The 57,671-nt window shown below is 68.6% G+C and carries 39 protein-coding genes and 1 pseudogene (1 of these 40 running past the window's edge); 24 read left to right on the top strand and 16 right to left on the bottom strand.

From position 1 onward, the window contains the following. The 19 genes from NGK70_RS14910 to NGK70_RS14820 all read left to right on the top strand — a co-directional run. Positions 1 to 93 carry the final stretch of a hypothetical protein gene (locus tag NGK70_RS14910; protein ID WP_251969309.1) on the top strand. Its footprint begins 444 nt before the window's first position, so only the last 93 of its 537 coding nucleotides appear in the window; the start codon falls outside the window, past its left edge; it ends in the stop codon at positions 91 to 93. Positions 94 to 616: 523 nt separating this feature from the next. Next, complete coding sequence (locus tag NGK70_RS14905; RefSeq protein WP_251969308.1) at positions 617 to 3,634, top strand: nSTAND1 domain-containing NTPase; 3,018 nt, start codon at positions 617 to 619, stop codon at positions 3,632 to 3,634. Between the two features lie 93 nt (positions 3,635 to 3,727). After that, on the top strand, positions 3,728 to 4,219 hold the full coding sequence (locus tag NGK70_RS14900) for a hypothetical protein (protein WP_251969307.1): 492 nt from the start codon (positions 3,728 to 3,730) through the stop codon (positions 4,217 to 4,219). Between the two features lie 189 nt (positions 4,220 to 4,408). Next, a complete protein-coding gene (locus NGK70_RS14895; protein WP_251969306.1) occupies positions 4,409 to 6,844 on the top strand; it encodes a type I restriction-modification system subunit M in 2,436 nt (811 codons plus the stop codon). Further along, entirely contained in the window at positions 6,835 to 8,100 is a 1,266-nt protein-coding gene (locus tag NGK70_RS14890; protein ID WP_251969305.1) for a restriction endonuclease subunit S, read from the top strand. Before NGK70_RS14895 ends, NGK70_RS14890 begins: the two co-directional genes overlap by 10 nt. Positions 8,101 to 8,140: 40 nt before the next feature. Beyond that, the gene (locus NGK70_RS14885) at positions 8,141 to 9,262 is read left to right on the top strand and encodes a Fic family protein (RefSeq protein WP_251969304.1); all 1,122 of its coding nucleotides are present in this window, start codon (positions 8,141 to 8,143) and stop codon (positions 9,260 to 9,262) included. 131 nt (positions 9,263 to 9,393) lie between these two features. Further along, entirely contained in the window at positions 9,394 to 11,742 is a 2,349-nt protein-coding gene (locus NGK70_RS14880) for a hypothetical protein (protein ID WP_251969303.1), read from the top strand. Between the two features lie 3 nt (positions 11,743 to 11,745). Continuing rightward, complete coding sequence (locus tag NGK70_RS14875) at positions 11,746 to 12,495, top strand: OmpA/MotB family protein (protein WP_251969302.1); 750 nt, start codon at positions 11,746 to 11,748, stop codon at positions 12,493 to 12,495. Between the two features lie 4 nt (positions 12,496 to 12,499). Beyond that, a complete protein-coding gene (locus NGK70_RS14870) occupies positions 12,500 to 13,909 on the top strand; it encodes an EH signature domain-containing protein (RefSeq protein ID WP_251969301.1) in 1,410 nt (469 codons plus the stop codon). Then, complete coding sequence (locus NGK70_RS14865; protein ID WP_251969300.1) at positions 13,906 to 16,740, top strand: DEAD/DEAH box helicase; 2,835 nt, start codon at positions 13,906 to 13,908, stop codon at positions 16,738 to 16,740. The genes NGK70_RS14870 and NGK70_RS14865 overlap by 4 nt, the downstream gene beginning before the upstream one ends. A 45-nt stretch (positions 16,741 to 16,785) precedes the next feature. Beyond that, a complete protein-coding gene (locus tag NGK70_RS14860; protein WP_251969299.1) occupies positions 16,786 to 18,657 on the top strand; it encodes a DUF262 domain-containing protein in 1,872 nt (623 codons plus the stop codon). Further along, positions 18,654 to 18,872, top strand: a complete 219-nt coding sequence (locus tag NGK70_RS14855; RefSeq protein ID WP_251969298.1) for a hypothetical protein — start codon at positions 18,654 to 18,656, stop codon at positions 18,870 to 18,872. Before NGK70_RS14860 ends, NGK70_RS14855 begins: the two co-directional genes overlap by 4 nt. A gap of 239 nt (positions 18,873 to 19,111) precedes the next feature. After that, on the top strand, positions 19,112 to 20,338 hold the full coding sequence (locus tag NGK70_RS14850; protein WP_251969229.1) for an IS110 family RNA-guided transposase: 1,227 nt from the start codon (positions 19,112 to 19,114) through the stop codon (positions 20,336 to 20,338). A 349-nt stretch (positions 20,339 to 20,687) separates the two neighbouring features. Further along, positions 20,688 to 26,123: a TIR domain-containing protein gene (locus tag NGK70_RS14845; RefSeq protein ID WP_251969297.1), complete on the top strand. Its 5,436-nt coding sequence runs from the start codon at positions 20,688 to 20,690 to the stop codon at positions 26,121 to 26,123. A gap of 1,428 nt (positions 26,124 to 27,551) precedes the next feature. Further along, positions 27,552 to 28,592 (top strand): PRTRC system protein D, encoded by a 1,041-nt coding sequence (locus tag NGK70_RS14840; protein ID WP_251969296.1) that lies wholly within the window; start codon positions 27,552 to 27,554, stop codon positions 28,590 to 28,592. Beyond that, positions 28,589 to 28,888 (top strand): hypothetical protein, encoded by a 300-nt coding sequence (locus NGK70_RS14835; protein ID WP_251969295.1) that lies wholly within the window; start codon positions 28,589 to 28,591, stop codon positions 28,886 to 28,888. The genes NGK70_RS14840 and NGK70_RS14835 overlap by 4 nt, the downstream gene beginning before the upstream one ends. A 274-nt stretch (positions 28,889 to 29,162) precedes the next feature. Further along, a complete protein-coding gene (locus NGK70_RS14830) occupies positions 29,163 to 29,738 on the top strand; it encodes a hypothetical protein (RefSeq protein WP_251969294.1) in 576 nt (191 codons plus the stop codon). 81 nt (positions 29,739 to 29,819) lie between these two features. Then, positions 29,820 to 30,104: a helix-turn-helix domain-containing protein gene (locus NGK70_RS14825; RefSeq protein WP_251969293.1), complete on the top strand. Its 285-nt coding sequence runs from the start codon at positions 29,820 to 29,822 to the stop codon at positions 30,102 to 30,104. A 10-nt stretch (positions 30,105 to 30,114) separates the two neighbouring features. Then, positions 30,115 to 31,377 (top strand): type II toxin-antitoxin system HipA family toxin, encoded by a 1,263-nt coding sequence (locus tag NGK70_RS14820; protein ID WP_251969292.1) that lies wholly within the window; start codon positions 30,115 to 30,117, stop codon positions 31,375 to 31,377. Between the two features lie 126 nt (positions 31,378 to 31,503). Here the strand turns inward: NGK70_RS14820 and NGK70_RS14815 are convergent, their stop codons facing one another. Beyond that, positions 31,504 to 32,730, bottom strand: a complete 1,227-nt coding sequence (locus NGK70_RS14815; RefSeq protein ID WP_251969229.1) for an IS110 family RNA-guided transposase — start codon at positions 32,728 to 32,730, stop codon at positions 31,504 to 31,506. 664 nt (positions 32,731 to 33,394) lie between these two features. Here NGK70_RS14815 and NGK70_RS14810 point away from each other — a divergent pair. Then, positions 33,395 to 34,021: a DUF924 family protein gene (locus NGK70_RS14810; protein WP_251969291.1), complete on the top strand. Its 627-nt coding sequence runs from the start codon at positions 33,395 to 33,397 to the stop codon at positions 34,019 to 34,021. A gap of 87 nt (positions 34,022 to 34,108) precedes the next feature. Here the strand turns inward: NGK70_RS14810 and NGK70_RS26645 are convergent. Then, positions 34,109 to 34,309 (bottom strand): annotated as a pseudogene (locus NGK70_RS26645) (ornithine cyclodeaminase); the annotation flags it as partial. A 210-nt stretch (positions 34,310 to 34,519) separates the two neighbouring features. Here NGK70_RS26645 and NGK70_RS14805 point away from each other — a divergent pair. The 3 genes from NGK70_RS14805 (at position 34,520) to NGK70_RS14795 (ending at position 35,556) form a co-directional block, all read left to right on the top strand. Then, positions 34,520 to 34,831 (top strand): DUF2853 family protein, encoded by a 312-nt coding sequence (locus tag NGK70_RS14805; RefSeq protein WP_251969290.1) that lies wholly within the window; start codon positions 34,520 to 34,522, stop codon positions 34,829 to 34,831. A gap of 72 nt (positions 34,832 to 34,903) precedes the next feature. Beyond that, the gene (locus tag NGK70_RS14800; RefSeq protein ID WP_251969289.1) at positions 34,904 to 35,308 is read left to right on the top strand and encodes a cupin domain-containing protein; all 405 of its coding nucleotides are present in this window, start codon (positions 34,904 to 34,906) and stop codon (positions 35,306 to 35,308) included. Beyond that, positions 35,305 to 35,556 (top strand): oxidoreductase-like domain-containing protein, encoded by a 252-nt coding sequence (locus NGK70_RS14795; protein WP_428985521.1) that lies wholly within the window; start codon positions 35,305 to 35,307, stop codon positions 35,554 to 35,556. The genes NGK70_RS14800 and NGK70_RS14795 overlap by 4 nt, the downstream gene beginning before the upstream one ends. A gap of 21 nt (positions 35,557 to 35,577) precedes the next feature. On the opposite strand, the gene selD is transcribed toward NGK70_RS14795, so the two are convergent. The 14 genes from selD to putA all read right to left on the bottom strand — a co-directional run bounded on the left by selD (position 35,578) and on the right by putA (position 57,060). Continuing rightward, on the bottom strand, positions 35,578 to 36,654 hold the full coding sequence (gene selD / locus NGK70_RS14790) for a selenide, water dikinase SelD (protein WP_251969288.1): 1,077 nt from the start codon (positions 36,652 to 36,654) through the stop codon (positions 35,578 to 35,580). 96 nt (positions 36,655 to 36,750) lie between these two features. Then, positions 36,751 to 37,827: an ABC transporter ATP-binding protein gene (locus tag NGK70_RS14785; RefSeq protein ID WP_251969287.1), complete on the bottom strand. Its 1,077-nt coding sequence runs from the start codon at positions 37,825 to 37,827 to the stop codon at positions 36,751 to 36,753. Between the two features lie 7 nt (positions 37,828 to 37,834). Then, positions 37,835 to 38,689: a carbohydrate ABC transporter permease gene (locus NGK70_RS14780; protein ID WP_251969286.1), complete on the bottom strand. Its 855-nt coding sequence runs from the start codon at positions 38,687 to 38,689 to the stop codon at positions 37,835 to 37,837. An 11-nt stretch (positions 38,690 to 38,700) separates the two neighbouring features. Beyond that, the gene (locus tag NGK70_RS14775; RefSeq protein ID WP_428985520.1) at positions 38,701 to 39,633 is read right to left on the bottom strand and encodes a carbohydrate ABC transporter permease; all 933 of its coding nucleotides are present in this window, start codon (positions 39,631 to 39,633) and stop codon (positions 38,701 to 38,703) included. Positions 39,634 to 39,727: 94 nt separating this feature from the next. Further along, complete coding sequence (locus tag NGK70_RS14770) at positions 39,728 to 40,996, bottom strand: ABC transporter substrate-binding protein (RefSeq protein WP_251969284.1); 1,269 nt, start codon at positions 40,994 to 40,996, stop codon at positions 39,728 to 39,730. Between the two features lie 174 nt (positions 40,997 to 41,170). Next, entirely contained in the window at positions 41,171 to 42,775 is a 1,605-nt protein-coding gene (locus NGK70_RS14765) for a sensor histidine kinase (RefSeq protein WP_251969283.1), read from the bottom strand. Positions 42,776 to 42,818: 43 nt separating this feature from the next. Continuing rightward, the gene (locus NGK70_RS14760; RefSeq protein ID WP_251969282.1) at positions 42,819 to 43,511 is read right to left on the bottom strand and encodes a response regulator transcription factor; all 693 of its coding nucleotides are present in this window, start codon (positions 43,509 to 43,511) and stop codon (positions 42,819 to 42,821) included. Between the two features lie 29 nt (positions 43,512 to 43,540). Continuing rightward, positions 43,541 to 44,311, bottom strand: coding sequence for an enoyl-ACP reductase FabI (fabI, locus tag NGK70_RS14755; RefSeq protein WP_251969281.1), 771 nt, complete (start codon positions 44,309 to 44,311; stop codon positions 43,541 to 43,543). Between the two features lie 110 nt (positions 44,312 to 44,421). Beyond that, positions 44,422 to 45,018 carry a MarC family protein gene (locus NGK70_RS14750; protein WP_251969280.1) on the bottom strand — a complete coding sequence of 199 codons (597 nt, stop codon included), beginning with the start codon at positions 45,016 to 45,018 and terminating at the stop codon, positions 44,422 to 44,424. A gap of 93 nt (positions 45,019 to 45,111) precedes the next feature. Further along, a complete protein-coding gene (locus NGK70_RS14745) occupies positions 45,112 to 48,123 on the bottom strand; it encodes a hybrid sensor histidine kinase/response regulator (protein WP_251969279.1) in 3,012 nt (1,003 codons plus the stop codon). A gap of 79 nt (positions 48,124 to 48,202) precedes the next feature. Next, positions 48,203 to 48,757, bottom strand: a complete 555-nt coding sequence (locus tag NGK70_RS14740; protein WP_251969278.1) for a YfiR family protein — start codon at positions 48,755 to 48,757, stop codon at positions 48,203 to 48,205. Between the two features lie 21 nt (positions 48,758 to 48,778). Beyond that, positions 48,779 to 50,818, bottom strand: coding sequence for a TonB-dependent receptor plug domain-containing protein (locus NGK70_RS14735; protein ID WP_251969277.1), 2,040 nt, complete (start codon positions 50,816 to 50,818; stop codon positions 48,779 to 48,781). Positions 50,819 to 50,828: 10 nt separating this feature from the next. Beyond that, entirely contained in the window at positions 50,829 to 53,000 is a 2,172-nt protein-coding gene (locus NGK70_RS14730; protein ID WP_251969276.1) for a putative bifunctional diguanylate cyclase/phosphodiesterase, read from the bottom strand. Between the two features lie 223 nt (positions 53,001 to 53,223). Further along, positions 53,224 to 57,060, bottom strand: coding sequence for a trifunctional transcriptional regulator/proline dehydrogenase/L-glutamate gamma-semialdehyde dehydrogenase (gene putA / locus NGK70_RS14725; RefSeq protein WP_251969275.1), 3,837 nt, complete (start codon positions 57,058 to 57,060; stop codon positions 53,224 to 53,226). 111 nt (positions 57,061 to 57,171) lie between these two features. Between putA and NGK70_RS14720 the strand changes: the two genes are divergently transcribed. Beyond that, a complete protein-coding gene (locus NGK70_RS14720) occupies positions 57,172 to 57,666 on the top strand; it encodes an Lrp/AsnC ligand binding domain-containing protein (RefSeq protein ID WP_310742535.1) in 495 nt (164 codons plus the stop codon). Positions 57,667 to 57,671: the final 5 nt, after the last annotated feature.

The following is a 57,671-nucleotide window of genomic DNA, read 5'->3' as shown; positions in this document are numbered from 1 at the left end:
CGAGAATATCTTGTGGGAGTCATAGAAATGAAGGATGAAGATATTGTGACTGGGTCCTTTGGTGCTATATCTCGAGCGATGTACCCAAATTGATAGAGGATGAAGTTACATGAATTTCGACCGATTCAGGGAGTCGCACCATTATGATGGATGGCACTGCAATAACTTCGCGCTGCTGCCCGAGGGTTGCTGATGCCGGGCGACCAACGGTCGCGCATTGAAGAGTTGGGCAGCGATGCACCGGGTTCACGTCGAGTATTGAATTTTTGGTGCCCACACACTCTGGCGGCCTGGCTGGCGAACGAACACAGTGGGCAACTGGTGGAGATTGGTGGTGATGGCGGGTGGCCGGCAGTAGGCGCAAGAGCCGCGGACTTCCCTCAAATGGTTGTGCGAGATCTACGTCTGCTACCGGGGTACGCCTCACCACCAACCGCAGGAACAGGCCGCCCCTGAGGCGGTGTAGGCAATGAGCGATGCCGACGATCGGGTCGAGAAGGGGATGTTGCTTGCTGTTTGAACCGAGAAGGGACAGGGGTTGGGCGTCTTCGCAGACAAAGTCTGCGCATGCAGTCGACATCTGTAGATCCCGGTCGAAGCAATAGGATTCGGCAGAATGCCCCCGAAAACCGAAGGGAAGTTCATGGGAGAGCCGCAGCGGCCCGAGGTCTTCATCAGCTACCACCGCGCCACCCACCTGGCGCAGGCGGACCTGCTGCACCGGGCCTTGCTCGCCCGGGGGCTGACCGTCTTCAAGGACGACGCCTCGCTGCGCGCCAGCGACCGCTGGCTGGATGCGCTGGGCGAGGCGCTGCAGGGCTGCCGGCGCTTCGTCGTGCTGCTCGGCCCGCAGGGGCTGGGGCGCTGGGTGGGCGCGGAAACCTCCACCGTGCTGAACCGCCACTTCGGCGCGCAGGAGCCCCAGGAGCGCCCGCAGATCGTGCCGGTGTTACTGCCCGGCGCACCGGATCTGGCGACGCTGCCCTTCCTCGGCCTGCTGCAAGGCGTGAGGTGGGAGGAGGCGGCGGCGGCCCCGCCCGAGGCGCTGATCGAGGCGCTGACCCGCCCGCTGGCCCGCCTGGGCGTCCTGGCTGACGACGGCCCGCCGGCCGAGGCGCTGCTGCCGCCCGACGTCTGCCCCTGGGTAGGGCTGGCATCGTTCCAGAAGGAGCAGGCCCGGCGCTTTTTCGGCCGCGAGCGGGAGGTGCTGGCCGCGCTGAACCTGCTGGGCCGCACGCCGGACATTCCATCCATCGCGCTGCTCGAAGCCAAAAGGGCGCCAGCCCAGGCGCTGGCCGGCAGCAGCGCACCGTACCGCCGCTGGCTGCACATCGTCGGCGGCAGCGGCTCGGGCAAGTCCTCGCTGATGCGCGCCGGCCTGCTGCCGCTGGCCGAGCAGGGGGCCCTTTCGGCCCGCACCGGGCTGGACGACTGGGCCGTCACCGCGCCGATGCTGCCCGGCAATGACCCTCTGGTGTCGCTGGCCGAGGTGCTGGCGCCGGCCTTGCGCGAGAAGTCGCTCGATCTGCTCGACAAGCTGCGCCAGGGCCCGCCCGAAACCCTGCGCCTTTGGCTGCGCGACGCCCTCGGCCAGCGCCCCATCGGCGTGCTGCTGGTGATCGACCAGTTCGAGGAGCTCTTCACCCTCAGCAGCGCCAACGCCCGCGCCCGGCTGGACTTGCTGCTCACCGAGGCACTCACCGCTCCGGCCAGCCCGCTGCACCTGGTCAGCACCTGCCGCAGCGACTACCAGCACCGCATCGCTGAAGACCTGCCGCTCCTGGCCGGCCTGCTCAACACGCTGACCAGCCCCTTCACCCTCACGCCCATGGGCCGGGCAGGGCTGGCCCAGGCCATCACGGCCCCCGCCCGCCTGGGCCGGCTGACCGTGCAGCCGGAGCTGCTGCAGGCCCTGCTGGACGACGCGGAGGACGACCCCGCCGCCGCACTGCCGCTGCTGCAGCATGCGATGGAAACCCTCTGGCTGCGCCGCCCGCGGGGTGCGCCCGGCGTGCTGACGCTGGCGGAGTACGACGCCCTCGGCCGCCTGGGCGGCCTCCTGGCCAGCGAGGCCGACCGCCTGCTGGCGGGCCTGGGCGATGCCCGCAGCCCGCTGCAGCGTGGCGCGCTGGAGCTGCTCTCGGCGTTGGCGCACTTTCACCCCGAAGGCCGGCACACCCGCCAGTCCCTCACCTGGCTGCAGGCCTGCCGGCAGGCTGGGCAGGGCTTCCAGGACGCCGACCTGGCCCGCGGCCAGCAACTGCTGGGCGCCCTCTCGGGCCAGCGCCGCGAGGCGGCCGACACCGCCGCCCGGCTGCGCCTGATCACCGTGAGCGGCAGCACCGCCGACGCCCAGGGCGCCGACACCCGCCGCGTCGACCTGATCCACGAAGCCCTGCTGCGCAGCCGCCCGCCCGGCCCGGCCGGCGGCCAGCCGCAACCCTACTGGCCCCGCCTGGTCGAGTACCTGGCGGCGCACAAGGACCGCGACCTGCTGCGGCAGAACCTGCGGCAGGAAGCGGAGGCCTGGCCGACCACGGGCGCCGCCGACCGGCTCCTGAACGGCCCCGATCGCAGGCAGTTGCGCCGGTATGACGCGGTGCGGTTCATGGCCAGCGAGGCGGAGCTTGCCTACCTGAAAAGCGCGCGGCGCCCGGCGCTGGCTCGTGTGACAGGGCTGTGGGTGTCCGCTCTCTTGTTGGCCGGACTTGTAGTGCAGTACCCCCTCCGCACTGCAATAGCGCAGTGGCTGGCGACCGACGACGCCCTGGACCTCGTGATGACACTCCGGTGGGGTTGGCGCTCCCCACCGATTCCACGCACGGTGGACATCCCGCTGGGAGCATTCGACTACGGCTGCAAACCCGGCCGGGACGACAAGGAAGGGATCAAGTGCGGTTCCGACGAGGCCTGGCGTCGTGTCGATCTGCGCCAGATGCCCGAGCCGTGCACCGCCTTCGGCCAGTTCGAGGTGACGCTCGCCGAATATGACTATGCCGTCTGGCAACGCCGTCGCACGGCATCGGCGGGATCGAAGAAGCCCAGCTACCCTGAGTTGGCGCTAAACATGAGTGATTGGAACTGGCGCCCCGACAACATCCCGGTTGTCTATGTCAGCCAACGTGATGCGGTGGCCTACACCGAGTGGCTCAGCAAGCTGACCGGCCAGACCTGGAGACTGCCGACTGAGGAGGAATGGGAATACGCCGCCCGCGCACCCGGCCGCCCGGGCAGCCAGGAGGCGGCCTTCTGGTGGGGGCCTGAACTCCCGAAGGAGCAGCCCGGCCAGCCGCCGCGGGCGAACTGTGATGGCTGCGATGCGCGCTTCGAGAACCGCATCGCGCCCGCAGGCAGCTATGCCCCCAATCACTTCGGGCTGTACGACACCGCGGGCAGTGCCTGGGAATGGACGTTGTCGGTCTACACCCGAGACAACCAGCCTGCCGACCCGAAGTCGGCGGAGCCGGACAGTCGGCGTGTGCTGCGCGGCGGGTCCTGGAACTTCAACCCGGGGTTCCTGCGCGCGTCGGTCCGCTACGACGACCGCCCCGTCAACAGGTACTTCAACGTTGGTTTTCGAGTGTGTCGTGCGTCCCCATCCGAATCGCTGCCCGCGGGCGCCGCTGGCCGCTGAACGCTGACCGGCTGTTCACTGATCGCGCCGCGCAGCGCCACAATGCCGGCTTCGGCATCCGCCGGCCCCAGAAGCTCACCAGAGGACCAGACCATGAAATGGCGCGAGCTGCTCGATCAGTGGAGCCTGTCGAGCCTGAAGATCAATGTCGGCGTGCTCAATGCCGAGTTCAAGCCCAGTGATCAGGACAAGGAAGCCGCCTGGGCGCTGTACATCGAGCTGGTCACGCGCATCACCACGCAGCCGCTGCCCCGCGACGACGGGGACGAGCAGGCGGCGCTGGATTCGGTGTACCGGCTGTTCGGGCTGACGCGGGAGATCCTGAAGGCCCCCGGTGGCCGGCACGCCCGGGAGTTCGCCAAGATCGCCATCGTGGTGTTGAACCAGAAGGTGCGGCCCTTCACCGCCCGCTGGCACCGGCTGGCGCTGGGCGGGGCGTTTCAGGAGCCGGCGCAGCGGCTGGTCTTCCGCGGCGAGCTGGAGGCGCTGCAGGAGGTGCTGCTGCACTACACCCGGCTGCTGGGCAGCATGGCCGGTGTGGAGGGGGAGGACGACCTGACGCGCATCGAGGACGTGGCGGCGTAGCGGCTGGCTCGCTGCCCGCGGGGCATCGGGCCGCGGGTGGTGTTCACGGCAGGATGTCTCATGTCGCCCGCGGCGCCGCCCAGCCGGGACGGTGCAGCCCGCCGGTAACATGCCTGCAACGGCGCAGCGCAGCGCGATCCAGGGAGGTTCGCGGCCCGGCGCCGACCCTCCCGCTGCAGTGCTGCCGACATGCCCCTCAAGAAATCCGACCTCTATTCCTCTCTCTGGGCCTCCTGCGATGAACTGCGTGGCGGCATGGATGCCAGCCAGTACAAGGACTACGTCCTGTTCATGCTGTTCATCAAGTACATCAGCGACAAGTACGCGGACTCGGACGACTTCGCGCCGCCGGTGGTCATTCCGGCCGGGGCCGGCTTTGCGGACATGGTGGCGCTCAAGGGCCGCAGCGACATCGGTGACCGCATCAACACCCAGATCATCCAGCCGCTGATCGACGCCAATGCCCGGCTGGCGCGCAGCGACTTTCCGGACTTCAACGACCCGAACAAGCTCGGCCAGGGCAAGGAGATGGTCGACCGGCTGACCAACCTGGTGGGCATCTTCCAGAAGCCGGAGCTGGACTTCTCGGACCACCGCGCCGAGCACGACGACATCCTCGGTGACGCCTACGAGTACCTGATGCGCCACTTCGCCACCGAGAGTGGCAAGAGCAAGGGCCAGTTCTACACCCCGGCCGAAGTGAGCCGGGTGATCGCCAAGGTGCTGGGCATTTCGCCGGACAACACCCGTGCCTCCACCACCGCGTATGACCCGACCTGCGGCTCCGGCTCGCTGTTGCTGAAGGTGGCGGCCGAGGCGGGCCGGCACATCACGCTGGAAGGGCAGGAGAAGGACGTGACCACCGCCGGCCTGGCACGGATGAACATGATCCTGCACGACTTCCCGACGGCCAACGTGCTGGGTGGCAGCAGCACGCTGGCCAACCCCAAGTTCAAGGACGGTGAGCAGCTGCGCAGCTACGACTACGTGGTGGCCAACCCGCCGTTTTCCGACAAGTCCTGGGGCGCCGGCCTGACGCCCGAGGCCGACCCCTACCAGCGCTTCGCCTGGGGCGTGCCGCCCACCAAGCAGGGCGACTACGCCTACCTGCTGCACATCATCCGCAGCATGAAGGGCAGCGGCAAGGCCGCCTGCATCCTGCCGCACGGGGTGCTGTTCCGCGGCAATGCGGAGGCGGTGATCCGCCGGCAGCTGGTGCGCTCGGGCATCCTGAAAGGCATCATCGGCCTGCCTGCCAACCTGTTCTACGGCACTGGCATCCCTGCCTGCATCCTGGTGCTGGACAAGGAGAACGCCGCCGCCCGGCGCGGCATCTTCATGATCGATGCGTCCAAGGGCTGCCTGAAGGACGGCAACAAGAACCGCCTGCGCGAGCAGGACATCCACCGCATCGTCGACACCTTCACCCGCCAGATCGACACGCCGCGTTATGCGCGCCTGGTCGGCGTGGACGAGATTGCGGACGCGAAGAACGACTACAACCTCAACCTGCCGCGCTACATCGACAGCAGCGAAAGCGAGGACCTGCACGACATCGAGGCCCATCTGCGCGGCGGCATCCCGGAGCGGGACCTGGACGCGGCGGACAGCAAGCTCGCCCCCTACTGGCGCGTGATGCCCGGCCTGCGCGCCGCGCTGTTCGAGTCCGCCGGCCGGCCCGGTTATGCCCAGCTGCGCCTGCCGCTGGCGCAGGTGAAGCCGGCCATCCTGGGCCATGCCGAGTTCGTCGCCTTCCGCCAGGGCGCCAGCCAGCGCCTGGCCGACTGGCAGGCCGCTGTGCAGCCGGTGCTGAGCGGCTACGGCGCCGGGGCGCACCCCAAGGCGCTGATCGCCGAGCTGTCCGAAAGCCTGCTGGCGGCCTTCCGCCCGGTGCCGTTGCTGGACGCCTACGACGTCTACCAGCATCTGATGGACTACTGGGCCGCCACGATGCAGGACGACGCCTACCTCATCGCCGCCGACGGCTGGGTGGCGCGGCCGCGCCGCATCGTCGAGACGGACAAGAAGGGCCGCAGCAAGGACCGCGGCTGGGCCTGCGACCTGCTGCCCAAGCCGCTGATCGTGTCGCGCTACCTGGCAGCAGAGCAGGCCGCGCTGGAGGCCCTGCAGGCCGACCTGGAAGCTGCCCAGGCCGCGCTGGCCGAGCTGGAGGAGGAGCATGGCGGGGACGACGCCGTCTTCTCCGGCTACGACAGCATCACCGCCGCGGCGGTGAAGGACCGGATCAAGGAAATCGGCCGCGACCCCGAAGGCGCCGCGGAACTCGCCATCCTCAAGCAGTGGCTCGCCCAGACCGAGCGCATCGCCGCGCTGAAGAAACAGGCCAAGGAAGCCGAGGCCGCACTGGATGCGGCCGCGCTGGCGCGGTATGACGCGCTGACCGAGGCGGATGTGCGGGCGTTGGTGGTTGGCGACAAATGGTTGGGGCGGATTGCGGCGGATGTGGGGGCGGAGCTGGATTGGGTTTCGCAGTCGCTGACCGGGCGGGTTCGGGAGTTGGCGGAGCGCTATGCCACACCGATGGATGGGCTAATTGATAAGGTCATGAATCTTGCTGTCCGCGTCGAGGGACACTTATCTCGTATGGGGATCTCATGGAACTGAGTGAAAAATACAAGAAAACTGAAGTTGGATTGCTTCCTGATGACTGGTCGGTTAAGTCAATTGATGAAATAAGTTACATAAGAACTGGTCCATTCGGTACTCTCTTAAGCGCCAGCGAATACTCGTCTAACGATGGCGTTCCATTGGTCTCGGTAGGGGAAATAGGGGCGGGATTCTTCAAGATTACAGAAAGAACACCTAGAATACCTGAGCATGTGACCCGTCGTCTGCCACAATATATACTTCGTGATGGGGATATTGTCTTTGGTCGAAAGGGGGCGGTTGATCGTTCGGCGCTGGTTTCTGTATTAGAAGATGGCTGGTTTTTGGGGTCTGATGGACTTAGTATTCGGCCAAAAACCCCTTATCACTCGCCGTATGTGGCAGCGCAGCTTCAGGCGTCGACTGTACGCTCATGGCTTATTAAGAACGCCACTGGGACGACAATGCCGTCTTTGAATCAGGCGGTATTGGGCCGTCTTCAAATCCCGTATGCCCCCGAGACAGAGCAGCGCGCCATCGCCGCAGCGCTCTCCGACATCGACGCCCTCCTGTCCGGCCTGGACCGCCTCATCGCCAAGAAGCGCGCCCTCAAGCAGGCCGCCATGCAGCAGCTGTTGACGGGGAAGACGCGTTTGCCGGGGTTTGAGGGGGAGTGGGAGGTGAGGAGGCTGGGCGAGCTTTCCGAAGTTCGCGGTGGTCTGGCCAAGAATGTGAGCGTCGCGATTCAGGATCCAGTATCGGTGGCTTATCTGCGCGTGGCGAATGTTCAGGATGGCCATGTGGACCTGAGCGATGTCAGCTTCATCAGCATTCCCCGGCAAGAACTTCGTCGATACTCGCTGCGGGCCGGCGATGTCTTGATGAACGAAGGTGGCGACCTCGACCAGCTTGGGCGCGGTGCCGTGTGGCGCGGACAGATTGACCCCTGCATTCATCAAAATCACGTATTTGCCGTTCGGTGTGGTGACAGCTTGCTGCCTGACTATCTGAATGCATGGACGAGCGGGGTTCAGGCGCGCCAGTATTTCATGCTCGCCGGTAAGCAGACCACCAATTTGGCGTCGATCAGCAAATCGTCGCTGGGCGAATTGCCGGTAGCACTCCCATCGGTCGCCGAACAGCAAGCCATCGCCGCTGTCCTCGCCGACATGGACGCCGAATTAGAGGCCCTGGAGGCGCGGCGCGAGAAAACTCAGGTGCTCAAGCAGGGGATGATGCAAGAGCTGCTGACGGGGCGCACGCGGTTGGTGTGACGGCGGTGGGGACGCGACATCCGAACACAGAAGCGCAGGCATGACCGAAACGGAATTGCTGGAGATACTGGCCCGCGGCGAGGACAGCCGGCACCAGTTCAGGCGCGATGAAACCAACGCCGACAGCGTGCCGGTGGCCGGCAGCTCACCGGCGGACATCGACGAGAAGGCCTTTACCGCCTACTTCCAGCGCCGCTTCGGCCAGCGCCCCGAGTACGCCGGCCAAGGCCTGGAGCATCTGCTGCAGAACCTGGGCCTGAGCGACGGCCGCGAGCTGAACCTGGCGGGGCTGCTGCTGTTCGGCCAGCGCCCGCAGCGCCTGTGCCCGGCCCTGGTGGTCAAGGCGGTGTGCTTCCCCGGCACCGCGCTGACCGACACCCGCTACCTGGACAGCGAGGACATCGACGGCACGCTGCCCGAGCAGTATCAGCGCAGCTTTGCCTTCATCCGCCGCAACCTGCGGCATGTGCAGGGCGACCGGGGCTTCAACACCCTCGGCCAGCTGGAGATCCCTGAGCAGGCGCTGGAGGAGCTGCTGGTCAATGCGCTGATCCACCGCGACTACTTCACCAGCGCATCGATCCGCCTGATGGTCTTCGCCGACCGCCTGGAGATCATCAGCCCCGGCCACCTGCCCGACAGCCTGAGCACCGAGGCCATTCGCCGCGGCGCCACCAACCGCCGCAATCCCACGCTCACCGAACACGCGGTGCACCTGCTGCCCTACCGCGGCCTGGGCACCGGCATCCCACGCGCGCTGCGCGACTGGCCCGCCATCGAACTGATCGACGAGGTGGCGGCCAACCAGTTCCGCGTGGTCGTGCGCCGGTCGGCGGCCGGGGAAGGCGCCCAACAGGTCACCCCGCAAGTCACCCCGCAAGTCACCCCGCAAGTCACCCCGCAAGTCACCCAGCAAGTCGGCACGTTGGTCCGGGCCTTCAGCGGCGAGCATGCCCGACAGGAACTGATGGACGCATTGGGGCTGCGTGACCGCAACCACTTCGGCCAGGCCTTCCTGCTCCCGGCCATCGACAGCGGGCTGGTCGAGATGACACTCCCGGACAAGCCGAACAGTCGATTGCAGCGCTATCGTCTGACACCGGCGGGGCGGGCTTGGCAGCAGGCGGCGGAGCGGCTCGGCGGGCCGACCCAACAGGATTGACGACGCCCGGTGCCACAAGGTGGGCGGCCGAGCATGACGAACTCGACGAATCAGGCGCCACGGGCGCCGACAACGATCAAGACGAAAGGGAGGACGATTTGGACGCCAATACCAAGGGCTTTTGGTCTTCGGTGCAACAGTTCTTTTTGGTCACCTGGGCCGAAGATCCGCACATCCTTTACATCGCGGCCTCGATCCTGCTGGTTTCAGCCCTGCTTGGCGGGCGCTGGTTTTACCAACCATTGCGAAAGCTGAAACAGGATCTTCGCAAGATCGCTGCGGACCTGAAGAAGGTCGCGACGCTGGAGTCCTCGCAGGTTCACCAGTGGGCAGCGGCGGAGCCTGGCAGCTTCCCGGGACTGCGCGAGGCTTGGCGGGAGACGGTTGCCCGCATAGTGTGGTTGCCGGCGGCGCAGGGCGCTCGGCCGGTGTTTGCCGGCTCGCCCCGTGACCTGTGGACGCCACCGCGATTGCTGGCTGGGCGGCTGAACCTGGGTCTCGCCGAGGCCATGCCGAATTTGTTGGTGGGCGTAGGCCTTCTGTTCACCTTCCTGTTCTTGACCCTGGCGCTGGCGGGCGCCACCAAGGCCCTGGCGGACCAGGGCGGCGGGCAACACCAGCTGCTGGACGCCACGCGCGAGCTGCTCCATACCGCGGGCGGAAAGTTCGTCACCTCGCTGGCCGGCCTGTTTGCATCAGTGGCCTGGACGGTGTTTGCTCGCTGGCAGATGGCGCGTCTGGACGGTTGTTGTGACGCGGTGTTGACTGAGCTGGACCGCATCGCCCCCTTTACCGGCAGCGAAAGAGCGTTGGTCGCCCAATTCGATCTCTTCGGCGGCATGCTGAAGACCTTGGAGGCGCAACAGGCCACTGGGCAGGCTGTGGTCAACCTGCTGACCTCGCAAAAGCAGCTCACCGAAGACCTGCTGGGCACCACACAGGAACTCCATCTGCTGAGCGAGGAGCAGAAGAAGATACTGGGCAACTTGACGTCCGACTTGGTGGTGGCGCTAGGGAGCGCGATCGACACCGCGTTGGCTCCTCGCTTCGACGGGATGACCCAGCAATTGGTAAGTGCGCTGGAGCGGCTGACCGAGCGCATCGGCACCATCAACCAGGAAAGCCTGGACCGCATGGCCCATGAGCATGCCCGGCGACTGGCCGAGGCAACCAAGGAGGAGATGGCAGAGTTCAAGGGCGCGCTGGTGGGCCTGGCCAGCCAGCTGGCCCACGCGGGGTCGAGTCTGCACAGCGGCGCGGGCGAGGCGGCGCGCCAGATCGAGGATGCTGGCGGCGAACTGGTGGCGCGCATGGGGGAGTCCGGCGCCAACTTCCGCGCTGACTTGGCCGCAGCCGCCAAGGCGATGATGGACGCCGCCGCGGCCAGCTCCGGCCAGCTCGACAACGCCGGCCAGCGCATTGCAGAAGGCGCCGAAGCAGCGGGCGCGCAGCTGGTGACAGCGATGCAGGGGGCTGCCGACACGCTGCGCGAACGCATCGATGGGGCTGCAATGCGCCTGCAGACGGCCGGCGAGCAGGCGGCTACAAGCATCGACAGCGCAAGCGCCTCGATGAGCCGACATGGCGAAGCCCTGGCGACCACGATGGAGGCCAAGGTGGTGCAGTGCGCACAGACTCTGGAGCGGGCTGGCGCCCAGGTGGATCAGGCCATGACGGGCGTGATGTTGCGCCTGGGTGAGGCGGCGCAGCAGGCCAGCGCCCACTGGGCCAGCGGGGTGGCCGGTGCGGTGGATCTGCTGACTCTTGGGGCGCAGACGGCCGCCGGGGTGCTGGGCAACTCGACGGCCCAGGCGGCCACCAGCTTCGATGCTTCTGCCGCCCGCTTGGCCGAACATGCGGCGAACTTTGGCGAGGTGATGAGTGCCAAGCTCGACGCAGTGGCCCACTCGACGGCGGCTATGAGCCGAGAGGTCCTGGCCATCGCCGAGGCAGCGCATCGGCTGGCCGCGCAGGGCGAGGAAAGTGCCGCTCACTTCCAGGAAGGTCTGGTCCGTGCCGGCGTGGTGGTGCAGGCCATGGGGCAGACGGCGTCGAGCTGGGAACCGCTGATTGCCAGCCTGCATGGCGCGGCCAACGACGTGCGCAGCTCGACCGTCTCGATCGGTGAGCTGGGCAGGGCGATGTCGGCTGTGAATACCGACCTTGCGGCCCGCGCGCCGCAGGCACTTGCCGCCATCGCCCAGGTCACCGAGTTGCTGGCTCGCACTGCCCGCGAGACCCGCGATGCCACTGAGAGCAGCCGCCGCGCCATGGACGACACCTCCAAAACGCTGCACAAGACGGTGGCCGAGATGCGTGAAGGCGTCGGAGCCTACTCCGGCCAAGTGGCAGCGCTGCACCAGCAGCTGGATGCGGCGCTGTCCAAGGCGATCAGCGGCATCAATAGCTCGATCCACAACATGAGTGGTGCGATCGAGGCGCTGAACGATTCGTTCGGCCAACTGCCGCAGCGGGGGTGACGCATGTTGATCACACCCAGACGGCCCTCTGCGCCGGTTGCCACCGCGCCGGAATCGGAAAGCAACTACCTGGCCTCGGCGTCCGACCTGATGATCGGACTGCTCTTCGTCTTCATCATCCTCGTGGTGGTGCTGGCCTTGGAGCAGCGACGACAGGAGGCAGTGTTCAATCGGACCAAGGACCCACGCGGTGCGGTGGTCACCGAGCTGGGAAGCGCGTTGGCGCCGGCGCTGGGCGGTGACATTCGCATCGACCCTGCGACCGGTGTGATTTCGCTGCCCGAGTCGCTCCTGTTCAGCATTGGCAAGGCCACGCTTGAACCCAAAGGGGTAGAGGCGCTGCGACAGGCGGCTTCCGCACTCCAGGCGGTACTGCCCTGCTTCGTGGCCAACCAGAAAGCGGGGCATACCGAGTGCAGCCAGAACCCGGCGGGACACCAGATCGACACCGTCTTCATCGAAGGCCACACCGACAGCCGCCCGATGAGCGCTGCCGGGTACACGAACACCAACTTGTCGTTGGACCGCGCCCAGGCGGTGCATAAGGTGTTGGTGGCGGAAACAGCGTTGAATGGTTACCGCAATAAGCAGAACCAGCCGATGTTCTCCTTCAGTGCCTACGCGGACAGCCGGCCAATCGCGGGGACGGAGCCCACAGACAGCCGCAACCGCCGCGTCGATCTGCGCATCGTGATGACCTACCGCCCGATCGGCGAGCTGATGGACGCCGTCAACCGTTCGGCCGGGAAGTAGCACCATGGGCCTGTTCGCAACGCTGCCAGTTGGCTTTCCTCAACTGGTCGATGCCGCAGTTGGATCGAGTGCCGGGCCGATGGAGCCACGGCCGGCAGATCTGCTCAGCCTGGCCCAGCGCCTGCGGCAGGCCTACGCCCAGGCGCGCAGCCGCCACTACGACGATCTCAGCCCCGGCCAGTGGCGACAGTTGCCCTACGCCTACTGGGACGGCGGTCCGGAGCCCCTGCCGGAGGTGGAGCCCCGGCTGGTGCGCCGCTATTGGCGTGAGGTGCTGCGCCCGGCATTGACCGGCAGGCCGACGATGGCCTCTCGCTGGCTGGCCCCTCTGTTTCACACCTATGTCGGTTCGTTCAGAAGTGGAGACCGCACATTCGCCCGCTACGCGCAGGAGTTCTCCACCCAGGTGGGCATGGCTGTGGGCCCCTTGGCCTCCACGCTGAGAACGGCACACGAGCGCGTCGGGTTACTGCAGCCCGATCGATTGGGGCCGCGCCTGGCGGCGGCCCTGCTGGCCCACAGAGGCTCGATCGACGGCTGGTTGGTCGAGCTCTGCCTGGCGCCGGACTTCCCGGCCTCACCGCTTGGGCGGCAGGTCTTGCCGGCGCTGCTGCAATCGCCTGGGTCGACGCTGAGGTTGGAGCCGGCCATCGACAAGGTGCTCGCCTGGACGGCGCTGGTGGGCGAGGCACCCGCACGATCGTCCCTGCGCGTGCCATTTGCCAACGGCCTGCTTCTGCCCTGGGTGGATCACCGCCAGCACGCTGCCGCGACGATCAGGGACAAGCTGATGGCCACGTTCGTGCCGCCGGAGTCCTACGGAGATCCGCGATGGGTTGGACGCGCCGGCTACCAGTGGCAGGGGGTGGACCACGAAGCGGTGTCGGTGGTCAAACGCTGGCTGGCGGGTAAGTCGCTGGAAACCTTCGTCAACGCGCTCAAGCTGACCGCCGACGAAACCTGGGAGTACCGGGAGAAGTTCTGGATGGCCTACCACCGCCGCGGCTACGTCGATGAGGTCTGGCTGGTGTTGGGCTCGGAGGCCAAGGAGCGGATTGGATACAGCAATTTGGGGGCCGTCATGCAGTGCGGCTCGCTGCTGAACGATTCTCCTGGGCGCCGCTCTGTGCTACTGCTGCAACTGGGTGATCTCACCTTCGTCGAATGGAGTCACAACGGCGCCTTGCGCGCCTACAAAACGGCAGACCCTAAGGCACCGAAGCTCTACCGCAATGAGTACGACCGCGAAGAACTAACGGACGACCGCTCGATGTGGATGCACGACGCGAACGCGGAGAACAAGAATCCCCACCTGTACCACCGCGGGTCGGACGGCGGCACCTGGCAGAAGAAGGCACGGGATTTCATCAACAGCCACACGGGTGTTTATCTGCCCGACCGGGAGATCGCATGAAATGGGAGCTGGACGACCGGGGGGCAAGGGCCGAGGTGGGGCAGCCTCTTCCACGGTTCCTGCAGGAAGCACCCGTGGCAGTGGCGGCAGCGCTGCAGGAGCTGGACGAGCGCTTCGGACTCGGCCTTGCAGGGGAGGCGACATCTGTCCTCACACTGCCTGTTACGGCGGTGGCAGCTCTGACTGAAGGCGTTGCCATCCAGCTCGGCCTTCCAGCGAACACGCCGTTGTCGCTGGACGTGCGCGCCAATGGTGCCATCGGCGCGACTGGCTGCCGGCTGCAGGCGCGCTGGTTGCTTCCCGGCAAGACGCTGCCGGCGCGCGGTGCCGCATCGGTTGGCCCCTGGGTGGACTGGCAGGGTGAACGTACGCGCATGCCTGAGGCGATGTTCGAGTCGCTTCAGGCTGTCGAGCGCTTCAACTTACTGACTGGTGGCGAAGATCTCGTGGACCGTCAACTGCAGGCCTGGGCCGAGATCCGCGAGGCGCTGGGGGAGGACGGCGCAGGGCGGCTGACGGACTCTTACCTGCGTGGCTTCCGAGTGGTGGTGCCGTCGGCTTTCACGCTGTCTATCACCGAGGACGACGCGGGGCAAGTGCAATTGGCCCCCGTGCTATTGCGGGAAGCTGAAGATCTTGGCGCAGAGCAGCCAGCGCGCTTGCGGGCGCTGACCGAGGCCGACGAAGCACTGATGGTGCAGCGCCTGGACCAGCAGCGCCCGGGTGCCAGCGCTTTCGCTTTGGGAGGGGGCACCTACGTTGTGGTCGAGGAGCCGTTGCGGGTCTGCCTGGAGAAGGTCCGGCAGCTGCGCCAGGCGCCGGCCGAGGAACGCAAGCGTGCCGCGCGGACACCGGAGGCCGTTATCCGCGAGCTGCTCGGGACGACTGAAGCAGATCCTCTGCCATTCATTGAGACCGAGAGCTACGCGGAGAGGGTGCGCGACATCGCAGAGTGGAAGCCACCGGTGCTTCCCTGGATCAAGATTGCGAGCCAGGACTGGGCAGCCCCAGTCGAGATGGGATTGCGAATCGGTGGCAAGGACGTGCCGATGGACGCTGCGCTGCTCGAGCGCCTAATGTCGGCCATGCACGAGGCTGTCGCCCGTCACGTACCCACCGCCCGTGTGGACGGTATTGAGCTCGATGCGACGCCTGCGAACTGCCGGGCGCTGGAGTCCCTGCACCGCACGCTGACGCGGACCGGGGCGGACGGACCAGCCGCTGCCGTGGATCTAGCAGCCCCCGAAGTCCTGATCATCGAGACGAACTTCGACGGGGAAGACTTCGACCATGCTCGGGTAGAGCAACGCCCTGGCCAACCCGGCTGGCCGACGGGTGTCTTGACTCCTCCCAAGCCGCATCAGGAAACCGGTGTGCGCTGGCTGCAGGCTCATTGGGGTCAGGGCAGCAAAGGTGCCATGCTGTGTGACGACATGGGTCTGGGCAAGTCCTACCAAGCCTTGGTCTTCGCCCGCTGGATCCGTGAGGAGATGCTGTCCGGCCGCATCGAGCGGCGTCCCGTCCTCATGGTGGCGCCGGTGGGCCTGCTGGCCAACTGGGAGAGGGAGTCCAAAGCCCATCTGGTGGGCGATGGGCTGGGCGACGTGCTGCGGGCTTATGGACCTGACATGCGCACCCTCAAACGAGGCAGCCACCGACTGGGCACAGCCGGTCTGGATACCGCGCGGCTCTCGGGCGCGGACATCGTTTTTACCAACTATGAGGCCGTCAACGAATACCAACTGAGTTTCGGTGCCATCCGGTTCGCGTTGGTGATCCTCGACGAGGCCCAGAAAATCAAGTCTCCGGCGGCCCGGGTGACCCATGCCGTCAAGGCCCTGAACGCTGACTTCATGCTCGCGATGACCGGCACGCCTGTGGAGAACCGCCTGGCCGACCTGTGGTGTGTGGCCGATGCAGTCCAGCCCGGTGCATTGAAGGATCTCCGCTCGTTCAGTGCCCGGTTCGAGGCCGAGCCGTCGAACGTCAGCGCATTGCGAGAGGCCATCTGGCAGGAGGAAGCCGAGTGTTTCGAAGCGCCACGCCTGCTTCTGCGCCGACTCAAGTCGGAGAAGCTCCAGGGCCTGCCTTCCAAGCACGAACACGAGATCGCGTTGCCGATGCCACTCAGGCAGGCAGAGGTGTACGAGCGCTCGCTGGCGGTCTTCCAGGAAAAAGGACCCTCGGCGACGCTGGAGTTGATCCATGCTCTGCGGCGCAGCTCACTGCACCCGAACCTCGTCGACGGTGGGGCGCAGCATGGCGATGAACTCGTGATCGAGGACTCGGCCCGCATGCTGGCCATGTTCTTTGTGCTGGACCAAGTGGCCGCTCGTCGAGAAAAGGCGCTCGTTTTCCTGGAGTCGCTGGACTTGCAGGATGCCGGGCAATTGCCACACCTGATCCAGCGCCGCTACGGGCTGAGCCGCCTGCCTATGGTCATCAACGGCCAGGTACCCACCGCCGAACGCCAGGCACGTGTCGAGCGATTTCAAACGGAGGCGGATTTCGACGTCATGCTGCTGTCGCCACGGGCTGGTGGAGTCGGCTTGACGCTGACGGCCGCCAATCACGTCATCCACCTGTCTCGCTGGTGGAACCCGGCTGTCGAGGACCAATGCTCCGATCGGGTCTACCGCATCGGTCAGGCCAAGGAGGTCCACATCTACTACCCCATGGCGCTGCTGCCTGGGCGTGAGGATTTCAGCTTCGACATCCAGCTCCAGCAGCTGATGGCCCGCAAGCGCGAGCTGGCTCGGCAGCTTCTGATCGCACCGGCTTTCACCCACGACGACTACGTTGCGCTGTGGAAGGGAACGACGCAACGTTGACCGGCTCTTCGCCAGAACAAGGACTGTTTTACAGGGAAGAACACGATGAGCGCCATTACGCCGCACTACCGCACCGTCCAGCAGTTGCTGCAGAGCCAGTCCTTCGCGATCGACGAGTACCAGCGCGAGTACAAGTGGGAAAGGGAGAACATCGACGAGTTGTTGTCGGACCTGCAGGCCAAGTTCTACGCCGACTACCGGCAGGGCGACGAGACCACGGCGGTGAGCCGGTACGCTGAGTATTTCCTCGGTTCGATCATCGTCAGCAAGCGCAACGGCAAAAACTACCTGATCGATGGCCAGCAGCGTGTGACCTCGCTGACGTTGCTGTTGATCTGCCTGTATCGGGCTGCCAAGGGACGAGGCCTGCCGGTGATCCAGACACTGGCCCCGCTGATCTTCAGCGACAACCTGGGCCAGCCGAAGTTCAACCTCGACATTCCGGAGCGTCTGCCGGTCATCCAGGCGTTGTTCGAGGACCTGCCGTTCAACCCCGATGGCAAAGACGAATCGATCCAGACGATGTATGCCCGCTACGCGGATATCAAGGACAACGATCTGCTCGCCGAGCTCGGTGAAGCACTGCCGCATTTCATCTACTGGCTGTTGACGCGAGTCGGGCTCATCGAGATCGCTACCGACAACGACAGCTATGCGTACGCGATCTTCGAAACCATGAATGACCGGGGTAAGCCGTTGAGCCCGGTGGACATGCTCAAGGCCTATCTGCTGGCACCTATCGAGGATGCCCAGGCTCGGCAGATGGCGAACCAGACCTGGAAGCAGCAGGTTCTGGAGCTGATCTCGTGGGGAGGCGAGCATGAGCCGGAGCGCGACGCCAACTGCATCAAGGCCTGGCTGCGCGCGCAGTACGCCGAGAGCATCCGCGAACGCAAGGCCGGGTCTGTCGACAAGGACTGGGAGTTGATCGGCACGGTCTTCCACCGTTGGGTGCGCGATCACAGCGTGCGACTCGGACTGGGCAAGGCGCAGGCCAATCTGAAGCTGATGGCGGAGAGCTTCCCGTTCTTCGCCAAGGTGTACCGGCAGATACTGCTGGCCAGCCGTCAGTACACGCCCGGCCTGCAGGCGATCTACTACAACGCCCATAACGACTTCACCTGGCAGAGCACGGTGCTGCTGGCTCCATTGGTGGAGACGGACGACGACGAGACAGTGCGGCGTAAGCTGGCGGTGACAGCCACATACCTGGACATCTGGCTGATGCGCCGGGCGGTGAACTACATCCGCGTGGGCTACTCCAGCGTGTCGTATGCGATGTGGCTGCTGTGCCGTGACCTTCGGCGTCGACCGCTGACCGAGCTGGTGGACATCCTCGGGAATAAGCTGGCCGAAGACGAGGTCACTTTCGAGGGGAGCCCGGCCAAGGGACGCACGGGCATTCAAGGGCTGGGTCTGAATCAGTTCAGCCGTCGCTACATCTACCACCTTCTGGCGCGCATCACCGAGGCCACCGAGCGCGGGGCCGGGCGCACCGGATCATTCGATAAGCTGGTGGACCGGACAGCCAGGAACCCCTTCGACATCGAACACATCTGGGCCGACAACTTCGAGGCTGTGAAGACGATGTTCGCCGATGAAGCGGAGTTTACCGACTGGCGTAACCATGTCGCATCGCTGTTGCTTCTGCCGGCCGACGTGAATCGAAGCCTGCAGGATAAGCCCTTCGCTCAGAAGCGGGCGCACTACGCCAGGCAGAACTTCTATGCTGCCAGTCTGGATGCCAGTGCCTACGAGCACCAGCCGAAGTTCCGGCAGTTCGCCGACGCCAACCAGCTGCCGTTCGAATCCGTAGATCTGTTTACCAAGGAGGATCAGCTGGGGCGTCGGAAGCTGGTATCCGCGCTGGTCGAACTCGTCTGGTCACCGAGCCGGCTGGTGGAGGCGGCCGCATGAACGCACTGCTGCGCCCGGAGCGGACGACCCAGAACCGAGTGATCCAATGGCTGATCCGAAGCACTGATCAGGGCGGCCTGGGCTACGACTTCCTCGGCGACTGGAGCGAGCGGCCGGGCAACCGTTGTGTGGAGGCCGCCCTGCTGCGCGCTAACTGTCATGGCCCGGGCGGGTCACCCTGGATGATGGAAGACACTGAGGGTGTGCGGGCCTGAGCGGGTAGAGGTCGGTCAATATTTTGATGGCACTCGACCGCGATCGCTAACTTGACCCGCTGCCGACCACTCGTACCCAGGATTGCCTGCGGGCGCTGCTGAGTTCCTTGCGGAGCCCGGGCGCCCGACAGCCCACATTAAAGAGAGCCGCCAGGCTTTGTCCCGGCAGGCCGTTGGTCGGCGGCACCTGCGCGGGCCCGCACGCTTGTGATTGTTGTTCAAGCTGCAGGAGCCCGGCAATGGATCTGACCCCGATGCACAAACGCGTGATCGCGCTGGACGTACACCAGGCCAAGATCACCGCCTGTGCGGTGGTCGAGCATGACGATGGCCGAGTGGAGGTCACCAAGCGCGACTTCGGAGCCTTCAGACGCGACCGCCGTGCCTTGGCGCAATGGTCGCTGGAGATTCGGCCCGAGGTGGTGGTGATGGAGAGCACGGGGGTGTACTGGAAGAGCCCGTTTGCGGCGCTGGAGGCGGTGGGCATCATCGCGTGGGTGGTCAACGCGCGCCATGTCAAAGCTGTGCCCGGGCGCAAGACCGACATGGCCGATGCGCAGTGGCTGGCCACGCTGGCGCGTGCGGGCCTGTTGCGCGCCTCGTTCATTCCACCGGTGGACTTGCGCCAGCTTCGTCTGGTGGCGCGTCAGCGGCAGAAGCTCGTGGGCATGTGCAGCGCCGAGAAGAACCGGCTGCACAAGGTGCTGGTAGATGCGGGCATGCGCATCAACGTGGTGGTCAGCGACATCCACGGTGCCAGTGCACGCGCCATGGTCAAGGCGCTCATTGCGGGCCAAGCCATGTACGAGGTGCTGGATCAAAAGGGGCGCCTTCGGGCCAGCCGGGACGAGTTGTTCGAGGCCCTGAGCACCGAGCAGTTCAGCGCCGCGCACCGCTTCGTGGCCCAGGAGATCATGCAGCACATCGAGCACATCGAGACCCGCATCGCCCGCATGGACCAATACCTGCTGGACGGACTGCGCGCCTGGCAGCCGCAGCTCAAGCTGCTGCAGACCTTGCCGGGTATCGACATCCAGGGCGCGGCGATGCTGCTGGTGGAGATCGGCGCGGACATGGACGTCTTCGGCAGTGCCGAGCGGCTGGCCAGCTGGGTGGGCATCTGCCCGGGCAACAACGAGAGCGCGGGCAAGCGCAAGACCGGGCGCATCCGCAAGGGCAACGCCTGGGTCAGAAGGCTGCTGTGCGAGTTCGCCCAGGCTGCAGCGCGTACCCGCTGCGCGCTCAAGGCCAAGTTCGACGCGCTGGCCATTCGCAAGGGACACAAGAAGTCCATCGTGGCGCTGGCCCACAAGATGCTGCGTACCGTCTACGCCATGTTGGCCAACGGCACCCACTACCAAGACAAGGAGGTCGACTACGAGGCCCTGAACGTCCAGCGCAACGCCCCGCGCTGGCTCAAAATGCTGCGCAAGCACGGCTTCATCGCCACCCCCACCGCCACCTGAGACTCGCTTGCCTGCTGACCTTGCGGCCCCGACCAGCCTCAGGTCAGGCAGCCACACGTCCGCGCTTGGGTGTCTTCCACATTAAGAACATCGCGCTGCGCGGCTTGCTGCCCCACACCACTGTCTACTTCGCTCTGACCTAAACCATCAGCACACGGCCACGAACCGGGTCGACGAAGTTGGACGCGCCGCCCGTGGTCGATCTGGCTGCTGAGGAGGTAGACGAAGTTCGGTTCAACAGTCAATGGCTGCCAAGTACGGCGTCCATTCTTGGGTGCCTCGCACGCCCTGGGCGAAAGAGCTGCCATGGCGCAGAATCGGCCGCCATTCGCCGCCTTGGAGCCATAAGATGCCGGCCCGTGTATTCCTGAGCCACAGCAGCCCAGCGGACGATCCCGTCTCCAATGAGGCACGCACCGCCACCTGGCAGTGCCTGGTGGCGGCAGGACACGAGGTGCTGGCCGATCGTGAAGGCCTTCGTGCAGGCGAGCGCTGGTTCGACCGCATTCACGACTGGTTGCACGCCTGCGATGCGGCGGTTCTCCTGTTGGGCCGAGCGGCGTTGAACTCGGCCTTCGTGCCCTTTGAGGTGTCGATCCTGCTGAGCCGCCGCCTGCGCGAAGCCGACTTCCCGGTCGTGCCGGTGCTGGTGCTGCCCGTCGACCCCGACGAGATTCGTCGCCGGCCTTGGACCGCCGCCTACGGGCTGCCGGCCTTGCATGCCACCTCGACCGACAAACCCGGATGGCAGCAGGCGATGCTTGAGGGCCTGGCCGGCGCCCGCACTCCCGCGGCGCGCGGCAGGCCGTCACCCGGTCCGTTCGACGGCCTGGATCGCCTGGTGGACGACTATCTGCTCTTCGGGGGCCGCAGCGCCATCCTGGCCGAACTCGACGACTTCCTGGGCCAGGACCAGCGCCGCAGCCTGATGCTTTGCGCCCCGTCCGGGACCGGCAAGACCGCGCTACTGCTGCAATGGGTGCTGCGACTGCAGACACGCGCCGATGTCGTACCGGTGTTCCTTCCGATCAGCCGGCGCTATGGCTCCGCCGACTGGCAGGGCGTGTCGCAGCGGCTGCTGCGCGCCTTGCGGCACCTGCACCGGGAGGATGGCGAACCGATACCAGTCGGAGATGACGTCGGCCACGCCGTGCGCGACTACCTGCGCCGGGCGGTGCCGAATGGGCGCAGGCTGGTGGTGGTGATCGACGGCCTGGACGAGGCAGTCGGCTGGACCCCCGACCGCAACCTGCTGCCTACTGAATTCGGCGCCGGGGTGCGGGTCGTCGCTTCGGCGCGCGAGCAGGCGAAGGCCGGGTGGCAGGACTGGTGCGAGACACTTGGCTGGGCGGTGCCGCGCACCACACGTCTGCCGCTTAGCAAACTGACCCGCGCCGACCTGCTAGCCGCGGTGCGCCAGACCGGCATCTCCGGGGCTGAGGCGGCCACGCTGGCCGCTGGCTTGTTCGAGGCGACCGGAGGCGACCCGTTCGAGGTCAGGATGCGCCTGAATCATGACGGCGGTGCGCTGGCCCCAGATGCTGACCTCGCCCAGGCCTTGCAGCACGCCGAGGATGAACGCGTCAACGCGCTCCTCTCGCTGCTGGCCGCAGCCTTCGGACCGCTGACCGGCATCGAGATCCGCTCGCTGATGCCAGCCTTTTTCGCGAACAAGGTGCAGCTGACCGCCACCGTGGTGAAGGTGCGCCGCTGGCTTTCCGGCGACGGCAGCGACGAGGCACCCTACGACCTATGCCACGCGCGGGTGCGCGAGCGGCTGCGCGAAGAACTGCTGGAGGCGCAGGACCTCCAGGCGATGGAGCGATTGTTCATCGACTGGGGCGAACGCAGTCTGCAAGCCGAACCGTCGCAACTGCCCCGCTATCTGCAGCACTACGCGGTCGCCCATCTGATGCGCGCTGGCCTCGGGCGGCGAGTGCGCGAGCTGCTGCTCGACGCGCCGCCGGGAGAGGACTCACGCTGGGCACGCTTGCGCGAGCGAGGCGAGCACAGCCATGTCGGCTACTTGGCCGACGTCGCGATACTGTGGCGTCTGGCCGAGGCCGAGGCCGACTTAGTCACCTGCCTGCGCTGCAGCCTGGTCACGGCTACGCTGGTGCAGCGGGCTGGGCGAATGCCGCCAGAACTGCTGGCGGGCCGGGTGACGGTGGGAACGCCCGACGGGCGCTGGCCAGCGGCGGTGGCATTGGACCACATCGAGCAGATGGCGGTCGGACCGCGTGGCGGGGCTCTGAAGACACTGGTGGAACGCGTTGCCGACCTGCCATGGGAACGCGTACTCGAGATGGCGCGTTGCGCGTCCGAATGGGCGCGTGCCGCCATCGCCGAGAAGCTGGCCGACCGGCTGCCACCGCGATGTCTGGAGACTCTGTTCATCTGGGTCAACGACCTGCCGTCGCGCGAGGCCGGCAAGGTCGCGGCGTACTGCGTGCGGCGGTTAGCCGAAGACCGGCTGGTCGCAGTGGCGGAGGCACTGCGGGCAGGGGCCTACGCGGGCAGCGAGCCGCTGGTCGTGCGGGCCTTGCTCGGCCGGAAGCCGGCGTCGTCATTGGCACCGTTCGAGTGGGTCGATCGCCTGCCAAAAGAGACTGCGCGGGAGGTGCTGTGTGCGTTGGTCGAACATGCCAGTCCCGAGGCGCTCGACCTGGCCTCACGACTGGCGCACCGGCCAGCCTCCGTGAGCGCTGCCGTGTGGGCCACGTGGCTGCAGCGTGCGCCGGGTGACGACTCCCCGGCGGTCATGGCGCTGCAGCACGCCGCCATTGCCTGGGTGGCGGATTCGCCCGCAGACTCGGGCGTCGTCGGATGCTTGCGACGGGTACCGCGGCTGGATTTGCGCCCCTGCGCCGCCCTTCCCGACGCGCTGAGCATCGTCAACGCGGGCGCCGAGCTGGCGGCGCTGGTCATCGAGCGCTGGCCCGAGGACGACCTCGACGCGGCACTGGACTACGCACACGGACTCAGAAGCCCGCGTACCCGCTTCGCAGCGCTGACCGCGATCGGCCGCCGCCTCGCCGGGCCGGCCGGCAAGGCGGCCTGGACTGCGGCGGCCGGGCTGCTGAGCGAGGTGGACACTCCTTCAGTCACCGTCGCGGACTTCGGCCGCGAGGCGCCGCTTGATCTGGCCTGTGCCGCCTGTTTGCAGCCGATGAGCTACCCAACGCTGGCCGACCTGATGCAGGGCTTGGCGCAGCGCCCGGACGAGCTTCCCGAGGCAACGCTGCTCGCCGCCTGCCAAGGTCGCCGCGCCGATCTGGACGCCCTCGCGCTGGTGGAGGCGATGCAGGTGCGCTGCAGGTGGTCGCCGGCCCTTGATCGCCAAGTAGCTCAGACGCTGTTGGCGCTTGGCACTGGCGACCCGTGGTCGCGCAGTAAGTTGCTGCTGGCGCTGGCCGAGCGGCGACCTGCGACCGAGCGCGCCGACCTGCAGCGTCAGGCACTGGTGCCATGCCCCTTCAACCTGCTGTTCAACACCAATCAATGGCTGGGGCCGCTGTCACCCGAGGTGGCACTCGAGGCGCTGCGCTCCTGCAGCCCCCTGAGGCCGGAGGTCGTAGACCGGCTGGCACCGTTCCTGCAGCCAGCACAGCATGCCGACCTACTCACCCTATGCCTCTCCGGTGAAGAGGACATGCGCGTACGCCTAGACATTGCGCCGCCTTCGCCACGCGCGCAGCTGGTGCTGGCCGCTGCGCGGGCCTGTGCTGGCGCATCGCCGGCGCTCTTCCTGGCCCCGGCCGTGGTCAATGTCTGCGCGCGGGCCCTGTGGTCGTCGCATGCCGAGCGCGAGTGGTCGCTTGTGCGCGATCTTTCGTTGCCGTTGCAGGCAGCCCTCCACGATCGCATGCTGGCCGATCTCTCCGGGGAATGGGCGGTCTACGCCTGGGCCAACGCGGTCGCCCACGGCGCAGCTGCGGCACCCGCTCCGCACCTGCGCGAATTGCTCGGCTTGGCCCGTGCGCGGGGAGCCGCGCCGGCGGCGGCCCTCGTCGGCGCCCTGGCGCGCGAGGGGACTGACGACGGTGTCGTTGCACTGGCAGAGGTGGCAGAAGAGCTGCCGCTGCACACCGTCGGCGGGTGGCTGACGCCACTGCTCGCACGGCTGCAGGGCGAGGCCTTCGACCGACTCTGGCAGCGCCTCGGGGCGCAGTTCAACAGCGACGCCTGCGCCGGGCCCGGCGGCTGGCTGAACGCCCCGAGATCCGACCCTGTCTCGCTGCTGCGGCTGGCAGCGCAAGCGCAAGACGACACGATGCTCGCACGACTGCTCGGCCGCGCGGCCGAACGCATGGATGCAGCGCAGCGTGCCACGCTCGTCTCCGCCGCCGAGGCTGTTGTGCTGCAAGACAGGCTCGACCCGATCGGAGGCACGCTGTCGTCGTTGGCAGCTCTGGCGGTCGAAGCGCTGGCGCGCCTGCGCGACGTTTCGGCAATGCAGTGGCCCGACAAGCTGGCTCCCGAGATGGCATTGCTGTTGGCGAGCTGCCTTGTGCAGCAAAGGTCGCCACGGTCGCAGCTGGCCTGGCTGCTGCATCGTGCCGCACCGGTACTGCCCGATGCGCTGTTGATCTGGGTCGAAAGGTTGCTGCCGGCCGGTAGCCATGCCGGGGCCAGGGACCCGCGGCTGCTGCTATGGCACCGCCTGTCGGAGAACGCCCGTCAAGCCTGCTTGGCGGATGTGTTCGGGGTGATCGAGCACTTTGAGGGTGGCCTCAGGGACAGCGAGTGGTTCGCAGGCCTGCTGCGCGAACTGCCGCACGACGCCGCGCTGCAGGTTGCCGAGCGACTGATCGCCCGCGCCGAGGCACGCCGGCAGAACTCGTCGCTGGACGCCAGTACCCTGGAAGGCTGGTTCACCTACTGGCCTGCCGGCAGCCTAGCCGCGGCGATCGCCTTCGCCCGGCGCTGCGAGCCCGAAGCCGCCGCCCGGCTGCTGATCCGTCTGCGCAAGACACCGGCGGGGCGCCAGGCCATCGCTCTGGAAGAGGTCGTCGCGCTGCTGGAGCAAGTGGAAGCGCCCCCCCGGCACTCGTTGCCCTATCCTGCGGCCGAAGTCCCCCTTGAGCCTGCGCTAGCGCAGCGCCTGTGGAACGTAGCGAGCCGGCACGCGCCTAGGTATGCAACTATGTTGAGGCTGTGCCTATTCGGCGCCGTGACGCCGGAGCAGCGAGCAGAGGCTCTGGCGCAGAGGTTGCTCCTGCCTGAAGGTGGTCGCTGGGTTAACTGGCTGCCTCTGGGCGACTTGCCGAGTGATGTATTGGTTGCCTTGCTGACCGCAATGCTGCGCAAGCTCGACCCAGCCTCGCGGACGGGGCCGGGGCTTCGGATAAACACAAATGACAGTTCCTCCCTTGAGGGTCTGTCGATACTGCTGCGCGCGTGTCGCGGCACCGTGCCAGATCCCGCCGTCCGAGCGCTGATCACCGCCCCGTCGAAGCGGCGCGGCGAGTTCGTGCTGAATGCGCTCGAGGCCGGCCACCGACTGCCGCGCGATACGGCGCTCGACGCAGTGCTGGAGCGACAAGACGAACGCACCGGCCTGAGGCCGCTTCAACGCCTGATCGCCTGCGAACTTGCCGGCCGCCTGGAGGGCGAACGACCGGCATGGCCGGCCTACCTTCGCCGCAGCGCCGCCATGGGCAGCACCATGCACCTGTTCATGCTGGCGGCGTTGGCGCCCCTGCTGTCGACCGAGCTGGGCCCCGAGGCTCCGTTGCAGGCCGCGCAAACGCTGCTGGCCACAGCCCGCCTGCGCACGCGCTGAGGCAAACTCGTGTCCGGCCGCGCGTTGTAGCCGGCCCGGTGCAGGCCACGAACTTCCCCAACCGGTTCGAGCCAAGTGAAAACGAGCATACGGCAGAAGTGTGAGGGAAGGGCCTATCGTCAACGGCCGCTCCTGGCCGAAGCAGCGTTCCGGATCCTGGGAGCGACTGTCAACGCTGCATTGCGGCGCTTCCGCGTCACTCCGGGTGGGCGGAGCTGGACACAGCCGTGCGTGCATCAAGATCGGCATGTCTCTGCCATTGTTGTTGAGCCAGGTGGTCAACGCTCCCGCCAGCCCGCCCACTACGACAGCAGACTGAAGTCCCAAGGTTTGTCGGGCGCGAGGCCCGGCGCGGTCGGTCTTAAAAATGGAAACGTGATCCGCCCCACGTATGCATTTCTGCAGCGGTGGGATTGGGATGCCGGACTGCCTCAAGGGTCAGCCGCAGGCATCTGCGTGCAGGTCCAGCCTGACACGCCTCGGTTGGATCGGTCCGGGTGACGTGGAGCCGTCACGGGTCGTCGCTCGCTGTGGGACCGCCCCTGACCGCAGAGCCAGGGCGAGGCGAGGGGTGAGCGAAGCCAAACGGGTGACTCTGAAAGGAGCCAGCAACCGCAAGGGGCGTCCTGAGGACGCGTGCCCGACCAGACGACACATTCCACGCAGGTCTCCAGGACCCGCACCATGAATGCCAGCGCCGCTGCGCTTCAGGAGCGCCCGGTGCACACACCGGACCAGCGGACGCAAGAACTCCACAAGAAGACAACCAGGCCACCTCGGGGATGACCGCCGCAGGGCTCTGGGCCGCTGCGGATCACTCTGTGATTGGGATGGGCTCGAAGAGAGCCGACCCCCCAAGGCAGGTAACGACTGCGACGCCTGTGGCTCCGGAAGGAGCGGGCCAGGCTGGCCCATCGGGAGGCTCCAGTGGATCGGATCGGGTAGGGCAGCGCAATGCCCGGTCTCGGCAACCGAAGCGTCAGCACGACCCTTGACGGTGGCGAATCCGCTGCACGAACGTTGCGTTTAGTGGCCTTTATGTTGCGAACCCTCGAATCGACCCGCCGCTACAGAGGGGGTTGACACACCCGGTGCCGGCCTCTGGTTCCGAGCTTGAGGTTTTCGAAGGCCCGACCTCCGGGCTTCCCGCGCCACCTCAGCGGCGCCCGTCGGGGTTGACAGCTCCCGCTCGGGTGAGAGCCTGGTCTGACACCCGCAAGCCTTCGTCGGCGCCGGGCACGGCCTTGCTCGACCGCAGTCGGATCCTGGTCTCACTGCACCGCGACCCACTGCACCGCGATCGGGATAGGTGCCTGCACGAGGACGGCTTCCGGGTGGACGGGCGTCAGCCTCCTCTGGATGCTGGCTGCCGCCCCAGCCCTTTGCACCTTCTCTTGTTCATTCCCTTGCCCGACCTGGAGCCCTTCCATGGAACCGATTGTCAGAGCGGTGGATGTCGGATTCGGCAACACCAAGTTCATCACCGGCGGCAGCCGCCCCAGCGACTTCCGCTGCCAGAGCTTCCCGTCCCGCGCCTACCCCAGCCCGCGCGACCCCGCCAAGGCACTGGGCAGCGAAGGGCGCAAGACCTACGCCATCCCGATCGGCGGCCTGTTCTACGAGGTCGGCCCCGACGTCATGCTGGCCGCCGACGCCTTCCGCGCCACCGAGATCCACGGCGACTACATCGAAACCCCCCAGTACCTCGCCCTGGCCCGCGGAGCGCTGCGCATGATGCGCCTGGAGACCATCGACCTTCTGGTCGTTGGCCTGCCGGTGGCCCAGTTCGCTGCGCGCAAGACCCAGCTGGAAAAGCTCATGACCGGCCGCCACGACCTGGGCGGCGGCAAGTCGGTCACCGTGCACAAGGCCCTGGCCATGGCCCAGCCGCACGGTGCGCTGATCGACTACGCCACCCAGCACGAGCGGGTCGAGGCGATGGAGCAGGAACTCAGCCTGGTCATCGACCCCGGCTCGCGCACCTTCGACTGGCTGGTGGCACGGGGCATGAAGCTGGCCCACAAGCAGAGCTTCTCGGTGGACCGGGGCGTGTCCAACATCCTGCAGCTCATCGCCGACGACATCAGCCAGGAGATCGGCCAGCCCTACACCAACTTCGAAGCCATCGACGTGGCACTGCGCAGCGGCAAGGGCATGACCGTCTTCCAGCGCAGCTACAACCCGGCGCGGCTCAAGCCGATGGTGGACATCATCGCCAAGGATGCGGTGGCGGCCATGATGCGGCGCATCGGCGGGGCCTACAACATTCAGCACGTCATCCTGGTCGGCGGTGGCGCCTTCCTGTTCCGCAAGGCGGTCAAGCAGGCCTTCAGCTCCCACCAGATTCTGGAGGTCAAGGAGCCGATGTTCGCCAACGTGCGCGGCTACCAGATCGCTGGCCAGAACTACCTGGCCAGCCTGCCCGGCGGCTGGACCCGACCCAAGACCACCGGCGGGGAGGGCGCATGAACACGAACCAACCGGCAACAGAGCCGATCCGGCTGCTCTTCGAGATGCAGCGCGACGACAACCCTCGCCTGTACGACGACCTGGTCCGATTCAACAAGGGGCCCAAGCGGGTCAACCGCCTCAGGTTCCTGGCCCATGAGGGGCTGATGGCGCAGCGCTGGCTGGAGCAGGGGCTCGCCGTGGCACCGCAGATCCAGCTGCCGCGAATGGAGGCGGCGAATCGCGTCAACGTCCAGGCGGCGAGGCAGACCAACCAGGCCTTTGATCTGCCGGAAGACGGCGAAGGAGACGCCTGATGGGCCGCAAACCGCGACCCAGAAGGACACACCGACGGGTTGGCGCCTCGGAGCTGGCGCAGATGGCGGTGTGTGAGCGGCGCGTGCTGCTGGAACACCGATTCGGCAAGCGGAACAGCGAGCAGAGACGCATAGCCATGCAGCAAGGTCAGGTGATCCATCGCAGGTGCCTGCAAGAGGGGGGCAGAGGGGGAATCGCCTGGCGATGGATCAGGTCCCTGATCGACGTGGTTCGACGCCTGATCGGCCAGTTGCGGGCCGGAGGAGGGCGGTGATGGACATCTGGAATGAGGCCGTCCCCGGGCTGGTGGTAGCCGTCATCGGTTGGCTGGGCTGGCGCTGGCTGCGGCAGCGTTCGCAATTTCTACCGGCGCATTTGCAGGGCGCACAGCAGATCTGGACCGAACGCGAGTTCGTCATCGATGAACCTGTGCGGCTGGTGGCCCGGGTGGATGCCGCCTGGCGTTTGGCGTCAGGGGAAGTCGTGCTGGCGGAGGTGAAGCACCGCCGGCATGACCGGGTGCATCGGTCAGATGTGGTGCAGCTGTCGGCGCAGCGGCTGGCGGCTGTAGCGGTGACGGGGGAATCGATCGCTCAGTGGGGCTGGGTGTGCGTCTACCGCGGGAGGTGGTGGCGCCGAAGCCGGTGGCATCGGGTGGACTTGATGACGCAGGGGCAGGTGATCGAGCTGGTGCTGCGGCGGGAGCGGTTGGTGGCAGGTGAGGTTCAGGCGCGAACGGCGGTAGCAGGTGGTGTGTGTCTGTCGTGTGAGTGGCGCAGTGGATGTGTTGATGTTGCACAGCGAGCCTCGGGCGGGCGAGATTCCAAGACTGCGGTGGTGAGGTTGTGATAATTACTGATCGGTCATTTTGTCTTGACCATCTCCGGAATTCTGTCTAAAGTGACCGATAGGTAACTTAAGGGTCCTGCCATGTCCTCTCCGATGCAAGACTTACCGGTCGGTCATCCCATCGGGGCGGAAACTCCGATCCGCTCCTCTGTGGAACTGGGCGCCGTCATGCGTGAACAGCGCAAGCGGCTGGCCCTGAAGCAGCTGGACCTCGCTGGTTTGGGCAACACCGGCAACCGCTTCATTGTCGACCTGGAAAACGGCAAGCCCACGGTTCAACTGCAGAAGGTCCTGGACCTGATGGACCTGCTGGGCCTGGAGGTCATCGTTCGGACCAAGGCTTCGCGCTCGGCGCAGCCCTTGTGAGACCCGCGTGATGCAGCCGCGGCCCCCCCGGTTGGACGTCTACTACGACAGCAAGCAGGTCGGCTCGGTGCACGACAGTACGCCACTGGCTTTTGAGTACGCACCCGAGTGGTTGAGCGGCAACCAGCGCATGTCGCTCGCAACCATCCCCCTGCAGACCGGTCGACAGGCCACGCCTGAGGTGCAGGCCTTCTTCGAGAACCTGCTGCCGGAGGGGGAGCTGCGCGACTACCTGGCCGCGCAGCGCAAGGCGTCCACCCTGTTTTCGCTGCTGCTGGAGGTGGCCGGCGACACCGCTGGCGCCTTCGTGCTGCTTGCGCCCGGGCAGGGTCAGGAGCCTGCGCGCTACGAGCCCACCACCTGGGAGGCCATTGCGGCCGTCCTGGCCGGACAGTCCGCTGCAGCCATCGACATCCAGGAGCCGGGCGCACGCATCTCGCTGGCTGGCGCTCAGGACAAGACCACCCTGGCCATCTTCGACGACGGACTGCCGCGGCTGCCCAAGGGCACCTCACCGTCCACCCACATCCTCAAGCCCAACATCCGGCGCCTGGCCAAGGTCTGGCACACGGCGGCGAACGAGGCCATCGTGATGCGCACCGCCGCGCTGGCGGGCCTGCCGACGGCCGAGGTTTTCTACGAGCCGCGCACCGAGGCCTGCGTGGTGCGCCGCTTCGACCGCCAGCTGCGCCCCGACGGCACGCTGGCCCGACGGGTGCAGTACGACCTCTGCCAACTGGCCGGCACGGTGTCGGAGCGCAAGTACGAGAAGGAAGGTGGCCCGAGCTTGGCTGCCTGCGCCGAACTGATCCGCCGCTACAGCGCGCAGCCCGCGGTGGATCTGCGCCATCTGCTGCGCTGGGTGTTCTTCAACCTGTACGTCGGGAACAACGACAGCCACGCCAAGAACCTGTCGATCTACAGCCTACCCGGCCAGGGCGTGAGGCTGACGCCCTTCTACGATCTGATGTGCACTCGGCTGTACCCCGGGCTGTCGAGCGAATTCGCCTTCGCCATCGGTGGCGAGGTCCGGCCGGGTGAGATGGGGGCTGAGCACCTGGCGCAGATGGCCCGACAGCTCGGCATGCAGCCGCGCTTCGTGCTGCAGCAGTCGCGTGAGATGGCCGAGCGGTTGCCTGCGGCCCTGAGCCAGGCGGTTCAGGAGATCACGCCGTCCCTGGCGCCTTCCGCGAAGACGTTGGCCGAAAGGCTGGAGCGATTTGTCCAGTCCACCACCCGGAAGATGGCGCTGCGTCTACTGGCAGAGCGCTGAAGTTGCCTTGACCGGTGGCTCCTGTCAGGCGAAGGGTGCTGTTAATGTGGAAGACACCCAAGCGCGGACGTGTGGCTGCCTGACCTGAGGCTGGTCGGGGCCGCAAGGTCAGCAGGCAAGCGAGTCTCAGGTGGCGGTGGGGGTGGCGATGAAGCCGTGCTTGCGCAGCATTTTGAGCCAGCGCGGGGCGTTGCGCTGGACGTTCAGGGCCTCGTAGTCGACCTCCTTGTCTTGGTAGTGGGTGCCGTTGGCCAACATGGCGTAGACGGTACGCAGCATCTTGTGGGCCAGCGCCACGATGGACTTCTTGTGTCCCTTGCGAATGGCCAGCGCGTCGAACTTGGCCTTGAGCGCGCAGCGGGTACGCGCTGCAGCCTGGGCGAACTCGCACAGCAGCCTTCTGACCCAGGCGTTGCCCTTGCGGATGCGCCCGGTCTTGCGCTTGCCCGCGCTCTCGTTGTTGCCCGGGCAGATGCCCACCCAGCTGGCCAGCCGCTCGGCACTGCCGAAGACGTCCATGTCCGCGCCGATCTCCACCAGCAGCATCGCCGCGCCCTGGATGTCGATACCCGGCAAGGTCTGCAGCAGCTTGAGCTGCGGCTGCCAGGCGCGCAGTCCGTCCAGCAGGTATTGGTCCATGCGGGCGATGCGGGTCTCGATGTGCTCGATGTGCTGCATGATCTCCTGGGCCACGAAGCGGTGCGCGGCGCTGAACTGCTCGGTGCTCAGGGCCTCGAACAACTCGTCCCGGCTGGCCCGAAGGCGCCCCTTTTGATCCAGCACCTCGTACATGGCTTGGCCCGCAATGAGCGCCTTGACCATGGCGCGTGCACTGGCACCGTGGATGTCGCTGACCACCACGTTGATGCGCATGCCCGCATCTACCAGCACCTTGTGCAGCCGGTTCTTCTCGGCGCTGCACATGCCCACGAGCTTCTGCCGCTGACGCGCCACCAGACGAAGCTGGCGCAAGTCCACCGGTGGAATGAACGAGGCGCGCAACAGGCCCGCACGCGCCAGCGTGGCCAGCCACTGCGCATCGGCCATGTCGGTCTTGCGCCCGGGCACAGCTTTGACATGGCGCGCGTTGACCACCCACGCGATGATGCCCACCGCCTCCAGCGCCGCAAACGGGCTCTTCCAGTACACCCCCGTGCTCTCCATCACCACCACCTCGGGCCGAATCTCCAGCGACCATTGCGCCAAGGCACGGCGGTCGCGTCTGAAGGCTCCGAAGTCGCGCTTGGTGACCTCCACTCGGCCATCGTCATGCTCGACCACCGCACAGGCGGTGATCTTGGCCTGGTGTACGTCCAGCGCGATCACGCGTTTGTGCATCGGGGTCAGATCCATTGCCGGGCTCCTGCAGCTTGAACAACAATCACAAGCGTGCGGGCCCGCGCAGGTGCCGCCGACCAACGGCCTGCCGGGACAAAGCCTGGCGGCTCTCTTTAATGTGGGCTGTCGGGCGCCCGGGCTCCGCAAGGAACTCAGCAGCGCCCGCAGGCAATCCTGGGTACGAGTGGTCGGCAGCGGGTCAAGTTAGCGATCGCGGTCGAGTGCCATCAAAATATTGACCGACCTCTACCCGCTCAGGCCCGCACACCCTCAGTGTCTTCCATCATCCAGGGTGACCCGCCCGGGCCATGACAGTTAGCACTGTCTCTGACGGAGGCGGCAGCTGCTTCAGTCACAGGATTGGGCATTGCTGGAGGCCATTTGGGTGACTAAAATGAACCCATGTGGTCGCACATCTTCCCACGTCGGGTAGGGGAACAGATCGGGGAACAGCACGAATGCCATCGCCAACTTTCCCAATGAGATCAACAGCTTAGGTCGCCATTTTGGGTCCCATCAGCCACCCCACCAGTTCTCCTTCGACAAGCGCCCCACCAGGGGCGTTTTTCGTTTCCGGCTCGCGTGTTGCTTGTACTGGCTTCGGTGGGAACGAACATCCTGCTGGCGACGTATCGTTGAGGCGGTTTCCACTCCTTCCCAGCGCCGCAGGTGTGCCTCCATGTCCTCTCCTCGCCACACCGTGCCACTCCAACCGCCTCTACCGCCCGTTCCGCCGGACGCAGCTGCCGTGCTGGCCTGCTGGTTCGGTGCGGTCGAGCCTGCGGGGGACCACCCTCGCACCGAATGGTTCCGCAAGGATCCGGCCTTCGATGAGCGCATCCGTGCGCGGTTTGGCGGCCTGATCGAGGCGGCGTTGGTAGGCGAGTTGGACGGGTGGACCGTCCAACCGTCCGCCGCGCTGGCCCGGCTGCTGCTGTTGGACCAGTTCACCCGCAACGTATTTCGTGGCAGCCCGCGTGCCTGTGCTGGCGACGCCCGGGCGCTTGCTGGCGCGCAGGCCTTGGTAGCGAGCGGTGGAGACCTGCGGCTCGGGCCCCTGCGGCGGGTGTTTGTCTACCTGCCTTTCGAGCACGCGGAGGACCGTGTGGCGCAGGCCGAGTCGCTGCGCCTGTTTGGGGCGCTGGTGCAGGCCGAGCCAGCGCTGGCCGGCTATGAGGACTATGCGCGGCGGCATGCCGAGGTGATCGGGCGCTTCGGCCGCTTTCCGCACCGCAACGCCATCCTCGGGCGCAGCTCCACGCCCGAGGAGGCCGAGTTCCTGCAGCAGCCCGGCTCGTCGTTCTGAGCGCCGGGCGATCAGGCCGGTGTCGCGGCCCAGTCCCTGGCGTAGCGTCACCTTGCGCAGGAAGGTCCGTGCGCAGTAGCCCCCCAGCGCGAAACCAACCGAATCGACCGCCGTGACCTGCTCGGCGCAGCGGCACCCCGGGGCCGCACCGGCCAGCACGCGCCAGAACTTGGTGATCGTGAGGTCGGCGGGCATCCGCCGGATGTCGCCCACGATGCGCGACTGCAGCTCGTACGCGACGAAGACGACGGGCGTGCCGCCGGGGGGGATGCCCACCAGGCCGCGCATCGCGTGGGCTTGGGACTCGTTTGCGCGCCGTTGCCGATCAATGCGATCGTGTGGCACCCGGTGCTGACGATCTGCGGCGTTCGCGGCTACTGCCGGGCGCCCGGCCCGCCTGCGCCAAGTCAATGGATTGCATGGCCGGAGTTGGCTACGATGCGGTCGAGGCCGATGGCCTCCATATCGTGCCATGGTTCACACATCGAGGAGTCACCCATGAGTGAGTACACGCCGGACATCCAGAAGTACAGCGCTGCCGTCAACGAGGCCGCGGTCAAGTCCATCGTCAATTACTGTGGCATCGCGTTGCGCAATGTGGACTCCTCGCTGGTGTCGGCCTCCGACCGCGCCGAGCTCGACCGGGTGCGCGACGGCTTTGCCGCCAAGAAGCTGGGCCTGTCTGCCGAGGCCGCCGACGCAGCGATCGCCAAGGTGGTCGAGCAGATGAAGGGCGTGCAGCGCAAGCACCGCGTGACCTTCTATTACCTGCTCGCCGAGGCCAGCGGGACGCTGGCCAAGCTGGGCTGACCGGGCGGTGGCAGGGGCCGCGGCGCGGGCGAGGGACAATCCGCTTCCTCGTCTGTCCACGGCTGGCCCTGCATGACCGATTCCACCGAGATCATCCCCACCTTCACCCGCGTCGCCCTCGTCACCCGGCCCGATGGCCGGGCGGACTGGGAGGAAACGCCGATCGCGCTGACCGAGGGCAAGCCGCAGGCGCGGCTGTCACCGCTCATGCCGACCGGCGGCTACCAGTTTCGCCACAGCCCGGTGGGCTTTCGCAGCGACTTCCATTGCACAGGCCACCCGCAGTGGCTCTTCGTGCTCAGTGGCGCGATGGAAATCGGCCTGCAGGACGGGCGCAAGCGTGTCTTCCGCGCGGGTGAAGGCTTCTGGTCGGCCGACGTGCTGCCCGAAGGCGCCACCTTCGACCCCGCATTGCACGGCCACTGCAGCCGCCAGCTCGGCGATGAGCCGCTGGTGACGCTGTTCGTGCGCGAGTGAACCCGTTGGCTGCGGGGACACCTCCGTCCAACCTGGCCGAGGCGCGCGCGCTGATCACGCGCCTGCAGTCCGATTTGCAGGCGCAGCAGCGTTCGATGCGCGCGCCGCCGCCCGAGCCAACGACCTGCTGCGGCCGCGGCTGCAACGGCTGCGTCTGGGAGGGTTACTACGCCGCGCTGGCGTTCTGGCAGGAGGATGCGCTGGCGGCACTGGCCGCGCTCCCGGCGCAGGCCGGGCCGTCGGCCTGACCGGCCGTCTGCCGCGGGGCGTCAGGCCACGCGCAGCTTCGGCCTCTGCGGGTCGGCCGCACGCACCTCGCCCACCACCGCGGCGGCGTCAAAGCCGTGGCGGCCAAACACCGCCAGCACCGCATCAAGCGCCTCCGGAGCGCAGGACACCAGCAGCCCGCCGCTGGTCTGCGGATCGGTGAGCAGGGCGCGGTCGGCGCTGTGGAAGTCGGCTGGCAGGCCCACGTCGGCGCCGTAGCCGGCCCAGTTGCGCCCGGACGCGCCGGTCACCAGGCCGTCGGCGGCCAGCGAGCGCACGCCGGCCAGCTGCGGCACCGCCGCCCAGTCGATCACCACCTGGCAGCCCGAGCCACGCGCCAGTTCCAGCGCATGGCCGGCCAGGCCAAAGCCGGTGACGTCGGTCAGCGCGTGCACGCCGGGCAGGGCGGCCAGGTCCGGCCCGGGGGTGTTGAGCTTGGTGGTGTTGGCGATCATCTGCGCGTAGCCCGCCTCGCCGAGCAGCCCCTTCTTCAGCGCGGCGGACATCACGCCCACGCCGATCGGCTTGCCCAGCACCAGCAGGTCCCCAGCGCGGGCGTCGGCATTGCGTTTGACGTGCTTCGGGTGCACCAGGCCCAGTGCGACCAGGCCGTAGATGGCCTCGACCGAGTCGATGGTGTGCCCGCCGGCGATCGGGATGCCGGCGCTGCGGCAGACCGAGGCGCCGCCTTCCAGGATGCGGCCGATGGTGGCGGTGGACAGCACGTTGATCGGCATGCCCACCAGCGCCAGCGCCAGGATGGGCCGCCCGCCCATCGCGTAGACGTCGCTGATCGCGTTGGTGGCGGCGATGCGGCCGAAGTCGAACGGGTCGTCGACGATCGGCATGAAGAAGTCGGTGGTGGCGATCAGCGCCTGCTCATCGTTGAGCTGGTAGACCGCCGCGTCGTCCGAGGTCTCGATGCCGACCAGCAGCTCCTTCGGGATGGGCATCGCCGCGGTGCCCCGGAGGATCTCGGACAGCACGCCCGGCGCGATCTTGCAGCCGCAGCCGCCGCCGTGGGAGAGCGAGGTCAGGCGGGGCTCGGTAGCTGGGGCGGGGCAGGCAGCGGTGGTCATGGTCAGTGGCGCGGATGGCGGCTCGCACACGGGAGGTGCAGGGGCCGACAGCATAGCGTCAGCGACTCAACCGGTCCTCCGGTCTGCAGGCATGTTTCACATGCCGATGCGCGCCTGACTCCGCGCGTCGAACAGGTGCACGTCGTCCGTGCTCCAGGCCAGGTGGACGGTGTCGCCGACCACCGGGTGGAACTTGCCGGGCGCGCGCACGACGAGGTGGCCGATGGCGCTGTCCAGCGTCACGTAGGTTTCCGGGCCGGTGGGCTCGACCATCGTGATGTGGGCGGCGAGACCTTCGTCGGCCAGGCTGAGTGCCTCGGGGCGCAGGCCGTAGTTGACGTCCGCACCGTTGGCCATGCCGGCGGCGGCCAGGGCCTGGCGCTGCGCGTCCGACAGCGACAGCTCGACGCCGTGGGCGCTGAGCCCACCGGCCGCCACCTTGGCCGCGACGAGGTTCATGGCGGGGGAGCCGATGAACTCGGCGACGAATTGGGTGGCGGGCCGGCTGTAGATGTCGTGCGGGCTGCCGAACTGCTGCAGGATGCCGTCCTTCATCACCGCGATGTGGTCGCCCAGCGTCATGGCCTCGACCTGGTCGTGGGTGACGTAGACGGTGGTGGTGCGCGTGGCCTGGTGCAGGCGCTTGATCTCGGCGCGCATCTCCACGCGCAGCTTGGCGTCGAGGTTGGACAGCGGCTCGTCGAACAGGAACAGTGAGGGGTCGCGCGCCAGGGCCCGGCCCATCGCGACGCGCTGGCGCTGGCCGCCGGACAGGGCACCGGGCTTGCGGTCGAGCAGGTGCTCGATCTGCAGCATCTTGGCCACGCGGGCCACGGCGGCGTCGCGCTCGGCCTTGGGCACCTTGCGCATCTCCAGGCCGAAGGCGATGTTCTGCGCCACGTTCATGTTCGGGTAGAGCGCGTAGCTCTGGAACACCATGGCGATGTCGCGGTCCTTGGGCAGGGCGTGGGTGACGTCCTTGTCGCCGATGTGGATGGTGCCGGCGCTGGGCGTGTCCAGCCCGGCGATCATGTTCAGCAGTGTGGACTTGCCGCAGCCCGATGGGCCCACGAGGATGAGGAAGTCGCCCGGTTCGATCTCCAGGTCGATGCCCTTGAGGATGTGCACGTCGCCGAAGCTCTTGCGCACGTTGCGGATGGAAAGTGCACCCATGTTCTTTTCAACCTTTCACTGCGCCGGCGGTGAGCCCGCGGACGAAATACTTGCCGGCAACGACGTAGACGAGCAGCGTCGGGAGCGCGGCGATCATGGCCGCGGCCATGTCCACGTTGTATTCCTTGACCGAGCTGGAGGTGTTGGCCAGGTTGTTCAGGCCCACCGTGATCGGCTTGCTGTCGGCGCCGGAGAAGACCACGCCGAAGAGGAAGTCGTTCCAGATGTTGGTGAACTGCCAGATCAGCGTCACGACCAGGATGGGCGTGGACAGCGGCAGCACGATGCGCCAGAAGATGCGGAAGAACCCGGCACCGTCCAGCATGGCGGCCTTGATCAGTTCGTCGGGCAGGCCGACGTAGTAGTTGCGGAAGAACAGCGTGGTCGAGGCCAGCCCCATCAGCACGTGCACCGTGACCAGGCCCCAGATGCTGTCGGACAGGCCGATCCAGCCCAGCACCTGCGACATTGGCAGCAGCACCACCTGCAGCGGCATGAACACGCCGAAGAGCATCAGCGAGAACAGCAACTCGCTGCCCTTGAAGCGCCACTTGGTCAGCACGTAGCCGTTGAGCGCGCCCAGCGTGGTGGACACCGCCACGGCCGGGATGATCATGGCCAGCGAGTTCCAGAAGTAGGGCTGCAGGCCGCGGCAGTCGGTGCCGGTGCAGGCGTGGTGCCAAGCCTTGTCCCAGGACGCGAAGTTCAGGCTCGCCGGCAGCGAGAGCAGGTTGCCCAGGCGGACCTGGTCCATGTCCTTCAGCGACGTGACCAGCATCACGTACAGCGGCAGCAGGAAGAACAGGGCGAACAGGCCGAGCAGGCCGAAGAGGATCGCGCGGTGCAGGAGTTTGGAGTTCATCGTGCGGCTCCTCAGCGCTTGGAACGCAGTTCGCTGTAGAGATAGGGCACGACGATCGCCGCGACGGTGGCCAGCATCACGGTGGCCGAGGCGGCACCCAGGCCGATCTGGCCGCGGGTGAAGGCCATCGTGTACATGAAGGTGGCGGGCAGGTCGGTGGCGAAGCCGGGGCCACCGGCGGTGAGCGCCATCACCAGGTCGAAGCTCTTGATGGCGATGTGTGCCAGCACCATCAGCGTGCTGAAGAACACCGGCCGCATGCTCGGGATGAGGATGCGCCAGTAGATGCGCGGCAGGCTGGCGCCGTCGATCTGCGCGGCCTTGATGATCGACTCGTCGATGCCACGCAGGCCGGCCAGGAACAGCGCCATCACGAAGCCGGCGCTCTGCCAGACGCCCGCGATGACGACCGTGTAGATCGCCATGTCCGGGTCCACCAGCCACTCGAACTTGAAGTTCGTGAAGCCCCAGCCCTGCATCAGGTGCTCGATGCCCAGGCCCGGGTTGAGGATCCACTTCCAGGCCGTGCCGGTGACGATGAAGCTCAGCGCCATCGGGTACAGGTAGATGGTGCGCAGCAGGCCCTCGGCGCGGATCTTCTGGTCCAGCAGGATGGCCAGCAGCAGGCCCACCGCCATCGCCAGGCCGATGAACAGGCCGGAGAAGATCAGCAGGTTCTTGAGCGCCACCATCCAGCGCTCGCTCTCGAACAGGGTCACGTACTGCTCGAGGCCGACGAATTCGTAGTTGGGCAGCAGGCGCGAGGCCGAAACGGACAGGTAGCCGTTCCAGGCGATCAGGCCGTAGATGAAGAGGAAGGAGAGCACGAAGCTCGGCGCCAGGACGAGGCGCGGCAGCCAGTGCTCGAAACGCGCGCGGGCGCTCGGGCCGGCGGCGGTGGTCGATGCAGCCATCGGTGGGTTCCCGCTAGGTGGGGCAGGCAATGGGCAGCAGAAGGGAACCACCAGCGCGGTTCCCTCCTGCGGCGGCTCCAGGGCGGGGCCGCCATGCCAGCGCCTTGCGGCGCCAGCGTTCGGCTTACTTGGACTTGGCGGCGGCAGCCAGCTTGTCCATCGCGTCCTTGGCGCTCATCTTGTCGCTGTTCCAGAACTGGCTCACGACGTCCTGCATCGCGCCAGCGGCGGCCGACGGCACGGCCATGCCATGGGCGATGGAGGGCACCAGGCCGCCGGACTTGGCGGTGTCGACGAAGTCCTTCGAGCTGAGCTTGGCGCAGTCGTCGAACTTGGCCAGGTCCATGTTCAGGCGCACCGGGATGGAGCCCTTGTTCAAGTTGAACACTTCCTGGAACTCGGTGGACATGATGGCGGCAGCCAGGTCCTTCTGCGCCTTGACGTTGGCGTCGTTCTTCAGCTTGAACATCGCGAACGAGTCGACGTTGAAGGTGAAGGCCTTGGCCGTGCCCGGGGCGGCGGCGCAGACGAAGTCCTTGCCCGGGACCTTGCCGGCGGCCACGAACTCGCCCTTGGCCCAATCGCCCATCAGCTGCATGCCGGCCTCGCCCTTGATCACCATCGCGGTGGCCAGGTTCCAGTCGCGGCCCGGGGCGTTCTTGTCGGTGTAGTCCTTGACCTTCTTGAAGGTGGTCAGCACCTTCTCCATGGTCGCGCTCTTCAGGCTGCCTTGGTCGAGCTGCACCAGGGCCTTCTTGTAGAAGTCATTGCCACCGACGCCCAGTGCTACGCTCTCGAAGGTGGTGAAGTCCTGCCAGTTCTGGCCGCCGTGGGCCACCGGGATGATGCCGGCGGCCTTGAGCTTGTCCGCGGCGACGAAGAACTCGTCCCAGCTGGTCGGCACCTTGGCGCCGGCCTTCTTGAAGGCCTCCGGGTTGGCCCAGAGCCAGTTCACGCGGTGCACGTTCACCGGCGCGGCGATGTAGTTGCCCTTGTACTTCATGACGTTGGCGACCACCGGGGGCAGCAGGCTGTCCCACTTCTCGGCCTTGGCCACGTCATCGATGTTGGCCAGCACGCCTTCACGGGCCCATTCCTGCAGCGAGGGGCCCTTGATCTGCGCGGCGGCCGGGGCGTTGCCCGACACCACGCGGGACTTCAGCACCGTCATGGCGGAGTCGCCACCGCCACCGGCGACGGCGAAGTCCTTCCAGGTGTGGCCCTTGCCTTGCAGCGTGGCCTTCAGGGCGGAAGCGGCCTTGGCCTCGCCACCGGAAGTCCACCAGTGCAGGACTTCGACTTCACCCGCGGCGGCGGCGCCAGCCAGGGTAGTGAGTGCGGCAGCGGCCAGCACGGTGCGGGACAGGATCAGGGCGGAACGCTTGTTGGACATGGTGTCTCCGTTGATCAGCGCCAGCGGGCGCCGGGATGGGCAGGGCCGCTCTGGGCAGCCTCCGCGCTTGTGCCGACCCGCGTCAGGTACGGCGTTGCAAGCTGACGTTAATGTCCTGTAAGAAACGGCGCGCGTCCCTCGGTATTAACCCGATGTTCAGAGTTTAATATATTGTTAATGATTTGCCACAAAGGGCCTGAGGGGCTGCATGCCCTGCAGGTCACGTCGGTCGGGGGCTGCAGCCGGCAGCTCGATGCTGGCGCGCAGCCCGTGTGTGGCGAGCGGCTCCAGCCAGGCGCGCCCGCCGTGGCGCACCGCAATCTCGCGCACGATGGCCAGGCCCAGGCCGCAGCCGGCGCCCTCGGTGGTGCCGCGGTGGAAGCGGTCGAACACCGCTTCGAGCTGCTCGGCGGGCAGGCCCGGGCCGTTGTCGTCCACCTCCACGCGCACGGTGGCCGTGCCGCGGTCCGTGCCCGCCTCCACGCGCACCGTCACCTCCGCGCCGCGCCCGGCGTAGCACAGGGCGTTGTCGACCAGATTGGCCACGGCCTCGCGGATCAGCAGGGCGTTGCCTTCCACCCAAGCCGGGGCCGCCTGCACCGCGGCGCCGTTGCGGGGCGCCGCTGCCTTGGCGAGGTCCCCGTGAGGCTCCGGCTCCGACTCCGACTCCAGTTCCGGGTCGGGGTCAGGGTCCATGCCCAGGTCGATGCCCTGCTGCAGCGCGCGCGGCACCAAGTCGGCGGTCAGTTCCTGCACCAGCCGGCGCAGGTCGAAGCGGCTGCGGCCCTGCGCGGCGGTGGATTCGGGCTCCGCGCGCGCCAGCGTCAGCAGTTGGGCCACCAGGTGGGCGCTGCGCGCGGCGCTCTGCTGCACGCGCTCCAGCCGGGCGTGCAGCGCGGGGTCGGTGGCCTCTCGCAGTGCCAGCTCGGCCTGGCCCTTCAGGCCGGCCAGCGGGGTGCGCAGCTGGTGCGCGGCGTCGCTGATGAAGCGGCGCTGGCGCACCACGCTCTCATGCACCGCGGCCAGCAGGGTGTTCAGCGCCGCGGCCAGGTCGCGCACCTCGGTGGGGGCGCTGCGCAGCTCGATGGGGGCCAGGTCGTTGGGCGCGCGCCCGCCCACTGCCTCGCGCAGCCGGGCCAGCGGCGCCAGGCCGTTGCGGATGCCGGCCCAGACCAGCGCCGACATGGCCAGCATCAGCAGGGACAGCGGCAGCACCGTGTCGATCAGCAGGTCGCGCGCCAGCGCCTCGCGGCTGACGCGGCTCTTGGCCACCTGCACCAGCATCTTCTGCGGGGCATCGGGCTCGTCCCAGTCGAGCTGGATGGCGGCCACGCGCACGGCGGTTTCCCCTTCCTCGGCGGGGATGCGGGCGTCGTAGAACACCGGCTCGCCGGGGGCCAGGGCGTCGCTGCGCAGCGGCGGCAGCGGCAGCTTGTGGTTGCCCAGGATGAACTGGCCCGGCGGCGTGCTGACCATGTAGTAGATGCGGTCGTCCGGGTCCGCCTCCAGGATGTCCTTGGCCGCGCGGGGAAAATCCACCAGCAGCCCGCTGCCCGCCGGCTTGACCTGGCGCGCCAGTGCGCGCGAAGACAGGTACAGGCCGTGGTCGTTGGCGCGCTGGGCGTAGCGGGTGGCGAGGTGATAGGTCACCGCCGCCGCGGCCAGCCAGAGCACAATCTGCGGCAGCAGCAGCCACAGCAGCAGGTGGCCCTGCAGCGAGCCGCCGCCGGGCGACATCACCGGCATGCGGGACAGCCAGCGCGGCAGCTGCGGTCGCATGGTGGGGTGGGGCGTGTCGGGCGTGCGGGCCGTCAGCGCGTCTTCAGGGCTGGCGTTCCAGCAGGTAGCCCAGGCCGCGCACAGTGCGGATGCCCACGCCAGCGCCTTCGAGCTTGCGGCGCAGCCGGTGCACGTAGACCTCCAGGGAGCTGGGGCCGCCGCTGTCGGACACATCGGTGGACCAAGCCTGCGCGATCTGCTCCTTGCCGACCACCTTGCCCGGGTGGCTGAGCAGCAGCTCCAGCAGCAGCCACTCGCGCGGCGAGAGGTCCACCGGCTGGCCGGCCACCGTCAGGCGGTGGGCGTCGCGGTCGAAGTGCAGCTGCCCGAACGCCATCGGTGCCTGGGCTCCTCCACCCGTGCCCTGCGGCGGCTGCGAGCTGCGGCGCAGCACGGCGCGGATGCGCGCCTCCAACTCGGGAAAGTCGACGGGCTTGGTCAGGTAATCGTCGGCCCCGGCGTTCAGGCCGGCAACGCGGTCCTCCAGCCCGTCCAGCGCGGTGAGGATGAGCAGCGGCATCCAGGGTTTGGCAGCCCGCACGCGCTTGAGCACGGTGAGCCCATCGACCATCGGCAGGCCGAGGTCGATGATGCCCACGTCCCAGTCCTGCTTGGTCAGCAGGTATTCGGCCACCGCGCCGTTGGGCGCCACCTCAGCGTGGAAGCCGGCGGCCTGCAGGTTGGCTGCCAGCGCATCGGCCAGGATGGCATCGTCCTCGGCCAGCAGGGCGCGCATGGTGGTGGCAGTGGTGGCCGTGGCCTGGCTCAGCCAGCCATCTGGTTGAAGCCGCCGTCGACGTAGGTGATCTCGGCGCTCACGCCCGAGGCCAGATCCGACAGCAGGAAGGCGGCCACATTGCCGACCTCGTCGATCGTCACCGGGCGGCCGATCGGGGTGACCTCCGAGAAGTGTCCGATCAGGCGGCCGAAGTCCTTGATGCCCGAGGCGGCCAGCGTCTTGATCGGGCCGGCGGAAACGCCGTTGACGCGGATCTGCTTGGGGCCCAGGTTCTTGGCCAGGTAGCGCACGCTGGCTTCCAGAGAGGCCTTGGCCAGGCCCATGGTGTTGTAGTTCGGCACGTACTGCACGGCGCCCAGGTAGCTCATGGTCAGCAGCGAGGCCCCGGCGCGCAGGCGCGGCAGGGCCGCCTTGGCCATGGCCGGGAAGCTGTAGGCCGAGATGTCGTGCGCGATGCGGAAGCCCTCGCGCGACAGCCCGTCGAGAAACTCGCCGCCGATCGCCTCGCGCGGCGCGAAGGCGATGGCGTGCACGAAGCCGTCGAACTCGGGCCAGCTCTCGCCCAGCTTGTCGAACAGGGCGGTGATCTGCGCGTCGTCGCCCACGTCGCAGTCGAAGATCAGCGTGGAGCCGAATTCGGCGGCGAACTCGGTGATGCGGTCCTTGAAGCGCTCGCCGACGTAGCTGAATGCCAGTTCGGCGCCTTCACGGTGGCAGGCCTTGGCGATGCCATAGGCGATGGAGCGGTTGTTGAGGAGGCCCGTGATCAACAGGCGCTTGCCAGCGAGAAATCCCATGAGGTCTCCGTGCGGGGAACGGGTCAGCAAAGCCGGGATTTTGGCACGGGGCGCTGCTGCAGCGCCGGGCGGCCCTCAGGTGCGCGTTCCGAATGGGTGGCGCGCTGTCCTCAGCCGCCGAAGAAGTAGCGCTTCAGCCCGGCCAGGATCATCTCGGTGGCCACCGCGGTGAGCACCAGGCCCATGAGCTTCTCGATGGCCGAGACCACCGATGCGCCGAGCCAGCGGCGCAGCCGGTCGGCCATCAGCAGCACCACGCCGCACACCGCCATCGCCGCGCTCACGGCGCCCACCCATTCCAGCAGGCGGCCCGGCTGGCGCGAGGCCAGCAGCAGCACGGTGGCCATCGCCGAGGGGCCGGCCAGCAGCGGCACGGCGAGCGGGAAGATGAAGGGCTCGCGGTCGCCGTCGGTGGGGTAGAGACCGTCGCCGCCGATGAAGATCATCTTCATCGCGATGATCAGCAGGATCACCCCGCCAGCCACCTCCAGGGAGCGTTCGCTCAGGCGCATCACCTGCAGGAAGCCCTGGCCCGCGACCATGAACACCATCAGCACCGCGAAGGCGATGGCCACCTCGCGCAGTGCCACGCGCGTGCGGCGCGACGGGTCCACGCCGCCCAGCACCGAGATGAAGATGGGCAGGCTGCCGAAGGGGTCGAGCACCAGCAGCAGCAGGACGAAGGCGGACAGGAAGCTGTGATCCATGGGGGCTCGGCGCGACGGATGGCGCTGTGCAGCGTGACAAGGCTGCGCATCCTAGGCCAGCGGCGCCCGCCGAGGAAGCCGGCCTGCACCGTGTCAGCCTGCGGGGGCCGCCTCGGCCAGCCCGGCGCTCTGCCGGAAGGCGGCGGCCCGCTGGCTCAGCCGCTGTGCATCGTCGGGCGCAGGCCGGGTGCCCTGGCGCAGCAGGGCTTCCTGGCGCGCCGCCTCGGCCGCCAGCGCCAGCGCACCCACCTGGGCGGCGCTGGACTTGAGGGTGTGCACGCTGCGCAGCAGCGTGGCGCCGTCGTCCGTGTCGAGGCTGCGCTGCACGGCATCGATGAGCTCGCCGCAGCGCCGGTCGAATTGCTGCAGCAGCTCGGTGGCAAAGCCGGGGTCCGAACCATCGGCCACCATCGGCAGGGCCTGGAGCACGCAGGGGTCATAGTCCGGCCTGGCCGGGTTTGGCTCCTGCGGGGCGTCGTGGTCCTGGGCCTGGTGTTGCGCCGTGGGCGTCTCCCTGTGAGGGGCCGCCGTGGTGTCGGGCGTGGCGACGGTCGACCAGGTGGCCGCGGCCACCACGGCGGCGGCGGGGTGGCTGGGCGTGGCACCCCGGGGAGGGGCGGTGCGCGCAGCAGGCTGTGGCGGCCATGGCGCCGGTGCGATGGGGGCGCCCGGGGTGCACTGGCGGATCCAGCGTTGCACGACGGCGACCAGGTGGTTGGCCAGCACCGGCTTGGTGAGGAAATCGTTCATGCCCGCAGCCAGGCAGGCGGCGCGGTCTTCGGCGAAGGCATTGGCAGTCAGGCCGATCACGGGCAGGTCCTGTGCCTGGGGGCCGGCGGCGCCAGCGCGCAGGCGCCGCGTGGCTTCGAGGCCGTCCAGCTCGGGCATCTGCCAGTCCATCAGCACCAGGTCGCAGGGCTGCTCGCGCAGCCAGGCCAGGGCCTGGTGGCCATCGCCGGCGATGTCGCAGCGCCAGCCGACGTGTTCGATCATCGACCGGATCACGGACTGGTTGATCGGGTCGTCCTCGACCAGCAGCACGCGGCCGGTCATGGGCAGGGCCACGGACTCCGTGGTGGCCGTCGCTGGGGTGGCGCGGCGGGTTGTGCCGGGCCGGCCCCGGAGGGCGGATGGCCCGCCAAAGGCAGAGCCGAGCCGGCTGACCAGGGCCGTGCGCAGCAGTGGCCGGGTCAGCTTGCGCTCCAGGCCATGCAGGACGGCGGGGTGGGCGGGCTGGCCGGCAGCCGGTGCCGGCGCGGCCCCCACGGCGATCACCCGGGCCGGGTCGAGCCAGCTGGCGCAGGCCTCCAGCAGGGCGCGGCCGCGCGCCTCGTCGACGGCCACCACCAGCCAGGGCAGGCCCCCGTGGCGGTCGGGCGTGGCCATGACCTCGCGCAGCGCAGTGGGGCTGTCGCAGCGGATGGCCTCGCAGCCCATGCGCAGCAGCAGGGCCTCCATGGCACGCGCTTCGGTGGGGTGGGGCTCGCACCAGGCCACGCGCAGCCCCAGGGGCCGCGGCGCCGGAGGGGTCTGGCGGCTGCACGGCAGCGGCAGCGTCAGCGTGAAACAGGAGCCCGCGCCGATGCGGGACGCCACCTCGATGCGCCCGCCCATGTGCTGCGCCAGCTCGCGGCAGATCGTCAGCCCCAGGCCGCTGCCGCCGAAGCGGCGGGTGGTGGAGGCATCGGCCTGCTGGAAGGGCTCGAAGATGTGCGGCAGCGCCTCGGGCGGGATGCCCACGCCGGTGTCGACGACCTCGAACTGGATCTCGTCGGGCCGTTCGTTGGGCGATCGGCCGGGTTGCACGCGCAGGCAGACTTCGCCGTCGCTGGTGAATTTCACCGCGTTGCCGAGCAGGTTGAGCAGCAGCTGTCGCACCCGCATGCCGTCGCCGTGGCGCCAGGCGTCGAGCCCGGGCTCGACGATGCAGGCCAGCCGCAGGCCCTTGGCGGTGGCCGTGGCGGCGACGGACAGCACCGCCGCGTCAACCTCTTCCAGGAGGTTGAAGTCGTCGGCCTGCACCTGCAGCGCACCGGCCTCGATGCGCGAGAGGTCGAGCACGCTCTCGATCAGCCCCAGCAGGTTGGTGCCGCTGGCCCGGATGATCTCCACCAGCTCCTCGCGGCGCTGGGCATCGACGCCCTGCATCTGCAGCAGCTGGGCTGCGCCAATGACGCCGTTGAGCGGGCTGCGCAGCTCATGACTCATGTTGGCGAGGAAGCGGGTCTTGGCCTGGGAGGCGGCCTCGGCGTCCTGGCGGGCGGCGCGGGCATCGGCGGCTTCCTGCGCCAGGCTGGCGTTGAGGCTGCCCAGCGCGGCGTCCCGACGCTGGATCTCGTCGATCATGTGGTTGAAGGCCCGCACCGCGCGGCCGATTTCGTCGCCGCCCGCCTCCGCCAGATGGGGGTCGACGTGCCGCTCGAAGTGGCCATCCCGGGCAATGGCGCCGGCAGCCTCGGCCAGCTGGTGCACGGGCCGGCTCAGCCTGAGGGCGAAGCGCCGCGAGGCCAGCAGGCTGAGCGCCAGCGCGAGCAGCGCCACGCCGGTCGCCGCCAGGGCCTGCTGGCGCAGGTCGGCGCGCCAGTGAGCCATCGACAGCTGCATCACGAGGTGGCCCTGCACCTCGTTGCCGCGGTCGGCGCTGCGGGCGCCGACGACCGGCTCGCTCACCTGCAGGAAACCCCGGGTGATGCCGCCCACCGTGGCCCCGGGCAGTGCTGGCTCATGGGCGCCTGTGGCGTACAGCAGCACCCCGGCGGAGTCGTAGACCCAGGCGCCCTGGACGCTGTGCTCGGTGCGCAGCACCTCCATCGCGTCGCGCACCCCGGCCTCCTCCATGAAGGTCACCGGGGCGTGCAAGGCAAAGGCGATCGAGCGCGCCAGGGTGGCGGCTTCGTCACGGGCGTGCCGCTCGGCGGACCACCAGCCGATCGCCAGCGTGGCCGAGGTGGCCAGCAGCGCGCACAGGCTGGCGGCCAGGGCGAGCAGTGCACTCAGGCGCAGGCTGAGCGGGCGGTTGCTCCAGCGCCTGGCGCGGCGGCCCAGCGGCTGTGGCGCGGTGGCCTCCGTCGGGGCGGGCGGGCACGCGGGCAGGGCGGAGATCATGTCGGCGGCGGAGCTCGGTGGCACTGCGGTTCGGGACTGCGTGATCAGGGACTGCGTGATCGGGGACTGCGCTGCGGGGTCAGTCCTGCACGTGCCGGGCCAGCCGCAGCGCCTGGCTGGACAGGCCCAGGCGGGCGGATCGCAGGGCGGTCTGGTTGACATCGAAGCGCAGCGCATCGTTGACCAGCACCAGCTCGACCATGCCGCCGCGGGTGAGGAAGCCGTCGGCATCGCTGACGGTCAGCACCGGCCGCTGGGCCTGGGCGCGCAACAGCGCGGCGGCCTGGTCGGCGCCGCTGGGCAGGTACAGCAGGTCGCAGGCCTCGCTGCCGCCGGCCTTCAGCAGGCGCACGCGGCGGGCGCCGACGCTCTGGCCATCGGCCGCGGCAAAGACCGGGTCCACCTCGCCGCGGCGCGTGGCCACGCACAGCGCCAGGGGCTGGTCTGCCGCGAAGGGGGCGGGCCATTGCACGAAGCGGCTGAGCGCCAGCACCAGCCGCAGCTTCAGCGCGGCCTCGCTGCCTGCCTGGGCGCTGGCCGACTGGGCCAGGCACAGCGCAGCGAGCGCCGCCAGCAGCAGCGCCAGGCCGCGGCGAGGCGCGCAAGGGTGGGGGTGACGCAGGCCGGACGACATGGGGCGCGTGGCTGCCAGCCGTCAGAAGCCGAGCTGCCAGCGCAGGCTGGCACTGCGGCCATCCTGCTCGATGCGGTCTCCCAGGTGTTCCGGACCGGCCGGATCGGCGTAGCGGCGGTCCCCCAGGTTGTAGACGCTGAGCGACAGGGACCAGGGCTGGCCGGGCGGTTCGAGCTGCGCGGTGGCGTTGGCGAGCCAGACGCCGTTCAGCGGCTGGCCCCCCAGCGTCAGGCGCTGGCCCACGCGCTGCAGTTGCAGCCCCAGCTTCACGGGCCAGCCGGGCAGCGGCGTGGTGGCGTGCAGCTTGGTCAGCGAGCGCGGGGCGTTGCTCACGTTGGCGCTGCCGTTGACCTGCACGCTCTGGCGCACCCAGCTCGCGCGCAGGCGCCAGCCGGCATCACCGATCCACTCGGCTTCGGTCTCCAGGCCGCGGGCGATGGCGTGGCCGACGTTGCGGTAGACGAGTTCGCCGCTGTCGGCGTCGGCCACCTGCTCGATCAGGTCGTGGATGTGGTTGTGGAACAGTGCAGCCGACAGGCGCAGGCCGGCCTGTGCCTGCCAATCGGCCGCCAACTCGGTGGATTGCACCTGTTCGCGCCGCAGGCCAGTGATGAAGTCATCGACGCCGTTGGCGGGCAGGCGCTCGTAGACGTTGGGTTCCCGGTAGGCGCTGCCGGCCAGGAGCTTGGTGACCAGGGTGGCGGCTGGCTGCCAGATCAGGCTGGCGCGCGGCGAGCTGTGCACGTCGCCATCGGTTCCCCGGTCCAGGCGCAGGCCCAGGCCCAGCCGCAGGTGCTCGGCCAGCTTGACCTCGTCGTTGACGAACAGGCCGGCGCGCGTGCCCTGGGTGCTGACCTGGCTGTCCACGGCCGGGGCGGGCTCCAGCTGCGTCATGCCCGCCTCCTGGCGCAGGTTGCGCTGCAGGTCCAGCCCGGCGACCAGTCGCTGTGAGCCGCCCAGGCGCAGACTGCGGCGCAGTTCCAGCTGCCACCAGCGGCCGCGGTTGCGGTAGGCGGCCAGGGCGCCGTCGGCCTGGTAGCGGCCCCGGTCGTCGTAGCGGTACTCACCCGCGCCGGCCTGCAGTGACCAGCCCTCGCCCTGGGCGTCCAGCCCCTGCCAGTTCAGGCCCAGCAGGCTGAGCTGGTCGATCGACACGGCGGCCGGGTCGTTGAAGACCATCTCGTAGGCGGCGTTGGGGACCTGCTTGCGGCGCTCGGAGGTCAGCGCGGTGAGCGACCAGTTGCCCGCGGTCCAGCGGGCGTAGAGCTTGCGGTCGCGCTCGCCGTCCAGGCCCTGGGCGATGCCGTGGTTGGTTTCGGCGCTGTCGTACTCGCTGAGGTAGAGGTCGCGCCCACGGCGGTTTTCGGCGGTGACGGACAGCAGCAGCGCCCCCTGTTCGAGTTCCTGGCCCAGGCTGGCCTGCAGCTTGCGCCCACCCTGGCTGTCGACGCTGACGCTGGCTTGTTGCCCGCGCAGGCTGGCGCTGCTGCGCGTGACCACGTTGATCACGCCGAACACCGCGTTGGAGCCGTACAGCGCCGACAGGGCGCCCGGGATGAACTCGATCCGCTCGATCAGGGCGACGTCGAGCGGGAATTCGCGCCCGACCATCACCGAGTCGTAGATGTTCTCGTTGGCGCGCTGGCCGTCGATGAGCAGCAGCAGGCGCGAGCTGTAGTCGCCCGGGCGGCTCAGGCCACGCACGCCGGCGTAGGTGTAGCTGCGGTCGTAGCGCAGGAAGACGCTGCGCACGCCGCCCAGCACGTCGCCCAGCGTGCGCCAGCCGAAGGCGCGGATGTCGCCCTGGGTCAGCACGGTGACGGACGCAGGCGCCTCGGCGGCGCTCTGGGTGTACTTGGAGGCGGCGTAGACAGGGGTGCTGAGCAGGTCGGACAGCTCGGCGTCGGCGCTGCTGCCGTCGGCCGCCGGGTTGACGTTGGCCGTCGCCGCTGCCGCGCACCAACCCAGCGTGGCGGCAAGCAGCAGCCGTGGCCAGGCCGGGTGGCCCGGGCCGGGCCGGGCGAGCAAGGGGGGCCGGGTGGCGTGCATGTTCAGGGGCATGGGTCAGGTGTCAGGTCGGCGGGACCGGGGGCGGCCCCGGCCGTGTCGCGGCCGGCGGCAGCGCAGCGCCGAGCAAGGCCAGCAGCGCCGGCTCGGGCAGCGGCCGGGCGTAGAGGTAGCCCTGGTGCACGGTGCAGCCCAGCTCGCAGAGGATGGCGGCCTGCTGCTCGGTCTCCACGCCCTCGGCCACCACCTGCAGGTCCAGCAGGCGCGCCAGCGTGATGATGGAGGCCACCAGGGCGCGGTCCTTGCCGTCGCTGTAGAGGTCGCGCACGAAGGCCCGGTCGATCTTCAGCTCGTGCAGGGGGAAGCGCTTGACGTGGCTGAGCGAGGAGTAGCCGGTGCCGAAGTCATCCAGCGACAGCAGGTAGCCGTGCTCGCGCAGCTCGTGCAGGCGGGCGATGCCGGCGGTGGTGTCGGACATCAGCATCGACTCGGTCACCTCCAGCACCAGCCGGCCAGGCTGCAGGCCATGGCGGGCCACCAGGGCATCCAGGCGTTCGCCCAGGTCCGCACCGGCAAAGGAGGGCGCGGCAATGTTGACCGACACGGCCACTTCGGGCGGCCAATGCGCCAGCGCCTCGCAGGCGGCCTCCAGCACCCAGTCGGTGAGCGGCTGGATCAGGCCGGTCTCTTCGGCCAGCGCGATGAAGTCGCCCGGCATGACCAACCCCAGGCGCGGGTGCTGCCAGCGCACCAGGGCCTCCACGCCGACGACGCGGCGGGTGGTGGCGTCCACCTTGGGCTGGAAGTGCAGGCGCAGCTGGCCCTGCTCGATGCCGTGGCGCAGCTCGCTCTCGCGCTCCAGCCGTTCGCGCGCGACCGCGTTCAGGCCCTCGTCGAAGTAGCGGTACTGTGAGCGCCCGGCCCGCTTGGCGGCGTACAGGGCCTGCTCGGCGTGGGCGGCCAGTTCGGCCGCACCGGAGCCGTCGCGCGGGTGCACCGCGATGCCGATGGCCGCGGTGAGCACGACGTCCCGGCCGTCGAAGAGGATCGGCCGCTCCACTGCGCGGATCAGCCGCTCGGCGGCCTGGCCGGCGTGGGCGTGCTGGCCCAGGTCGCCCAGCATCAGCATGAAGCCGTTGGCCGCGATGCGCGCCACCACCGCGTTGGGTGGCGCGCTCTGGTTGAGGGCCATGAGGTCGCGGCTGCGGGTGCCGGCCTGCAGGCGCTCGGCCACCACGCGCAGCACGCGGTCGCCGCCGTCGCGTCCCAGGGCGTCGTTGATGCTGCGGAACTGCACCAGGTCCAGGTGCAGCACGGCGCACAGGCCCGCGTTGGCCCGGCCCGCGCCGTGGCGCTGCAGCGCGCTGTCCACCATCTCCAGGAAGAACTGGCGGTTGGGCAGGCCGGTCAGGCCGTCGTAGAGCGCCAGCTGGCGTACCTGGCGCTCGGCCTCGATGCGCTCGGTGATGTCCTGCGTGATGCCTTCCACGCCCACCAGGCGGCCCAGTGCATCGCGCAGCGGCGCGGCGTGCTCGGAAACGGTGCGCCGCGCCCCGTCGAAGCGTTCGATCGTGAAGGTCAGTTGGTAGGGGATACCCTCGAACGCCGCCGCCGAGCGCGCACGCGCCACGCGCTCGCGGTCCGCCGACGCGACGCGGGCGAGGAAGTCCTCCGGCGAGGCGCACTGCATCGCATCTTCGGGGGCACCGAAGATGTGCGCCAGCTCCTCGGAGCAGGCCATGTGGCCCTCGCCATCGAACTCCCAGTTGCCCATGTGCGCCAGCCGCTGGGCGCGCAGCAGGCTGACGCGGCTGCGCTCCTGGACCACGCGGGCCTCGGCGCTGCGCAGCGCGTAGCGGATGCGGTGCGACAACAGCCCCCAGTGGATCGGCTTGGTGATGAAGTCGGTCGCGCCCGCCTGGTAGGCCTGCTCGATCGACCCGGTGTCGTCCAGCCCCGTGAGCATCAGCACCGGCACCTCGGCACCGGCGGGCAGCTGGCGCAGGCGCCGGCAGGTCTCGAAGCCGTCGATGCCCTCCATCATCACGTCGAGCAGCACGAGCTCGCTGGGCGATGCGGCAAAGCTCGCCAGTGCCGCCTCGCCGCTGTCGGCCTCGGTGACGTCGAAACCGGCGTGGCGCAGGGTGCGCAGCGCCATGCTGCGCAGCAGGGCGTCGTCGTCAACCAGCAGCAGCTGGGGGCGCCGCCCGGTCGGTGCGCTGAACTTGGCTCCCATGGCGCGGCGGCGGTTCAGTGCGGGCCGCGCACGGCTCCGGGGACGCAGGGCGGGCGGCAGGTCGTACGGCGGTGGGCTGGCATGGCGGCAGTGGGGCCCGGACACCTTGCGGGTGTGCCGGAGGGTCGCAATGGCTGCTTCTTCGGCAGCCCGCCCGCCAGCTTGAGCGGTCAGCGATGTGTGAGCGAGGCCTGGACGCCAGCTGAGCGCTGTATGGACGGCATCAGACCGCGTCCAGCGTCATCAGGCTGGCGTTGCCACCGGCGGCGGCGGTGTTGACGCTCAGCGAGCGTTCCAGCAGCAGGCGCTCCAGCGGCACGGCCGCATCGCCCGGCGCCAGGGCGGTGACGCCGACGATCGGCCCCGGCCGCTCGGCCAGCTGGCGGCAGACGGTGCGCAGTGACACGGCGTCGCCGTGGTGGAGCACGGCGTCGAAGGTGGCGCGCGCTGGCTCGGCCGTCCAGTCGGCGCACAGGGTGACGGCGCTGCGCAGCTCGGTGGGCAGGCGCTCACGCAGCGGGCTGGCCGACGCCGGCCAGACGGCGCGGCTGCCCACCGCCAGAGCGGCGGCAAGCTGTCGCAGGCGGTCGGCGTCGCTCCCCGCCAGGCAGAGCACCGCCTCGCGCGGCCGCAGCTGCCAGCGGTTGCGCTCGCCGGTGGGGCCGCGCAGTTCGCGGCTGGCGCCGTCGGCCCCCAGGGCTTCGCTGCGTCGCGCCAGGTCGTCGCAGGCCTGGCGCAACGTGGCATCACCCTGGCGGGCCGCCCAGTCGCGGAGCGTGGCCAGGGCCGGGCGGGGCGCTGTGCTTCGGGTCGCCATGCTTCGAGGGGTGTCACCCGGCGGCGTGGCGGGGCCGCCGTTCATCGCGTCGACGAATCCCAGCGCGCGCGCCAGCACGTCGTCCGGCCGGCGCGCCAGCAGGCGGTAGAGGTAGAGCGGCCCGCCGGCCTTGGGGCCGGTGCCCGACAGGCCCTCGCCGCCGAAGGGCTGCAGCCCGACCACCGCGCCGACCATGTTGCGGTTGACGTACAGGTTGCCCACGCGCGCCGCCTCGCTCACCTGCGCGATGGTCTCGTCGATGCGGGTGTGCAGGCCCAGCGTCAGGCCGTAGCCGGTGGCGTGGATCTGCTCGATCAGCGCCGGCAGGTCGGCGCGCTGGTAGCGCAGCACGTGCAGCACGGGGCCGAAGACCTCGCGCTGCAGCTCGCCCAGGTGGTCCAGCTCGATGACGGTGGGTGCGACGAAGTGGCCGCGCTGCAGCGCCTGCCGGGCCGCTTCGTGGTCCGGCGCCCGGGGCTGCCAGCGCGTCACGCGCCGCCCACGCTCGCGCAGCGCCTCGATGTGGCGCTCGATGCCCGCGCGCGCCTCGGCGTCGATCACCGGGCCCACGTCCACCGCCAGCGTGTCGGGGCGGCCCAGGCGCAACTCGGCCAGCGCGCCGTGCAGCATCGCCAGGGTGCGATCGGCGATGTCGGCCTGCAGGCAGAGCACGCGCAGGGCCGAGCAGCGCTGGCCGGCGCTGTCGAAGGCGGAGGCGATCACGTCGGCCACCACCTGCTCGGGCAGTGCGGAGGAGTCGACGATCATGGCGTTCTGCCCGCCGGTCTCGGCAATCAGCGGCAGCGGCTGGCCGTGGCGGTCCAGCCGGCCGGCGAGGCGGCGCTGCAGCAGCCGGGCCACCTCGGTGCTGCCGGTGAAGACCACGCCCTGCACGCGCTCGTCGCGCACCAGCCGGTCGCCCACCGTCTCGCCCCGCCCCGGCAGCAGCTGCAGCGCCGCACGCGGGATGCCGGCGGCCCAGAAGGCCCGCACCGCCGTGGCGGCGATCAGCGGCGTCTGCTCGGCCGGCTTGGCCAGCACGGTGTTGCCAGCGGCCAGCGCAGCAGCGATCTGGCCGGTGAAGATCGCCAGCGGGAAGTTCCAGGGGCTGATGCAGACCACCGCGCCCAACGCCTGGTGGCTGGCGTTGTCGAAGTCCCGCCGCACCTGCGCGGCGTCGTAGCGCAGGAAGTCCACCGCCTCGCGAATTTCGGCGATGGCGTTGGCGCAGGTCTTGCCGGCTTCGCGCACCAGCAGGGCGAGCAACGCCGGGGTATCGGCTTCGAGCCGGTCGGCCACGGCTTCCAGCAGCGTGGCGCGCGAGTGCGGCGCGGTGGCGGCCCAGGTGGGGGCGAAGGCGACGGCGTCGCGCACGGCCGCGTCCACCTCGGCGTGGCTGGCCTCGCGGACCTCGCCGACGAGGTCCTCGGCGTCGGCCGGGTTGAGGACGGGCTCAGTGCTCCCATCCTCGACCGCGTCCGCATCGGCCAGCATCGGCGCGGCCTGCTGGGGCAGCCGGGCTGCCTCGGCCAGCTCGCCGGCCAGGCTGGCAAGCTGCTGCTCGTCGGCCAGGTCCAGGCCGTTCGAGTTGCGGCGCGCAGCGCCGTACAGGTCGATCGGCAGCGGGATGGCCGGGTGCGGCGCACCCACGGTGCCTTCATGTGCGGCCAGCGCCTCGACCTGCACCACCGGGTCGCGCAGCAGCTCGTCGAGCGGCAGGCCGGGGTCGGCGATGCGGTTGACGAAAGAGGTGTTGGCGCCGTTCTCCAGCAGCCGGCGCACCAGGTAGGCCAGCAGGGTCTCGTGCGTACCCACCGGGGCGTAGACCCGGCAGGGCCGGTCGAGGCGTGCGGCGCCGACCACCTGCTCGTACAGCGGCTCGCCCATGCCGTGCAGGCACTGGAACTCGTACTGGCCGGGGAACCAGATGGCCGGGTCGGCCATCGCGTGGATCGCCGCCAGCGAGTGCGCGTTGTGGGTGGCGAACTGGGGGTAGATGGCGTCGGGCGCCGCCAGCAGGGCACGCGCGCAGGCCAGGTAGGCCACGTCGGTGTAGGCCTTGCGGGTGTAGACGGGGTAGCCGGCCTGGCCGTCGAGCTGGGCGCGCTTGATTTCGCTGTCCCAGTAGGCGCCCTTGACGAGGCGCACCATCAGCCGGTGGCCACTGGCGCGCGCCAGGGCGATGAGGTGCTCGATCACCGCCGGGCAGCGCTTCTGGTAGGCCTGCACGACGAAGCCCAGGCCGTTCCAGCCCGCCAGCGTGCGGTCGTGGCAGAGCCGCTCCAGCAGGTCGAGCGAGAGTTCGAGCCGGTCGGCCTCCTCGGCGTCGATGTTCAGGCCGATGTCGTAGCGCCGCGCCAGCGCAGCCAGCTTGAGCAGCACCGGGTGGAGCTCGGCCATCACGCGCGCCTGCTGGGCGCGGCTGTAGCGCGGATGCAGGGCGGAGAGCTTGATCGAGATGCCCGGCCCGGCCACCGGCCCGCGCCCGGCGCTGGCCTGGCCGATGGCGTGGATGGCCTGCTCGTAGGCCTGGCGGTAGCGCTCGGCGTCCGCAGCCGTCAGCGCCGCCTCGCCAAGCATGTCGTAGGAGTAGCGGAACCCCTGTGCCTCGCGCGTGGCAGCCCGCTCGAGCGCCTCGGCGATGGTCTGGCCGGTGACGAACTGCTCGCCCATCAGCCGCATCGCCATGTCCAGCCCCTTGCGGATCAGCGGCTCGCCGCCGTGCGCGCTCAGGCGGGTGAGCGCGGCGCCCAGGCCCTGCTCACTGTGCGTGGCCACCAGCCGGCCGGTGATGAGCAGGCCCCAGGCGGCGGCGTTGACGAACAGCGAGCGGCTGCGGCCCAGGTGCTGCTGCCACTGGCCGGCGCCGATCTTGTCGCGGATCAGCGCGTCGCGGGTGGGTGCGTCGGGGATGCGCAGCAGCGCCTCGGCCAGGCACATCAGCGCCACGCCCTCCTGCGAGGAGAGGGAGAACTCCTGCAGCAGGTCCTGCACCAGGCCGGCGCGGCCGCGCTCGGCACTGCGCTCGCGCAACTGCTGCGCCAGCTGGCGCGCCAGCGTGTTGGCCGCCTCGGCCTGCGCCGGTGCCAGCCGGGCGCGCTCCAGCAGCGGCGGCAGCGCCTGCGGCTCGGGCAGGCGCGTGGCGGCGGTGATGGCGGCGCGGCGGGCTTCACGCAGAGGCAGGGGCGTGAAGTCCGCGAACGGGGTGGCGCAGGGCGGGCGCAGGGGCGAAGGAGTGGTCATGGCAGGCGGGGCAGGCGGGGCAGATCAACGGCGTGGCGAAGGCGCCATCATCTGGGGTGTCCGGCAGAATTTCTCGCCAAACTTTCATCTGGCTCCAGAATAATGTTCGGCATGATGACCGCCGCTGACATCGCCTCCTCTTCGCTCGATCGCATCGATCTGCGCATCCTCGGCCTGCTGCAGGTCGACGGCCGCCTGTCCAACCTGAAGCTCGCGGAGGCCGTGGCCCTGTCACCGACCGCCGTGCTGGCGCGCGTGCAGCGCCTGACACGCGATGGCTTCATCCGCGGCTACGAGGCCCGGCTGGACCCGCAGAAGCTCGGCGTGGGCATGCTGGTCTTCGTCGAGGTGCTGTTGGACCGCACCACCGCCAATGTGTTCGAGCAGTTCCGCGCCGCGGTGCAGGTGCGCCCGGAGATCATGGAGTGCCACATGGTGGCCGGTGGCTTCGACTACCTGCTCAAGTTGCGCTGTGCCGACATGAGCGCCTACCGCGAGTTCGCCGGTGCGGTGCTCTGGCAACTGCCCGGCGTACGCGAGACCCGCACCTATGCCGTGATGGAAGAGGTGAAGAACACGGCTCGCCTGCCGGTGCCCGGCGGCTGACGCTT

This window comes from Sphaerotilus microaerophilus (assembly GCF_023734135.1).
In the GTDB taxonomy this organism is placed as follows: domain Bacteria; phylum Pseudomonadota; class Gammaproteobacteria; order Burkholderiales; family Burkholderiaceae_C; genus Sphaerotilus; species Sphaerotilus microaerophilus.
This window is presented reverse-complemented; position numbering and strand designations above follow the sequence as displayed.

What these genes read in the sequence shown, in the direction of transcription:
- NGK70_RS14785 (WP_251969287.1), bottom strand. Translation starts at nt 37,827, where the DNA reads ATGGGTGCACTTTCCATCCGCAACGTGCGCAAGAGCTTCGGCGACGTG.
- NGK70_RS14860 (WP_251969299.1), top strand. Translation starts at nt 16,786, where the DNA reads ATGAGCGCCATTACGCCGCACTACCGCACCGTCCAGCAGTTGCTGCAG.
- NGK70_RS14830 (WP_251969294.1), top strand. Translation starts at nt 29,163, where the DNA reads ATGGACATCTGGAATGAGGCCGTCCCCGGGCTGGTGGTAGCCGTCATC.
- NGK70_RS14750 (WP_251969280.1), bottom strand. Translation starts at nt 45,018, where the DNA reads ATGGATCACAGCTTCCTGTCCGCCTTCGTCCTGCTGCTGCTGGTGCTC.
- NGK70_RS14740 (WP_251969278.1), bottom strand. Translation starts at nt 48,757, where the DNA reads ATGTCGTCCGGCCTGCGTCACCCCCACCCTTGCGCGCCTCGCCGCGGC.
- NGK70_RS14735 (WP_251969277.1), bottom strand. Translation starts at nt 50,818, where the DNA reads ATGCCCCTGAACATGCACGCCACCCGGCCCCCCTTGCTCGCCCGGCCC.
- NGK70_RS14780 (WP_251969286.1), bottom strand. Translation starts at nt 38,689, where the DNA reads ATGAACTCCAAACTCCTGCACCGCGCGATCCTCTTCGGCCTGCTCGGC.
- NGK70_RS14895 (WP_251969306.1), top strand. Translation starts at nt 4,409, where the DNA reads ATGCCCCTCAAGAAATCCGACCTCTATTCCTCTCTCTGGGCCTCCTGC.
- NGK70_RS14800 (WP_251969289.1), top strand. Translation starts at nt 34,904, where the DNA reads ATGACCGATTCCACCGAGATCATCCCCACCTTCACCCGCGTCGCCCTC.
- NGK70_RS14805 (WP_251969290.1), top strand. Translation starts at nt 34,520, where the DNA reads ATGAGTGAGTACACGCCGGACATCCAGAAGTACAGCGCTGCCGTCAAC.
- NGK70_RS14760 (WP_251969282.1), bottom strand. Translation starts at nt 43,511, where the DNA reads ATGCGCGCCCTGCTGGCCGAGGACGATGCCATCCTGGCCGATGCGCTG.
- NGK70_RS14890 (WP_251969305.1), top strand. Translation starts at nt 6,835, where the DNA reads ATGGAACTGAGTGAAAAATACAAGAAAACTGAAGTTGGATTGCTTCCT.
- NGK70_RS14810 (WP_251969291.1), top strand. Translation starts at nt 33,395, where the DNA reads ATGTCCTCTCCTCGCCACACCGTGCCACTCCAACCGCCTCTACCGCCC.
- NGK70_RS14770 (WP_251969284.1), bottom strand. Translation starts at nt 40,996, where the DNA reads ATGTCCAACAAGCGTTCCGCCCTGATCCTGTCCCGCACCGTGCTGGCC.
- putA (WP_251969275.1), bottom strand. Translation starts at nt 57,060, where the DNA reads ATGACCACTCCTTCGCCCCTGCGCCCGCCCTGCGCCACCCCGTTCGCG.
- NGK70_RS14905 (WP_251969308.1), top strand. Translation starts at nt 617, where the DNA reads ATGCCCCCGAAAACCGAAGGGAAGTTCATGGGAGAGCCGCAGCGGCCC.
- NGK70_RS14900 (WP_251969307.1), top strand. Translation starts at nt 3,728, where the DNA reads ATGAAATGGCGCGAGCTGCTCGATCAGTGGAGCCTGTCGAGCCTGAAG.
- NGK70_RS14765 (WP_251969283.1), bottom strand. Translation starts at nt 42,775, where the DNA reads ATGCGACCGCAGCTGCCGCGCTGGCTGTCCCGCATGCCGGTGATGTCG.
- fabI (WP_251969281.1), bottom strand. Translation starts at nt 44,311, where the DNA reads ATGGGATTTCTCGCTGGCAAGCGCCTGTTGATCACGGGCCTCCTCAAC.
- NGK70_RS14855 (WP_251969298.1), top strand. Translation starts at nt 18,654, where the DNA reads ATGAACGCACTGCTGCGCCCGGAGCGGACGACCCAGAACCGAGTGATC.
- NGK70_RS14885 (WP_251969304.1), top strand. Translation starts at nt 8,141, where the DNA reads ATGACCGAAACGGAATTGCTGGAGATACTGGCCCGCGGCGAGGACAGC.
- NGK70_RS14870 (WP_251969301.1), top strand. Translation starts at nt 12,500, where the DNA reads ATGGGCCTGTTCGCAACGCTGCCAGTTGGCTTTCCTCAACTGGTCGAT.
- selD (WP_251969288.1), bottom strand. Translation starts at nt 36,654, where the DNA reads ATGACCACCGCTGCCTGCCCCGCCCCAGCTACCGAGCCCCGCCTGACC.
- NGK70_RS14835 (WP_251969295.1), top strand. Translation starts at nt 28,589, where the DNA reads ATGAACACGAACCAACCGGCAACAGAGCCGATCCGGCTGCTCTTCGAG.
- NGK70_RS14745 (WP_251969279.1), bottom strand. Translation starts at nt 48,123, where the DNA reads ATGATCTCCGCCCTGCCCGCGTGCCCGCCCGCCCCGACGGAGGCCACC.
- NGK70_RS14840 (WP_251969296.1), top strand. Translation starts at nt 27,552, where the DNA reads ATGGAACCGATTGTCAGAGCGGTGGATGTCGGATTCGGCAACACCAAG.
- NGK70_RS14815 (WP_251969229.1), bottom strand. Translation starts at nt 32,730, where the DNA reads ATGGATCTGACCCCGATGCACAAACGCGTGATCGCGCTGGACGTACAC.
- NGK70_RS14820 (WP_251969292.1), top strand. Translation starts at nt 30,115, where the DNA reads ATGCAGCCGCGGCCCCCCCGGTTGGACGTCTACTACGACAGCAAGCAG.
- NGK70_RS14825 (WP_251969293.1), top strand. Translation starts at nt 29,820, where the DNA reads ATGTCCTCTCCGATGCAAGACTTACCGGTCGGTCATCCCATCGGGGCG.
- NGK70_RS14875 (WP_251969302.1), top strand. Translation starts at nt 11,746, where the DNA reads ATGTTGATCACACCCAGACGGCCCTCTGCGCCGGTTGCCACCGCGCCG.
- NGK70_RS14845 (WP_251969297.1), top strand. Translation starts at nt 20,688, where the DNA reads ATGCCGGCCCGTGTATTCCTGAGCCACAGCAGCCCAGCGGACGATCCC.
- NGK70_RS14850 (WP_251969229.1), top strand. Translation starts at nt 19,112, where the DNA reads ATGGATCTGACCCCGATGCACAAACGCGTGATCGCGCTGGACGTACAC.
- NGK70_RS14730 (WP_251969276.1), bottom strand. Translation starts at nt 53,000, where the DNA reads ATGGGAGCCAAGTTCAGCGCACCGACCGGGCGGCGCCCCCAGCTGCTG.
- NGK70_RS14720 (WP_310742535.1), top strand. Translation starts at nt 57,172, where the DNA reads ATGATGACCGCCGCTGACATCGCCTCCTCTTCGCTCGATCGCATCGAT.
- NGK70_RS14865 (WP_251969300.1), top strand. Translation starts at nt 13,906, where the DNA reads ATGAAATGGGAGCTGGACGACCGGGGGGCAAGGGCCGAGGTGGGGCAG.